The sequence below is a fragment of the Vibrio sp. 10N.286.51.B11 genome, from assembly GCF_041469245.1.
GTDB classification, from domain to species: Bacteria; Pseudomonadota; Gammaproteobacteria; order Enterobacterales; family Vibrionaceae; genus Vibrio; species Vibrio crassostreae_C.
This window is the reverse complement of the sequence record NZ_JBFRKI010000023.1, coordinates 1-46481: the sequence shown is the minus strand read 5'-3', so window position 1 is coordinate 46481 and position 46481 is coordinate 1. Positions and strand designations below refer to the sequence as shown.

Genomic DNA, 46481 nt, shown 5'->3' with positions numbered 1-46481 from the left:
CCTCACTGAGGTGCCCGTTTTGTTTGTTCTGAGAATCTAGAGGATATCTGACAGTTAAAGGGAGCAAACTCGCCTAGTCTTTGCCTTGCAAAATTTCTACCCACGGTAAATCTGCATCACCGAGTACAATGAAGTTCGGGTTTTCTAGCGTTTCTCTTTCATTGTACGAAAGCGGTTCTAGTTGAGTACTTAAGATACGTCCGCCAGCTTCTTCAACAATGCACTGCGTTGCGGCGGTATCCCACTCTCCGGTTGGTCCAAGGCGCAGATAACAATCCACAGCGCCTTCTGCGACTAAACAGGCCTTAAGCGCTGCTGAGCCTAGAGGAACCAAATCATAATTCCATGCTGAGCTCATACGGCTAGTGATGCGATTGATGTCCTGGCGACGGCTGATCGCCATGGCGATTGACTGGTTTGGCAGCTCGTGACGATGCGTTTTGATTTTCACGCTGTCATTAAGGTCTGGGATCTTCCAAGCGCCTTTGCCACTGTAAGCGTAATAGCTCACACCTGAAACGGGTGCGTATACCACGCCCATCACTGGCTTGTTATGCTCGATTAGGGCGATAATTGTCGCGAAATCACCACTTCGTGCGATGAACTCCTGGGTGCCGTCCAGTGGGTCAACTAACCAGTAGCGATCCCATTGAGAGCGTTGCTCTAGGCTGATGTCGGCGTCTTCTTCGGATAATACGGGAATATCAGGCGTCAATTCACTGAGTTTTTTTAATATCAGCTTATGTGCTGCAAGATCGGCACTGGTTACTGGAGTGTCATCACTCTTAATGAACTCTTCGTAATCCTTTTTCTCGTAGATCTCTAAGATGAGTTGACCAGCAGAGCGAGCAATCTCAATGACAGAGGGTAGGAGGTGAGACAAATCTTTTGTTATTGGCATAAATGTTTTCTTACTCTTAGAGCGAGCCTGAATGTTCTAGTTATTGTTTAATACACGAAGGCTTAAAAGCAGGGCTGTAATACTCCGAGCCTCACAGAAATCGAGATGTGTTAACAGTTCTTCGGCTTGAGCAAGTGGCCAGCGCACAATATCGAGAGGCTCTGGCTCATCACCTTCTAGCTTTTCTGGGTAGAGGTCTTCTGCAATAAACAGCGTCATTTTGCTAGAGAAGTAAGAGGGTGCAAGGATCACTTCCTTCAGCGGAGTAAGCTTGTTGGCACCGAAGCCTATCTCTTCTTTGAGTTCGCGAACGGCGGCTTCGTTTGGCTGCTCACCTGGATCAATCAGCCCTTTTGGAAAGCCAAGTTCGTAGCGTTCAGTTCCCGCTGCATATTCACGTACTAATAGAATATCGCCTTGCTCAGTAATAGGAACCATCATCACTGCGTTGCGCCCGCTGGGCTTCATGCGTTCGTAAGTGCGCTCTTCGCCGTTTGAAAAGCGTAAGTCGAGAGACTCGATAGAGAATAGTCTTGATTGAGCGACAGTTTGTTTAGCCAAAATCTCTGGCTTGGTCCTTTTCGTCATTGCGCTCGCTCCTTAGCTCATTGGAATTCTTTCTTATAAAGTCATTCTAATATAGGGGAAATGACCTTGAGTTCCTAGATCCGAGTTTTCATATCCGAAGATTATTGAAGCAGGAATCGATTACGATCACTTGAATACCTTACTCAAGATGGTAACGAGGTGAAAATATGGTTGTATAGCAAAAGAGTATAGAGAGAACGCGATAGTCCTAACTTGCTTATCCACATAACAAAAAAGGTTGATGCTTGCGCATCAACCTTTCAAATAACAACTAACACTAAATCAGTGATTAGTAGTAAGAGTGCTCACCACGATCGTGCTCAGTTGCATCACGAACAGCAGTCAGTTCACCTTCAAACTGTTGAAGAAGTTCTTTCTCGATGCCTTCTTTTAGCGTTACATCAACCATAGAACAACCGTTACAACCACCACCGAATGCTACAATAGCTGCGCCGTCTTCAGTGATTTCTACCAAGCTAACGTGACCGCCGTGACCAGCAAGTTGAGGGTTAACTTGTGTTTGAATTGCGTATTCAACACGTTCTAGAAGTGGTGCATCGTCTGCGACTTTACGCATCTTAGCGTTTGGTGCTTTAAGCGTTAGCTGAGAGCCCATTTTGTCAGTAACGAAGTCAATTTCAGCTTCATCTAGGAACGGTAGGCTTAGCTCATCTACGTATGCAGAGAAAGCTTCGAATTTAAGCTCTGTGTCAGACGCTTCGATAGCATCTGTTGGGCAGTAAGAAACACCACACTCTGCGTTTTGTGTACCCGGGTTTACCACGAACACACGAATGTTTGTACCTTCAGGCTGCTGTGACAGCAGATTGGCAAAATGAGTTTGAGCTGTTTCTGTAATAGTAATATTTGACACGACGAATACCTGAGTAGATTTGTAGGTTATTAGCGCCATTCTACTCCTGTCAGATTTGTAATTCAGCCCTTTTTTGTTGGATTGCTGTACAAGTAGTGATTCACAGCTTTTATCCAGAGGGCTCAGGAGTGCGGCAGATGCAGTAAATATCAATCCTTTTAACGTCCACTTCAAGTAGTAATTGGCATAATTGATACACAGTACTGCCGGTGGTTACAACATCATCAATTATCGCGACGTGAGAGGGGATAGTTCCTTGAACGTCTTGTTTTCGCAGCGCAAAAGCGCTCTTTAGATTGTGTAATCGTGCGGATTTAGTCAGCCCCTGCTGGGAAGCCGTTGAGCGAATTCGACGAAAGAGCACATCACTTTCAACGCCAAGCTCTTGAGCCGTGTAGTCGGCTAGCAGCTTACTTTGATTAAAGCCGCGATGAGTATATCGACGCCAATGCAGCGGCACGCTGGTGATCAGCGGAGCAGGATATTCGATACGTGATGCCAATAGCTTAGATAGATCACGTGCAAACCAAAACTTATCAGCGTACTTCATTTGCTGAATGTAACCTGCTGTAGGGAAGGTGTAATCGCCGACACAGTAGAGGCGATGCCAAGGTGGAGGTTGAGATAAGCACTGTCCGCACTGCTCTACTGTGAGCAGTGTTTTTAAACCACATCGTTGGCAGCGTGGTACTGGCTGAAAGAGTTTGAGACAAGAATTGCACCATCGAGGATGTGTATCACTGGGCAGTTTATCAAGTTTGCACAGGTGGCATTGAGGTGTGACCAGACGTGGTGTGTGTTTTTGTAGCCAATCGGATAACATAGCTCGTGATGCTTTTGGGTTATGGTGTTCCTTTTGCTCACCATACTGAAAAGCGCGGATTATCGCTGATGGAAAAAGTAGGGAATATTGAGAATGAGTGACGCGTTATATTGGCATGTTTCTGGGCAAGGGCCTGATTTAGTTCTGGTTCACGGCTGGGGAATGAACGGTGCGGTATGGCAACAAACCGTTAATGCATTACAAGCTGATTTTCGAGTGCATGTTGTCGATTTACCAGGGTATGGACACAGCGCGCACTGCCACGCTCAAGATCTTGAAGAGATTGCTCAGCAGCTTTTGGCCGAAGCACCAAAGCAAGCGATTTGGGTGGGTTGGTCACTTGGAGGCTTGGTCGCAACGCACATGGCTCTCCATCACTCAGATTACGTGAGCAAGCTGGTGACTGTCGCCAGTTCTCCCAAATTCGCCGCTGCAAAAGAGCCCGTGTTATGGCGAGGCATTCAGCCCAACGTATTAAGCGCATTCACCGAGCAACTGGTTGAAGATTTCCAAACCACCATCGAACGCTTTATGGCATTGCAAGCCATGGGCAGCCCTTCAGCAAGGCAAGATGTAAAACAACTCAAGCAAGCGGTGCTGTCTCGCCCGTTGCCGAACCCTGACTCATTATTGGCAGGATTAAAGATGCTGTCGGATGTCGATCTGCGTGAACAACTGCCTGAGATTTCAGTACCAATGCTACGCTTGTATGGTCGATTAGATGGATTGGTGCCAATCAAGGTTGCGATAGACTTAGGCACAGCCTTGCCTCATACCGAGCAATACATATTTACCCAGTCTTCGCATGCACCGTTTATGACCGAAGCGGATGCCTTTTGCAGTGAGCTTGTCAGCTTCGCACAAAAATAATTGCTAAATATATATCCGGCTTGGTCGATATATAAGCTAATACCAATCACAGTAAGTAAGTGTTCAAAAATAGCGTAGGGAAAAGGCTTGAGAACAAGGCAGCTTTTTTTTGACAAGTAGTTTCGATAAGTAGTTATTCTACAATCAAAAAATTTAACGCCGTTATCGAGTATTTTAACAAGCTAGGATGATCAGTTATTTACTACGATTGGTATAACACCAACGTGTTGCTTGATACTCAGACCTAACTCTCTCCTGAGCTGATTGCGCTAAGTTGGGCTATGCCTGTTGTGCTGACTCACAGTACAACAGCGTTATAGCAAAAACGATGGGCGATTCTTGAGGAGAGTTCGCGATGATTGTGTCACCTGCAACTGCAGTGAGTGTGCCACTAATCGCCCCGTCCGTTAATGTGCAAACAGAGCAAGTTGCGCGTGATAATAGAGTCCGAGAGCCTGTTGCTCCCGCAGTAGCATTGGCGAGAACCAATGCAGAGCGTAAGGTAAAATCAGACGATAAACGAAGGCAGCAGTCGGCTTGGGATCCTTCAGACCATCCAGGTTATGAAATGGAGAACGAGTCAGAGGCCAATTCGGTTAGCCAAGAAGAGCCACAAGACCCTTTTGATCGGCTGTTCAGCTTATTGGCACTGAAAACATACAGTGCTGATCAAGGCAAAGGTTATACCATGCGTTTCCGCCTGCCAAAGCATGTTTTAGATGCGGCGATTCAGGAAGGACAGATGGAGAAACGACGTAAGGTCATAAAGTATCATTATGGTCATGCTGTTGCGCCTCATGCTCCATCAGAGATGTTGGTGGTCTTATAAATCAAAATTTTACGAGTCAACCAAGCTTCGATGTCTTTTTTGAACACATAATAAAAAAACCTGCATACCCTAAGGGATGCAGGTTTTCTGTTTTTAAGCTAATCCGTTTTTTAGGTGAGCTAACGGATTACTTTTTCGCTTTTGCAAAAGCAGCGGCAAATGCACCACCCATCGCGGCATTTTGTTGTGGCTCTTCACGACGGCGTTGGCCACCTTGTGAATTTTGATGCGAGCGGTTTTGTGTGCGAGGTGCACTTGAACGTTGAGCACGGTTGTCTTGTCCCGGCTCGTCCTTCATACGCATGCTTAGTGCAATACGTTTACGCTGAACATCCACTTCCATCACCTTCACTTTCACGATGTCGCCCGCTTTAACCACTTCACGTGGGTCAGAGACAAAGCGATCGGTGAGCGCTGAAATATGCACTAAGCCATCTTGGTGAACACCAATATCAACGAAGGCACCAAAGTTAGCCACGTTCGATACCACACCTTCTAAAATCATGCCCGGTTCTAGATCTGAAACACTGTTTACGCCATCGGCGAAGGTTGCAGTCTTAAATTCAGGGCGAGGGTCACGGCCCGGTTTATCGAGCTCTTTGATGATGTCGCTGACCGTTGGTACACCGAAGTTCTCATTGGTGTAATCGATGGCGTGTAAGCCACGTAAGAAGTCTGTGTTACCCACCAGAGATTTGATGTCTTTGTGGTTTTTCTCGGCAATGGTTTTCACTACTGGGTAAGCTTCTGGGTGAACCGATGATGCATCCAGTGGGTTTTTGCCATCCATAATGCGTAGGAAGCCGGCACACTGTTCAAAGGCTTTTGGACCTAAACGAGCCACTTTCTTCAACGTAGTGCGCGCTTCAAAACGACCATTCTCGTCACGGAAATCCACGATGTTCTGAGCAATGGTGCTAGACAGACCAGCAACACGAGTCAGTAGCGCGGCAGATGCGGTATTCACATCAACACCAACTGCGTTTACACAGTCTTCGACAATCGCATCTAGGCGCTTAGCAAGCATGGTTTGGCTCACATCGTGTTGGTATTGGCCCACACCGATCGATTTAGGGTCAATCTTCACCAGTTCTGCCAGTGGATCTTGCAGACGACGAGCAATAGACACCGCACCACGGATTGATACATCCATGTTCGGGAACTCTTTTGCTGCTAGTTCAGACGCAGAATACACCGATGCGCCTGCTTCGCTAACAATGATCTTTTGCGCTTTTAGGTTGCCGCGTTTAATTACGTCAGCCACAAAGCTGTCGGTTTCGCGTGAAGCCGTACCGTTACCAATCGCAATCAAATCAACATTAAATTGACGAACCATCTGCTCAACCACGTGTGCCGATTTGTCGTATTGCTTTTGAGGTGGGTGAGGGTAAATAGTTTCTGTTGCCAAAACCTTACCGGTTGAATCCACGACAGCGATTTTCGAACCGGTACGTAAACCTGGGTCCAAGCCTAAGGTTGCTCGAGGACCAGCTGGCGCTGCCATGAGTAGGTCTTTTAGGTTGGTTGCGAATACTTCAATCGCTTCGATCTCTGCACGCTCTTTCATTGCGCCCATCAATTCAGTTTCCATGTGCATAGAAACCTTGATGCGCCATGCCCAGCTAATCACTTGCTTACGCCAAGCATCCGCAGGTGCGCTGCTTAGGGTAATGCCGTAGTGATCAGAGATGATGTTTTCGCAGTATGAACCACGTACACCTTCTTCTTGCTCTGGGTCTGCGTTCATTGCCAGTGTTAAGAAGCCTTCATTACGGCCTCGTAGCATTGCAAGAGCACGATGTGACGGTACTTTGCTGAGTGTTTCGTTGTGCTCGAAGTAGTCTTTGAACTTCTCGCCTTCTTGCTCTTTACCTGTCACTACACGAGCGACTAGCTCTGCGTTGCGGTTTAGGTGTTGGCGAATCTTTTCAAGCAAGTTCGCATCTTCCGCAATGCGCTCCATGATGATCGCACGAGCGCCATCGAGTGCAGCTTTGGTATCGGCAATGCCTTTATCGCTGCTGATGAAGTTCGCCGCTTCCGTTTCCGGATCGTGCTGTGGTTCATTCCATAACGTATCGGCAAGTGGCTCTAAGCCCGCTTCAATCGCGATCTGACCTTTGGTACGGCGCTTTGGTTTGTATGGTAGGTATAAATCTTCTAGGCGAGTCTTGCTGTCTGCTTGAGTGATATCACGCTCGAGTTCTGGCGTGAGTTTTCCTTGGTCTTGAATCGACTTAAGAATCGTTTGGCGACGATCGTCTAGCTCACGAAGATAAGAAAGGCGGCTATCAAGGTTACGTAGTTGGGTATCGTCTAAGCCACCCGTAACTTCTTTACGGTAGCGGGCAATAAAGGGAACGGTGTTACCGTCGTCAATTAGGTTTACTGCGGCAGTGACTTGCTCAGAACGGACATTCAGTTCTTCAGCGATCAGTCGACAGATAGCTTGGCTCATCCGATGAATCTCTTATTTAATATCATGACAAATACATGGGGGTGAGCGTACGCTTTTTCTAGCTTTGGCTGTGTAATTATCCTGTCAGAAGTCGAATTTCCGTTTGTGATACCCGCTTTGTGCGAGATCTCTTACAAGTGATGTGAGAGTAAGTCGCTTTAGACCGATGAAATCGTCTTGATGTTACACTAAGTTGCTGATTTTATTTGACTGTGTGTTTGTGGGCGTATTTCTCACCTGAAATGTTTTTTAAGACTATCTAGGAAACACGGCCATTTGCCGTAATATTTAACTTGTCGACAGGGAGTTGGCAGGAACAGGAAAAAGCCTAATGGACTAGGTATCTTCAGGATGAAGATTTGATTACTTAGGATGAGTGGTCAGCAAGGAAGTGATAATCTCTGGATGAGATTCGCCAGTCAGGATGACAGGCTAGAATGGACACCGCTAGGATGGCGATGAACAAAAAGGAAATTGGTTAAAGGATTTAGCCACTATCAAGGAAAGATGCAGGGAGCACCTTATCTCGAAGAGATAAACAGTAGCCGGATTGCTGCGATAGAGACTTAACCCCGCTAGGCGAAAGCCTTGCGGGGTTTTCTTTTATCTGGAGTTTGGGTTTGCTGAACACTCAGTTTATCGCTAAGTGTTTATTAAGTTTGGTTATTCGTTGTCTGCGTAGCGAATCGAGTTAATGAACCACTCTTTGTCGCCTTCCGGTGTTTTTACCGTAAACTCGTCATCTACTTCTTTCTTGAGCAGAGCTCTAGCCATTGGTGAGTCGATAGAGATATAGCCTTTAGCATCGCCGTAGATCTCTTCTGGGCCGACAATTCGAAACTTCTTAATTTCCCCATCATCATTCTCAATTTCGACCCAAGCACCGAAAAATACCTTACCTTCTTGTTGTGGCGAGTAATCAACGATCGTGACATCAGGTAGGAACTTTCTTAAAAAACGCACTCGGCGATCGATCTGACGAAGTAGACGCTTATTGAAGGTGTAATCTGCGTTTTCTGAGCGATCTCCAAGGCTTGCCGCCCAAGTGACTATCTTAGTAATTTCAGGGCGTTTCTCGTGCCATAAGTGGTCATGTTCTGCTTTGAGCTTGTTATAACCTTCTCGAGTAATAAGTTTGGTTTTCATAAATCTGACTTAATGAAATGATGATCTAAGATAGAATATATAGAAAGGCAACATACGTTAACAATTATTTAGGCGACTTTTTCTCCAATAATGTTACATTTTTAATGTCTTATACCAATATACAATTTACCAAGAATGCTTAACCTTAGGTTTAAGCTTTAATAGGTGGAACCATTACATGCAAGAAAACTACAAAATTTTAGTGGTCGATGACGATGCTCGTTTACGTGCACTGTTAGAGCGCTATCTGTCAGAGCAGGGCTTTCAAGTGCGTAGCGTGGCAAACAGTGAGCAGATGGACCGCCTGTTAACCCGTGAAAATTTTCACTTGATGGTATTGGATTTAATGTTGCCGGGCGAAGATGGTCTATCGATCTGTCGTCGTCTACGAAACGCAAACAACTCGCTACCAATCCTGATGCTTACTGCAAAGGGTGATGAAGTGGATCGCATTGTGGGCTTGGAAGTGGGTGCTGATGATTACCTGCCAAAACCATTTAATCCACGTGAACTGCTTGCTCGTATTAAAGCTGTACTGCGTCGCCAAGTCATTGAAGCACCGGGTGCACCAAGCACAGAAGAGTCTGTGGTTGAGTTTGGTGAGTTCCGCTTGAACTTAGGTACTCGCGAAATGTTCCGCGGTGAAGAGCCAATGCCGCTTACTTCGGGTGAATTTGCGGTTCTTAAGTCCTTGGTAACGAATGCTCGTGAGCCAATGTCTCGCGATAAGCTGATGAACATGGCTCGTGGCCGTGAGTATTCAGCAATGGAACGTTCTATCGATGTTCAGATTTCACGTCTGCGTCGTCTAGTTGAAGAAGATCCAAGCAAACCTCGCTACATCCAAACGGTGTGGGGCTTGGGTTATGTATTCGTTCCAGATGGCAAAGCTGTGTAATTCAGCTTAATAAGCTCTACAGTAGCTTTATCGATTCTGTGAATCTTACGGGTCATCTCATTAATATGCGATGGCCCGTTTTCTATTCAGCACAATGGTTTAGAGTTATAGTCATATAACACTTTCTTTATCTTTCTACATCTCGGGTACCCCATGCGTATACGTAGCTCCTTTACTCAGTCGATAGTGCTTTTCTTAACGCTATTGGTCGCTAGCCAAATTTTTTCTTATTACGCGGTGTTTAACTATGCGTTGATGCCAAGTTTGCAGCAGTTTAATAAGATTTTGGCTCACGAGCTAAACCTGGTATTGGACCAAGGCAGTGATATCGAGATCGATGCGCCATTGCGTCAGCGTGTGCTTGAACAGCTCGGGGTAACCGTTCACGCCAAGGGCAGCGAAGCGGCGGGTGAGTATTACCATGCGGTCGCAATCGACCTGATGAGTGAGGAGATGACCAAGGAGCTGGGTTCTGAAACTGAAGTGCGGCTGATCTTGGGTAAAGAGAGCTATGTGCTTTGGATGGACATTGCGCAGTTACCCAACTCTTTAATTCGTATTCCGTTATCAGAGCTGCAAGAAGAGGATTTTGCACCACTGTTTCGTAACAGTCTGATCATGGCGCTGTTGATTGTCGCAGGTGGTTGGCTGTTTATCCGATTGCAAAACCGTCCGTTGATAGCGCTAGAGAAAGCGGCGCAAGGTGTCGGGCGAGGTGATATTCCACCGCCATTGCCAGTTCAAGGTGCACAAGAGATTCGCTCGGTAACTCGAGCCTTTAACCAGATGTCGAAAGGCATCCAAGAGCTAGAAGAAGACCGCGCCTTGTTGATGGCGGGTATCAGCCATGATTTACGTACTCCGTTAACGCGTATTCGCTTAGCGACTGAGATGATGTCACCAGAGGATGCCTACTTAGCTGAGGGGATTATCAGTGATACCGAAGAGTGTAATGAAATCATCAGCCAGTTCATGGATTACCTAAAGCCTGTCGACCGAGATTCATTCCAAGCGGTGTTTGTCGATGATATTGCTCGTGAGGTATCGAGCTCTGAGGGTGGCTACGAGGTTCAGATTGAAACCGATATTCCAGAATCGATGAAGCCAGCGCTAGGTAATCCGATCGCGATGAAGCGTGCTGTGAGCAACTTGGTGGTGAATGCGCTGCGTTACGGTAATGGTTGGGTCAAGGTATCAACTGGTATGACGGCGGATAACAAGCTTGCTTGGGTGACGGTAGAAGATAACGGGCCGGGTATTCCACAAGACCAGATCGGAAAGCTGTTTGAACCTTTCACGCGTGGTGACACGGCTCGTGGTAGCGAAGGAACGGGCTTGGGCTTAGCAATTGTGAAACGTATCGTTAGCCAGCATCAAGGTGCTGTTGTGGTCAATAACCGCAGTGAAGGTGGCTTAAAAGCGCAGATCAGTTTCCCGGTTAAGCCCTAGTTATCATCGGTCCGTTTGATGACGATAAGTTCGGTTCGGGGAACGGTTAAGAGATCCCCGACTCGGTCATTCTTCCCTCTCCGAGGATGACGAATTGCTAACCATGGACTTTGATGATGAAAGTTTACTTTGATCGTCATTCCCTATCGTGAGGAACGAGCGAATAGGGAATCTCGCTCTTGCTTGATGAAAGTAACGCACACTAAAAAGGCTTCCTTGAGGAAGCCTTTTTTACGTTTGAATACGGTCTCAGTGTTAACTATGCCTTAGTGTTAACTACGCCTTAGAGTAAACATCGCGTTCACCCAACCAACGGTTGATGATCGCCTTAGCATTGTCTGGGTAGCTATCGTGAATATGACGCGCAATACGCTGCACTTCAGGTATCAAACGTTGGTCACGAATTAGATCGGCGATCTTGAAATCAGCCAAGCCAGTTTGTTTGGTACCGAGCAATTCACCGGGGCCACGGATTTCTAAGTCGCGCTGTGCAATCACAAAGCCATCGTTACTTTCACGTAGCACACCTAGGCGTTTCTGAGCGGTTTTAGACAGCGGAGAGTGATACAACAATACACAATGACTTGCGACCGAACCTCGGCCGACACGGCCACGCAGTTGGTGCAGTTGCGCTAGGCCAAGACGTTCTGGGTTCTCGATGATCATTAAGCTCGAATTCGGAACATCCACGCCCACTTCAATCACGGTTGTCGCAACCAATAGATGCAGCTTGTTCTCTTTGAACTCTCTCATCACCGCCTGTTTCTCGGCGGGTTTCATTCGGCCGTGCACCAAGCCAATTTTTACATCTGGTAGTTTGCGTTGCAGCTCTTCTGCAGTGTCGGCCGCGGCTTGCGCTTCTAATACTTCGGATTCATCAATTAGCGTACATACCCAGTAGGCTTGTTTGCCTTCATTGAGACACGCATTACGCACCCGTTCGACAATATCATCGCGCTTGGTATCAGGAATTGCCACGGTTTGAATTGGGGTTCGTCCCGGTGGCAGTTCATCAATAATCGAAGTTTCGAGGTCGGCATAGGCCGTCATTGCTAACGTTCGTGGGATTGGGGTAGCGGTCATGACCAACTGATGTGGGTAGTAGCCTTGCTTTGCGCCTTTCTCACGTAGCTCTAATCGCTGGTGGACACCAAATCGGTGTTGCTCATCAATGATCACTAAACCAAGGTTTTTGAACTCGACATGCTCTTGGAACAGGGCATGAGTACCGACCACCATTTGCGCTTCGCCACTGGCAATACGTGTTAGTTCAGTTTCACGAGCTTTGCCTTTGAGCTTACCTGCTAGCCATCCAACTTGAATACCCATTGCCTCAAACCAGTTGGCAAAGTTAATCGCGTGTTGTTCTGCGAGTAGTTCAGTGGGTGCCATAAGTGCTACTTGTTGACCGTGTTCCAATGCGCGAACCGCCGCCAGTGCAGCGACTAAGGTTTTACCAGAGCCCACATCACCTTGCACTAAACGCATCATAGGATGCGGCTTTTCCAAGTCAGCTTCGATCTCTTTGGTCACTCGTGCTTGGGCATTGGTTGGTGAAAACGGCAGCTGAGCCAGTAGCTTATCTTTAAGGGTGTTTACTGGAGGAAAAGGCATTGCCTTGTCTTGCTGCCCTTTGCTACGAACAGACAACATAGACAGGTTTTGAGCCAGTAACTCTTCCATAATTAGGCGCAGTTGCGCAGGGTGCTTGCCTTCATCAAACAGCTCTAGGTCAATGCCCGGGGGCGGCCTGTGAATGGTATGCAGTGCTTGTGCGAGGGTAATTTGGTGGTCGTATAAACCTGATGGGAGAAGCTCGTTAACTGCGGCCTTGTCGATTAGCTCTAAGGCTTGATCGGTAAGATTACGCAGCGTGACTTGTCTTAGCCCTTCGGTGGTTGGGTACACCGGAGTCAGATTGGCTTCAACGTCTGGCTGTTGCCTCGGCGCAAAGAATTTGTAGTCAGGGTGGACGATCTCAAGCCCCATGTTACCGCGCTTGATCTCACCGTAGGCATGCACTTGTTTGCCTTCAGCAAAGTTGTTCTTCATACCTGCGGTGAAGTTGAAAAAGCGTAGGGTAATGGTGCCGTTACCATCGCTGATCTTTACCGCCAACATCTTACGTTTACCGAAAATGGTATCGACATGCATGACCTTGCCTTGCACTGCAGCCCATAAGCCCGCGTGCAGTTTTACGATGGGGTAGATACGTGTTCTATCTTCATAGCGCAAAGGGAGGTGAAAAAGCAGATCTTGTACGTTGTTAAGCCCAACCTTTTCCAGTTTCTCTGCGACTTTAGCGCCGACTCCAGATAAAGAGTTGAGAGGGATAGCAGATAAAAGCTGTGACATAACAAGGCTCATAAACGTAAGAGAGATGATCTATTCAAGCATTTTACTGGATTTTTGTACAGGCAGGAATGGGAGGGAGCGCGGTAAATACTAGGATTACGGTTATAAAAATCCCCTTAAGCGATAAAGCATTAAGGGGATTTAAATTCTTGGCAAAACTATTATCAAGTTTAAACGTTAGTTCTTACGACGTCTTACTTTCAGCGCGTGTGGCATCACACGTAGCTTTTTCATAATACTTGCAAGATGAACACGATCTTTGGTGGTCAGCAAGATAGTCACTGTGTACAGGCGTCCATCACGTTCTTCAGTTGAAATACCGTGAATGTTCGAGCCTGTTTTCGAGATAACGTTAGTTAACTCAGCCAGTGCACCTTGGTGATTCTGCAGATCAACCTGAAGTTCAGCAGTGAACTCTTGGTCGTAATCGTCAGACCATTCAACCGCCATGTATTTGTCTGGTTCTTTCTGGTAACCACGAACGTTTGGACACGTTTCACGGTGAACCACAAGGCCACGACCTGGCGATACATGGGCAATGATGTGATCATCTGGAATTGGGTGACAACAGTTAGCGAACGTCAGTAGTAGACCTTCAGCACCACGGATAGCCAATTTCTTCCTTGGTGTGTCGCTGTTGTTTTCCACTTCAGTCAGTTCGTCAGCATCACCCAGTAGACGACGAGCAATAACGATACTCATCAGCTCACCAAGACCAATCGACGCCAGTAAGTCTTCAACATTGTCTAGGCGAAGATCAGACAATACGTGGTCGATATTCTCTTGGCCGATATCGCCAATAGAGTGTTCGCCAAGTGCATGATTCAGTAGACGACGGCCTAGCGTGATCGACTCTTCACGACGCATCGTTTTCAGAACCTGACGGATCTTAGTACGCGCACGTGATGTCACCACGTAGTTGAGCCATGCTGCATTCGGACGTGCGCCCGGAGCACTGATGATCTCAATAGTTTGACCGTTCTTCAGCGATTTGCTGAGTGGGTAAGGGTTCATGTCTACACGAGCACCTACACACATGTTGCCGACATCGGTATGCACCGCGTAAGCAAAATCGACCGCTGTTGCGCCTGCCGGAAGCTCGACAATGCGACCCTTCGGCGTGAACACGAAGATCTCATCTGGGAACAGATCAGACTTAACGTTTTCAATGAATTCGAATGAGTTACCCGCGCTTTGTTGCAGCTCAAGTAAGCTCTGCATCCAACGTTGTGCTTTAACCTGTGCGGTTGTGCCATTACTGCTGCGTGAGCCGTTGCCTTTGTAAGACCAGTGCGCTGCGACACCTTTGTCTGCCATTTGATCCATATCTTCAGTACGGATCTGAACCTCAACTGGCACCCCGTGAGGGCCGATCATTGACGTGTGCAGAGATTGGTAGCCGTTGGCTTTTGGTACCGCAATGTAATCTTTCATGCGGCCAGGGCGAGGCTTGTACAGGCTGTGAGCCTGACCAAGTACGCGATAACAAGTATCTGGGGTATCAACCACGACGCGGAAAGCGTAGATGTCCATAATGGTGTGGAAGCGCTGCTCTTTAGTTTTCATCTTGTTGTAGATGGAGAACAGGTTTTTTTCACGACCAAGTACGCGAGCAGGCAAACTGACCTCTTCAAGGCGGCCTTCAATTTCGCTATGGATACGTTGGATCATTTCCTTACGGTTACCACGCGCAGCTTTCACTACGTTTTTAAGTACGCGATAACGGTTAGGATAGAGGGCTTCAAAGCCCAGCTCTTCTAGTTCGGTCTTGATGTTATGAATACCAAGACGGTGAGCTAGTGGAGAATAAATCTCTAGGGTTTCACGAGCAATACGACGCTTTTTGTCAGGACGAAGTGCCCCAAGCGTGCGCATGTTGTGAGTACGGTCAGCTAATTTGATCAAGATAACGCGGATGTCTTGCACCATGGCGAGAACCATCTTGCGGAAGTTCTCTGCTTGCGCTTCTTTGCGATCACGAAATTTAAGCTTATCCAGCTTAGATACACCATCAACCAATTCAGCAACGGTATTGCCAAATTTTTCCTCTAGATCTTCTTTAGTGACATCACAGTCTTCGATGACATCATGAAGCAGAGCAGCTTGCAGGGTTTCGATATCCAGACGCATTTCTGCCAGGATTCTTGAAACAGCTACAGGGTGGATAATGTATGGTTCACCGCTTGAGCGGGTTTGCCCTTCATGGGCGTCTCTCGCTACCACATAAGATTGACGCAGAGCCTCAATTTGAGGCTCTGTTAGGTATTCTTGGGCAACGTCTTTGAGGCTATCGAATAGATACAAATTAAAGGCCCGGAAGGTTAATTAGTTCGAATGACGTTCTTAACGAGTGTGAGCGATGCTGCTTACTGCTGCAAGTTCAGCCGCTTCTTGCTCTTGTTGCTCTTGACGTTCACGAGCATCTAGTACGTCTTTAGTGATAAGACCTTCTTCGATTTCGCGAAGAGCGATAACCGTTGGCTTATCGTTTTCTTCAGGCACTAGTGAATCTTTACCGCCAGTTTGCATTTGACGTGCGCGGCGAGCCGCAATAAGAACTAGGTCGAAACGGTTGCCAACTTTTTCAACAGCGTCTTGAACAGTTACGCGTGCCATGAGGACTCCAAATAGTAATTAACTAATAAATTTTTGATGACGAGAAAGTATACAAGTTTAACTAGATACTTTCTAGATCACCGTATACTTATCTCAATAGAAAATCTAGGGGATCTAGATTATTCCGCTAATAAAGCAGTAAGCATGCCGCTGTATTTCGCTGCTTGCTTATCTTCTTTTAAGCGCTCCGCACGAATGATAGCTCTGAAGTCCATTAGGGCTGCATCAAAGTCGTCATTCACGATCACATAATCATATTCTGCATAGTGAGAAATCTCTGATTTTGCTTCGCTCATGCGTTTCGCAATAACTTCGTCGCTGTCTTGACCGCGAACATTCAAACGACGCTCTAGCTCACCATTTGATGGTGGAAGAATGAATACACTCTTCGCTTGAGGCATTTGTTCACGGATCTGACGAGCACCTTGCCAGTCGATATCTAGGAACACATCGATACCGCGGTTTAGGTTTTCTTCAATCCAAACGCGTGAAGTACCGTAGTAGTTGCCGAACACTTCAGCGTACTCTAGGAATTCACCTTTAGTAATAAGGTCTTCAAAATGATGCTTCTCTACGAAGTGGTAGTGAACACCATTTTCTTCACCAGGGCGCATACCGCGAGTGGTGTGTGAAACAGATACCTTCATTGCGTAGGTTGGATTGGTTTCTAGCATTGCTGAGATCAAGCTCGACTTACCTGCGCCACTAGGTGCAGATACGATGTAAAGAGTACCTTTGCCCATCTGTATATTTCCACTGTTGGTTGGATTGAGTGAAGGCAATAAACCTACACTTTAAAAGATAGCACTGACTCTAATTTTTGTTCCGATGGCGCATCTACTAATTGTGCCGTTGGTTACGTCTATAAAGAGATAACGAGTAAAACTAATAGAAGCAACTGGTGAAAATTAGGTCAGAAAAATGGAGGCGAAGAGTAGCATATTTAGATGATTGAGAACAACTGGCTTGATCGTTATTTATTAGCGAATGATCTTCTCAAGGATCTTTGTATAAATGTAATGACTCGTCATCGGTACTTTTTTATGTGATCTGGACAAAATTTGTTGAAGTTTTAATCTCAATCCTTACAATCCGCGCAAACGATTAAATGCTGTATATATCTAGTGATATGGACTAGATGTTTCTACTACCGAGCCTACCTTGGTGACTACAGTTTTTAGTGTAGAGACCTCTCTATTCTCACAGCATTTGAATCACCAAATTCTTAATTTATTGCAAAGGTTTTGTTGTGAGTACCGATTCCACCCTGAAAGCCCAGAACACCTCTGGCTCGCTTGATTCGATGTTTAAAATCACTGAAAGAAAAACCACGATTGGCACTGAGCTGTATGCGGGTTTCATTACTTTCTTGGCGATGAGTTACATTCTGGCGGTTAACCCAGCAATTTTGGGTGATATTCCAGGCATGGACAAAGGTGCCGTGTTTACTGCAACGGCTCTGTCTGCGGCAATCGCAACCCTAATTATGGGCATTTGGGGCAACTACCCTGTAATGCTAGCGCCGGGCATGAGTATGAACGGCTTTTTCAAAGGTCTGCTGTTAAGTGGATCTGTTGCCGTGCTTTGGAATGAAGCGCTGTTCGGTATCTTCCTATCTGGTATTTTGTACCTTGCGTTCTCATTGACCAATATTCGTAAATCGATGATTGAATCGATTCCTGAAGATTTGAAGTTGGCGATTACCGTGTCTCTCGGACTGTTCATTGCTTTCTTAGGTCTTAAGAATGCGGGCATCATCGTTTCTAACCCATTCGTATTGGTAGGCTTAGGCGACATTTCTGATCCACAAGTGATCATCGCTTACGTGAGCATCTTCATCGCACTGGGTTGTATGGTTCGTGACATCAAGCTAGCAACGTTCATCTCATTCGTTTCTGCTATCGTGTTGACGATTCTTGCTGACGTCTTCATGGGCACTTCAAACGCACCAATCCCAGAGCAGTTCATTGCTATGCCACCAAGCATGGCTGGCAGCTTCGGCGCTATCTTCGATTTCTCTGCTTTCACGCCAGAGAAAATGTTCGACCTACTGTTCATCGTACTTATCTTCTTGATTGTCGATTTCTTTGATGGCTTGAGCACCATTGTCGGCGTTGGACGTGATGCGGGCATCATCGATAAAGACGGTAAGGTGCCAAACGCGAAATCGGCTCTAGTAGCAGATGCGGGCGGTACTGTGATTGGCTCTATTCTTGGTACCACATCAATTACCGCATTCTCTGAGTCTGGCATCGCTTCTTCTCAAGGTGCGAAAACGGGCTTGGCAGCAGTCATGGTGGCTGGTCTGTTCCTAATCTCGCTATTCCTATACCCAATCTTCTCTATCTTCTCGGCTGCAATGGTTGCACCGGCGATGGTAGTGGTTGGCATCTATATGGTCGGTCGCCTTGGTCAGATTAATTGGGAAAAGAAAGAGTCACGCATTGCAGCCTTTTTTACCATCATGTTCACAGTGCTAAGCTTCTCTCCTGCGAACGGTATGGCGATGGGCTTCATCAGCTACGCATTCACAATGGTTGTGGCAGGTAAGCGCAAAGAAGTACACCCGCTTATCTACGGACTGTGTGTGGTGTTCTTAACTTACCTGATTCTGCTTTAAGGCTAATTAGTCACTAAGAAGTCGCTAAGTAAAAGACAAACAGATGGCTCTGCAGTGAATGCGGGGCCATTTTTGTATTTGTTGCTTTTTACCGTTGCTTCTTAATGTTGGTTACCGATGAGTTGATGGCGTTAGCCTAAAGTCGGTGCTTTGACAGTACGCGACTTATATTGATGCATGCTATTGTAGAGACTGGATTAATTATTTCTTGAAGAGTGACTATGCCTTCTAACTTACCTAAATCTTTTAGTAAGCCGTTTTTAAAAGTATTCCACATTATGGAAGCGGTATTGCTGGTGGCGATCACGCTCGCGACCTTGTTTGCGATGGTCGAAGAGTTCATGCATGTCTTCGCTGAACGCCGAGTGCAATTGACCGACATTCTGCTGATGTTCATCTATTTAGAAGTGTTGGCGATGGTTCAGCAGTTTGTGATGAACGGTAAGATTCCAGTGCGATACCCGATCTATATCGCGATGATGGCGATTGCTCGTTACATCACTTTGGGCATGAAAGAACTCGATGCGGTATTGATCGTTTGGTTATCTTTAGCGGCATTTATCTTAGCAGCAGCAACTCTGTTGATTCGAGTCGGTCACCATTACTGGCCATATGTCGATCTCAGAACTAAGCAGCCGGACGAGTAAATTTTTTGAGATCAAAGTCTTACAAATCAAGCCCGGCGACCTAGCTGGGCTTGAATTCAAGCCAACCGAACAAAAAAACATCAATTATTTTCAAATAAAGCTTTACAACCCGACCCAGATCACCAAGAATGGCCTCGCTCTGTTTTCAGAGTTATTAAATGAAACATCAGTTGTAAAGTAAAACCCTTAGTATTGCTTCATTGTTATTCTCAGTGTTTCCCTTGGCTTCATAGATACATTAAATAATTCAAGCTTTCAGCGCATCGCACTTTTGGCGATTAATTTTTTATTTTTATATAAGGGACACATCATGTCTAACAAAACAAACGGCGTAGTAAAATGGTTTAACGAAGAGAAAGGTTTCGGTTTCCTAACTCAAGACAACGGCGGCGCTGACGTATTCGTACACTTCCGTGCAATCGCTTCTGAAGGTTTCAAGACTCTTAAAGAAGGCCAACAAGTGTCTTTCGAAGTAGAGCAAGGCCAAAAAGGTCTTCAAGCTGCAAACGTTGTAGCTCTATAAGATTTTAAGTCGGCGCAGGTTGCAACAGCAACTTGCGTCACTTTCCCAGCTTAATCTTCACTTTCTATACCTCTTCTGCTTTAACTTCTTATCTCCTGTTTAGAAATTTTTATTTCCCTCTGAAATACCCTTAATACCTTTTTACTCTCGTTATCCCATTATTTCGTTATACCCACTACTTCGTTACCCCCTTATCGCAATCCACAATCTATACTTCGTTCTAAGTTACTTTTCCGGTTCAACTCTCTGATCTCCGATTTTTGCTCATTTACTTACGGTGATTGGCATTATTGTATCCACAAAAAAAGCCCCTAAAACTAGGAGCTTATCTTGATCTAATCAACACTGTTAGTTAATCAACACTGATTCAGTTAATGGCTATTCAGCGTGTTACTGACAAACTGTTATTCAATATTCTGAATTTGCTCACGCATCTGTTCGATAAGAACCTTAAGCTCTACGCCCGATGCTGTGATGTCTGTGCTGATAGACTTAGACGCTAGCGTGTTTGACTCACGGTTGAACTCTTGCATCATGAAGTCTAGCTTACGGCCACAAGCGCCACCTTTCTTCAGTACTGCATTTGCTTCTTTCACGTGAGAATCTAGACGGTCTAGCTCTTCTGCTACGTCTGACTTCTGCGCAAGTAGGATAAGCTCTTGCTCAACACGAGAACCTTCCAGTTCGATTTTCGCATCTTCAAATTTGGTAAGAAGACGCTCACGTTGCCACTCTAGGATCTCAGGCATGCGTGCACGAACTTTCACTACTTCTTCAGTGATTGCATCTAAGCGCTGTACGATTAGCGCCTTCATGTTCTCACCTTCACGAGCACGAGCATCAATGAACTCTGCGATAGCATCGTTGAATGCTTCAAGTAGGTCTTTGTTGATGGCATCCATGTCTTGCTCTGGCGTTTCCATCACACCAGGCCAGTTCATGACTTGGAATGGGTTCAAACGGCTCTCTTCGCCAGTCATCGTCATTACTTGGTTCGCCGCATTGATTACTTGCTGAGCCAAACCTTCGTTAATGCTTAGTTCGCCCTTTGCAGCAGGGTTTGCTTCAAAGCGTAGGTTACATTCAACCTTACCGCGCGCTAGACGCTTACGGAAACGCTCACGCAAGATTGGCTCTAAACCACGGAACTGTTCAGGCATACGGAAGTAAGTTTCTAGGTAGCGTTGGTTTACACTACGGATTTCCCATACTGCGCTGCCCCAATCGCCTTTTACTTCTTTGCGTGCGTACGCGGTCATACTATAAATCATCGAATTTTCCTGTCTTTTATCATTCTGAAAATAACGCGCACGCATAGTATCACGATATGGTGTGCTCTCGAAGCCTGTCGCTTTTCACTGTAAATAGCCTTTCGTGATAAATAGCTTTGAACGGTAAATAGATTTGCACGATAAACTGCTATATAATCTTGCCCCAATCAAAACTGTCTCACCCCTTTCTTAGGTGATGCACTCTTTCGATAGTAAATCACTTCAGACTGTTAATAAGGTAGATACCAATGCGTCCAAATGACCGCGCTGTAGATCAAATTCGTCCAATTAAAATTACTCGTAACTACACAGCTTATGCTGAAGGTTCTGTATTAGTTGAGTTCGGCAACACTAAAGTTCTATGTAATGCGACGGTAGAAGAAAACGTACCGCGTTGGTTAAAAGGCCAAGGAAAGGGTTGGGTAACGGCTGAATACGGCATGCTGCCACGTGCAACGCACACTCGTAACCGTCGTGAAGCGGCGAGCGGCAAGCAAGGTGGTCGTACGATGGAAATCCAACGTCTGATCGCTCGTAGCCTACGTGCTGTTGTTGACCTGAAAGTAATGGGTGAAATTATGATCACTGTCGATTGTGATGTTATCCAAGCAGACGGCGGTACTCGTACTGCTTCTATCTCAGGTGCAAGCGTTGCAATGGCTGATGCTATCAACAGCCTACTAGCAAGCGGCAAACTGAAAAAGAACCCAATGAAAGGCCACGTAGCGGCAGTTTCAGTGGGCATCGTTGGTGCACAAGCACTGTGTGACCTTGAGTACGTTGAAGACTCAGCAGCCGATACCGACATGAACGTTGTAATGACGGAAGACGGTAAGATGATTGAGATTCAAGGTACCGCAGAAGGCGAACCGTTCAGCCACGAAGAGCTGATGCAGCTTTTAGCCCTGGCTAATAAGGGCATTGCCGATATCGTCGAAGCGCAGAAAGCTGCGTTGGCCGACTAGTCATTTTTAATAGCTCCCAATTTGGGGGCTATTTTTTTGTCTGTAAAACCTGAAAGGGTGGTACAGGGCGTAAGTTAAGTTTTATTGAGTAAACATAGAGGAAAAACATGAAAGCATATCAACGTGAATTTATTGAATTTGCACTAGAGAAAGAAGTACTTAAGTTTGGTGAGTTTACTTTAAAGTCTGGCCGCAAGAGCCCTTACTTCTTCAATGCTGGATTGTTTAATACAGGTCGTGACCTAGCGCGCTTAGGTCGCTTCTACGCAGCAGCATTGGCTGATTCTGGCATTGAGTTTGATGTACTATTTGGTCCTGCATACAAAGGTATCCCAATTGCAACGACGACAGCGGTTGCACTAGCGGATCACCACGATGTAGACACGCCTTACTGCTTCAACCGTAAAGAAGCGAAAAACCACGGTGAAGGTGGCAACCTTGTCGGTAGCGCGCTTGAAGGTCGCATCATGTTAGTGGACGACGTGATCACTGCAGGTACTGCGATTCGTGAGTCGATGGAAATCATCCAAGCAAATGGCGCTGATTTAGCGGGCGTGCTTGTTGCTATCGACCGTCAAGAGAAGGGCAAAGGCGAACTGTCTGCGATTCAAGAAGTTGAGCGTGACTTCGGTTGTGCGATTATCTCAATCGTTAGCCTGACTGACTTGGTGACTTTCCTTGAAGAGAAAGGCACAGACGCAGCACATCTAGAGTCAGTAAAAGCGTACCGCGCTCAATACGGCATCTAATACTACTCGTAATTAGACTATAGAATGCACAAGGGGCTGATGATTCATCAGCCCCTTTTCTTTTGGTTCAGTATTCAGTATTCATTATTTATAACGAATGCCGCGCTCCACTTCTGGGTCTTCCATGGTCTTAAAGCGCTTGTGCAGCCACATCCACTGTTCTGGTGCTCTTAAGATAATCTTCTCAAGGTAGCGGTTCATGTAGGCGGCAGCCGCTTTCTCATCTTTCTGTGGATAGTCATCTTCGATCGATTCATCGGCCATGATCTCATACTTGCCATCGGCATTTCTAAAACCAGAACCCGGAACAAGTGCGCATCGGCTCGTATAAGCCAGAATACTAGTGCCTGTTGTAGTACATGCATCTTCTACAGCGAAGAAAGGCACAAACACAGACTTGTTACGACCGTAATCATGATCCGGTAGGTAGAAAAGGATCTCACCCTGACGCAGGATTCGAATCATACGCTTCACGTCTTTACGGTGAATCAGGCGGTTGCCGTTTTGAGTACGACCACGGTATTGAATGAATTCATAAGCCGGATTGTTGTGCGGGCGATAAACACCTAAACCTGAAATACCGAGAACAGCCATTGCTCGCGCAGTGATCTCTAGGTTTAAGGCATGCACACAGCATAGAAGAACACCTTTACCGTTAGCTTTGTGCGTACGCAGTGTTTGGGTGTCTTTATCTACTAGGATGCGCTTGAAGCGCCACGTAGGCCAAAACCAGGTAATGCCGGTTTCGATGAGTGCCATACCTGTGTTCTTAAAGTTCTCACTGACCATTGCCGCGACTTCATCTGCTGGCTTGTCTGGGAAGGCGAGCTCCAAGTTACGTGTTGCTACCGCGACGCGCTTTTTACCATAGCGAGCACCCAAAGAGCCTAACGATCGGCCTAACAGCAGTAAGAGGCGATAAGGGAGAACGTTAACAATAAGCGCCAATAACCCAAAACCAAACCATACACCCCAATATTTAGGGTGAAGTAGAGCTAGAGTAAAAGGCGGCTTAGTAATCACGTGTTGTGCTGTGCCGTTTGCTGAAGAAGTTTTCGTCGTCATAACCATCACTTAAGATTTGATTGCCACTTAATTTGATTGCTACTTAATCTGAGCGCTTAGCAGTGCCCAATAAGCATCAAAGTTTTCTGTTGGTTGATATTTGAAGTCTGAGCGAACAAATCGATTCAAGCTGCCTTCAACTTGACCGAGCAGTTGAGCGGCTAAGATTTTCTCATCAACCGGGAATGATTTCCCTTCACGAAGCTTTCTTTCACGCAGGATCTGGCGAAGTTGCGTCTCAATGCGTTCGAAAAGTTGGTTGATGCGATCACGCAGGCGTTCATTTTCAAACATTAGAGCATGACCAGATAAAATTCGAGTCAGGCCTGGGTTACGTTCTGAGAAAACTAAGATAAGTTGTAGTACTAGGCGTATGCGCTCTAGCGTGTCTTTCTCTTCATCCAGAATACGGTTGATTCGAGACATCAACGCTTCTTCAATGAACTCGATCAGGCCTTCAAACATGCGGGCTTTGCTTGGGAAGTGGCGGTATAACGCAGCTTCAGAAACACCCACTTGCTTGGCCAACTTTACCGTTGTGATACGAGAAGCACCTTCGGTCGATTCCAACATTTGTGCGAGAGCTTGTAGGATTTCTTCACGACGGTTTGATTTTCGAGTACCAGCCATCTATTTACTTCCTTTCCTAAAGATGAGGATTGAGTGAAGAAGGATTATAAACACCATTCAATTCTGTTTCCTAGTTTTGTAAGCCCTAGGTCAACAGAATCGAGAGGTGTCAGCAGATTGTCAGAGCAAATTTGTGCGTTTATGCATCAATAAGCTGTTGGATCTGTTCGAGGATCTGGAAACCAAGTGTGTCTTTGCTATCCAGTGGCAGAGACTTATCGCCGCCTTTCCAATAAAGATGCAGCTCATTGCTACTGCTATTGAAGCCTTGACCTTCGACTGAAACGTCGTTAGCGCAGATCATGTCGAGGTTCTTTCTTTCTAACTTACCGCGCGCGTATTTTTCAACATCTTGAGTTTCAGCTGCGAAGCCGACAGTAAATGGGCGACCTTCGGTCATTGAAGCGACAGAAGCGACGATGTCTGGGTTCTTAACCATTTGAATGGTCATGTCGTCTTTGCCATCGACCTTCTTAAGCTTTTGGTCAGCAATGGTCTCTGGGCGGTAATCGGCAACCGCGGCGCAGCTGATGAAAATATCGTGTTGAGCTGCATTGGCACTCACGGCATCAAACATCTGCTGAGCGCTGTCGACATCGATGCGATTAACCTTATTTGGTGTCGCGAGTGATACAGGGCCGCTGATTAGAGTTACTGTTGCGCCTTGTTTCGCTGCCGCTTCAGCCAGAGCATAGCCCATCTTGCCCGAGCTGTGGTTGGTAATGTAACGCACAGGGTCAATGGCTTCACGAGTTGGACCCGCCGTGATTAACACAGAGCGACCAGCAAGAGGTTTAGGTTGGAAGAAGTCTTCACAGCGGTGCACGAGCTGCATAGGCTCTAGCATGCGACCCATTCCCACATCACCACACGCTTGTTCGCCAGCCGCCGGTCCCCAAATCTCACAACCACGACGTTTTAGTGTTGCGATGTTCTCTTGAGTGGCAGGGTGGCTGTACATCTGTTGGTTCATTGCCGGAGATACCGCAACTGGCGCATCGGTTGCTAGAACCAAAGTGGTCAGTAGGTCGTTACCCATGCCAGCTGTCATGCGCGCAATCAGATCAGCGGTTGCTGGCGCTAGTAATACCAAGTCAGCCCACTTTGCGAGCTCGATGTGCCCCATGGAAGCCTCAGCAGCAGGATCAAGCAAACTATCAGACACTGGCCTTCCAGAGACGGCTTGCATGGTGAGAGGAGTGATGAACTCCTTGGCTGCATTTGTCATCACGACTTGTACTTGTGCTCCACGCTCAATTAAGCGTCGAGTCAGTTCGGCACATTTATACGCAGCGATACCACCACTAATGCCAAGTAGGATTTTTTTCCCAGCTAGGCCTTGTAGGTCAGCGTTATCCAGTTGATTAACCAATGTTTGCATGATTCTGTTCCTTAATTTCTCTGGGACTTACGATATCAGAACAAAGGATTAGTGCCTAGAAGCAGAATTAGAACAGATTTGACGCTCATCAAGTTGGTGTTATCAAACTTATCAATTACACGGTTTTGCTAGTGACTCGTTTCCTTTTATCTCTATCGAAGGATCTCCGATTACGATCTCATTAAGGTGGTGGGTCGTGTTCATTACTAGTGATTAGCTTTTATATGCCAATAGATAAAATGCCTGCCGAATCGATGCCGAGAGAAAAGTTATTGAGTCGAGGGCCTGATTCTTTGAGTGATGCGGAACTGCTCGCGATATTTCTGCGAACAGGGACACAAGGAATGAACGTGTTGGAACTCGCTGATAAGTTGATCAAAGACTTTGGCTCGCTCCGTCACCTTTTTTCAGCAACGCAGGAAGAGTTTTGTGCGCATAAAGGGATGGGTCAGGCGAAGTATGTTCAATTACAGGCTGTGTTAGAGATGACGCAGCGCTATCTAGCAGAGACGTTATCTCGTGGAGATGCGCTCACGAGCCCTAGCCATACTAAGCTTTATCTTTCGAGCATGTTGCGTGATCGCCAGCGAGAAGCCTTCTATATATTGTTCCTCGATAACCAAAATAGGGTAATAAAGGACGAGGTGATGTTTGAAGGAACCATCGATGCCGCATCGGTTTACCCGCGGGAAGTGGTTAAACGGGCACTTCATCATAATGCGGCGGCATTAATCTTAGCTCATAACCATCCTTCAGGTGTTGCTGAGCCCAGCCAAGCGGATAGGCGGATTACACGCCGATTAACCGACGCATTAGCGCTGGTGGACATCCGAGTTCTCGACCATTTTGTCGTTGGAGATGGTGAAGTTGTCTCTTTTGCAGAGCGTGGATGGATTTGAATCACATTTTAGGTTGTTAGTTGCGTTAAATCTGCTATTATTCCGGCCACATTTTTAGACCTAAAATCAGCTCTGATTACTCAAGCAAGCTGCGCTGCACAAAAAAAGATCACGAAATCCGTAAAAAGGATCTGTTCGGGTCTTGAGCAATGCGTGTCAAGTTAGTATAATGCGCGACCTTTGATAGCCTTGTATGGATTTTCCATAACGGTTTTTACCTTCTATTTTAATTGATAGAGAGGTTCGGCCACCAAGGTTGATATCGAGCTGAAACGATTGGAGAAGACATTCATGTCCCGAGTATGCCAAGTAACTGGTAAGCGTCCAGTAACGGGTAACAACCGTTCACACGCACGCAATGCTACTAAGCGCCGTTTTCTGCCGAACCTACAAACTCATCGTTTCTGGGTAGAGAGCGAAAAACGTTTTGTTAAACTACGTCTAACTGCTAAAGGCATGCGTATCATTGATAAGAAAGGCATCGATGCTGTTCTTGTTGATATCCGTGCACGTGGCGAAAACGTTTAAGAGGAATTAAGCAATGGCTAAAGGCATTCGTGAGAAAATTCGTCTAGTATCTTCTGCAGGTACTGGTCACTTCTACACAACTGATAAGAACAAGCGTAACATGCCAGGCAAATTTGAGATCAAAAAGTTTGATCCAGTAGTTCGCCAACACGTTATGTACAAAGAAGCTAAAATCAAGTAATTGATGCTTTTTTTGCTCTTCTTCAGTAGAAGAAAGAATTGAAAAACCCAGTTTAATCGCTGGGTTTTTTTATATCTACAATTTGAGGAACTCAATTATTCTTGCTTGATATAGCCTCTGATAGATAGAAATCTGTACAACATAGAAAGTATTGCCACTTTCACGATATACTGAATGTTCAATAGGTTAGATGAGCAGAATCAGATGAGATATCGTGGACGCCGGTGGAACAACATACTCATGTTCAGTGTGATCGCTTTTATTGGCGTGTTAAACCTTCCAACATTGATCAAAGCGTACCTTATCGAGCCTGAACCGCAGGTTGATAGCCCTTATCCTTATCTCCTGAACCCAACAGCAAAGCTTCAAGCGTTACACTTTGCTAAGTGGTCTGTCATTCAACAAGATAATCAATGGGTTTACCAGTTCGAAGATACTGACTTTCCTCAAGCCACCAATGCACAAGAGCTGTCACAACGTTGGAAAGAGCTTGTGGGCACGGAAGTCGACTCACAGACCTACACAGACCTTACGCCTCGGTTAAATACACCACACACCATCGAAGTATGGTATCAAGACCAAGAAGAGCCCCAGCGTATTACCTATTATCAATTGCCTGAGTTCTGGTTGTTAAAAAACTGGAATGATCAGTGGTTGGCGGTGTCTATTGAAGAGAGCTACCTGTTTCCAAGCTTTAACGCTAACCACTCCTCTAAATCGGACGACTAACTATGCCTGAATTACCCGAAGTCGAAGTAAGCCGTATGGGGATCTCGCCTCATTTAGTTGGCGAGACCATTAAAACCCTTACTTTTCGCACGCCTAAGCTGCGTTGGGATATCCCACAAGAGTTAAAAGCATTAGAAGGGCAGGTGATTCGCTCTATCTCGCGCCGTGCAAAGTACCTATTGATTGAAACGGATACTGGCACTGCCATTGTTCACCTTGGTATGTCTGGCTCACTACGCGTATTAGATGCTGACTTCCCAGCAGCAAAGCACGATCACGTGGATCTTAAGCTCACTAATGGAAAAGTACTACGCTACAACGATCCACGTCGTTTTGGCGCTTGGCTGTGGTCTGCTCCCGACGAAACACACCCTGTGTTACTCGGTTCTGGCCCTGAACCACTAACCGATGACTTCAACGCTGACTACATTGCTGAGAAAGCAGAAAAGCGTAAAGTGGCCGTCAAGCAGTTCATCATGGACAACAAAGTGGTGGTTGGTGTGGGTAATATCTATGCCAATGAAGCGCTATTTGCTTCACGTATTAGCCCTTTGCGCCCTGCAAGCAAAGTGACAAAACAAGAGTGGGTCTTGTTGACCAAAGAGATCAAACAAGTGCTCGCCACCGCCATTAAACAAGGCGGTACTACGCTAAAAGATTTCGCACAAGCAGATGGCAAACCGGGGTATTTCGCCCAAGAGCTGCAAGTGTATGGGAAAGCGGGTGAAAAGTGCCCAAGCTGTGAAGCTCTGATTCAAGAATTGAAAATAGGGCAAAGAAATACGTTTTTTTGCGAAGAGTGCCAAGTATAAAAAAACTGAACGCGCGTTCACTTTTTACTGCTAGTAGATATAAGTGCTAGTCGCTACAATTACATTAATGATATGAATTGAGAATAGTAGAATGAAATATTTAGTAACTGGCGTTGCCGGTTTTATCGGATCTGCAGTGTCAGAGCGACTATGCGCAGCAGGCCATGAGGTTGTCGGTATTGATAACTTGAATGACTACTACGAAGTCTCTTTAAAGCATGACCGCCTTAAACGTATCGAACATGAAAACCTGACCTTTATCGAGCTGGATCTCGCTGATAGAGAAGGTATCGCTGAGCTTTTCGCACAGCAAAAGTTTGACCGCGTGATTCACTTAGCGGCGCAAGCTGGCGTTCGTTACTCAATTGATAACCCAATGGCGTATGCCGATAGCAACCTTGTCGGTCACTTAGCTATTCTTGAAGGTTGTCGCCATAATAAGGTTGAACACCTCGTTTATGCTTCATCGAGTTCCGTTTATGGCTTGAATCAAAAAATGCCATTCCATACAGCAGACAGTGTTGATCACCCGATTTCACTGTACGCCGCGACTAAGAAGTCGAATGAGTTGATGGCGCATACCTATTCTCATTTATACGACGTACCAACGACAGGTCTTCGCTTCTTTACGGTTTACGGCCCTTGGAGTCGCCCTGATATGGCGATGTTCAAGTTTGCGAATCTAATCGTAGCGGGCAAAGAAATCGACATTTATAACAACGGCGACATGATGCGTGACTTCACTTATATCGATGATATCGTTGAAGGTATTATTCGTGTTCAAGATCGTATACCAGCCAAGCAACCAGATTGGACCGTTGAGCAAGGGTCACCAGCAACCAGTTCTGCTCCGTATCGCGTGTTTAACATCGGTCATGGCAGCCCGGTTAAATTAATGGACTACATCGAAGCATTAGAAGGTGCTCTAGGTGTTGAAGCGAAAAAGAACTTCATGCCAATGCAGCCTGGTGATGTGTACGCGACTTACGCTGATACGGAAGATTTGTTTGAAGCGGTTGGCTATAAACCTCAAGTGAAGATCCAAGAAGGCGCGAAAGCTTTTGCGGATTGGTATAAAGCTTACTACTCACTATAAGAGTTAGTTTCTCTTATAAAAATAGCGCTCAATGAGCGCTATTTTTTTCGGTGTAGGTAAAGAGAATTACTTGGTAGTCTTCAGCTTTATCTCGGCTGCCACCTTTTGTGGCACAAACTGGCTAATGTCCCCACCATGAATGGCCACCTCTCGAACTATTGTCGAAGAGAGGAATGCATACTCCTCTGAAGGTGTTAAAAATACACTTTCAAGGCCTGGAAGTAGCTTTCTGTACATGCTGGTGAGTCCAAACTCGTACTCAAAGTCCATGGTTGTTCTTAGCCCACGTACTAATACGTTTGCTTGCTGCTGTTTAGCAAAGTCGACTAGTAACCCTGAGAATCCCTCTACAGATACGTTAGGTAAGTGAGACACCGCATCACGTAACAACTCTACACGTTCATCTAACTCAAACATGGTTTTTTTACTTGGGCTCGCTGCTACTCCAACAGTGATATGGTCAAACATGCTAGCGGCACGAACAATGATATCAAGGTGGCCATTGGTCACCGGATCAAAAGTTCCTGGATAAATAACGTGTGTGCTCATTTTAGCTGTCCTTGCTTAATGTAGTGTTCGAATTCGGTGCTTTACTAGAGTTTAAGGCCTTATCGAGTTGCTGCTTTACCATATCGAGTGTGATGTCTTTCATCAGGTCATCGCCTTTAGCACGGGTTCCCCATGGAAGGTCTGCGACTGGTTTACCTTGTTGTGCTTCTACGTGCTGTTGATAAACACTCACTACGATATCGAGATCGTTGTAAGGTCCTGTTCTACGAGGGTCGCTGTGTGCGTACAAGCCGATTACAGGCGTTGACTGCGTAGTTGCCAAGTGGGCTGGGCCAGTATCAGGTGCCAATACCACCGTTGCATGTTTCAGTACGGCAGTCAGTTGCTTCAAGTTCGTTTTGCCAATCAAGTTGGTTACTGGCGACTGGCATAATTTTTCGATGTCGCTACCAAGGTTAACTTCTCTTGGTGCCGGAGAACCACATAACACCACTTGCATGCCTTGTTCGACAGCATAATCAGCAATAGCTGCATATCGCTCAGTTAACCAATTGCGTGAATCTTTGCTTGCAGCTGGGGAGATAACCAAGGTCGGCTTGTCTGCCATGGTGCTAATTGCGAGTTGTTCATCTTCAGGTGTTAAAGGGATATCCCATTGAGGCTTATCGAAGGGGGCACCAATGTAGCGAGCAAATTCGGCAAAGTTATCCAACACATGAAACTTATCTGAAATAGGTAGATGGTGGTTGGTAAAGAGTGACTGCATTTCACGAGTACGGTTTTTGCCAAATCCCACTTTGCACTTCGCCTTTATCCCCCAAGATAGCACGCTGGCTCTGAGTGCGGCTTGCATATGCAGAAGTGCATCAAATTTACGATCAGATAGCTGACGCCATAATTCACGCATTCCTTTGAAGCCTTGTTTCTTATCGAAAACAATCACCTCAATACCGGGTAGATCGCCGATCAGCATGGCTTCTATTTTGCCCGTTATCCAAGTGATTTTCGTTTCAGGCCACTGCTTCTGGATGGCTTGAACCACAGAAATAGCATGACAAACATCGCCAATCGCGGAGAGGCGAAGTATGCAAAGAGATTGAGGTGCAGTTGAGAACAGTGACATAAAGTGCCCGAAAAAAGTGAATAACATCAGAATTATGCAGATACTCGCATTAGTTGTAAAATAGCAATGACGAAAAGCGACCCAAAGGCCTCATAGATGGAAACGATTAGCACCAAGAACCAAACAATTTGGTACGACCCTGAACTTTTGGCTCAGGTACCAGAGGGCGATATCGCTCAGATTTTTGAGGCTGAATATTGGCAGCAACAAGACGCCATTTCAGGCAGTGCTCAAGGACGCGGTACCACATGGTTCATTCAGCTTGATGGAATACAGGCCGCATTGCGCCATTATCGCCGTGGCGGATTGTTTGGGAAGCTAGTCGAAGACCAATATCGTTTCTCTGATTGGGAGAGTACTCGCTGCGCTATGGAGCTTAATGTCCTAAAGATATTGGCAAACGCAGGTGTGAATGTACCGAAGCCTATTGCTGCTAGAGCCATTAAAAGCGGACTATTTTATCGTGCTGATCTGATGTCGGAACGGATTCCCAATGCGAAAGATCTGGTTGATGTCTTGGTTTCTGATCCAATAGATGCGGATGTTTATCGTCGAATTGGCCAAGAGGTACGCAAGATGCATGATGCTGGGGTTAATCATACCGATCTCAACATTCATAATATCTTACTTGATGACTCGCAAAACGTGTGGATTATTGACTTTGATAAGTGTGGTCATCAAGCGGGTGATGACTGGAAAGAAGGCAACTTGAGTCGCTTAAAGCGCTCGTTCTTAAAAGAAGTGAACAAGCGCCAGATTCAATGGCAAGAGTCGGATTGGGAGCCGATATTAAAGGGTTATCAAGGTTAGATGTTAAAAGGCTACCAAGGCTAATTAAATCAAATAGTTGTTAGCTAAGAATGTATTCCAAGGTTTTATCCAACGCCCCTCGGTTCTGCTCAACTACTTGATAAGCCGCTAAGCCTTTAGTTTTGCGCAGCTCTGATTGTTTGAACAGTCGTTGGAGTTGGCCTGCGATATCTTGGCTATCTTGACAAATAACCACGGCATTGGCTTCCAGTAGCTTGTCGGTGATCTCGCTAAAATTAAAGTAGCTAGGGCCATTCAGTAAGGGTAGCTGTAGAGCTGCTGGTTCTAGAAGATTGTGGCCACCTACCTTATCGCCTACAAGGCTTCCTCCCATAAAACACACATCAGCACCACCGAGTAAGGTCAACATTTCTCCCATCGTATCAGCAATATACACTTCAACATCAGAGGCGATAGGTTGTTGACTTGTTCGAGTGATGGTGTTGAATTCTTGCTGTTTAGCCAGTTCCGTCACTTGGCTGAATCGTTCAGGGTGACGAGGTACAATCATCAATAACGCTCTTGGGTTGTCTTTTAGAAGTTGCTTATGAGCATCTAAAACAATTTCATCTTCACCTTGGTGGGTACTCGCAGCAATCCAGACATCACGATTAAAGCCGACTTGATCCCTCAAAGCTTTACCTTTTTCTACTTGTTCAGAAGAGACTTCAATATCAAACTTGATTGAGCCTGTCACATGCACCGATGCTTTATCTAACCCTAATCGTATAAAACGCTCAGCATCACTTGGGTATTGGCAGAGTACTTGAGAAAGGTTTTTCGCTAGAAGGTTAAAGACGGATTGGAATTTAGCATAGCGCTGGCACGAGCGCTCAGATAGGCGAGCGTTGAGTACTGAAATAGGAATCCCAGCTTTCGCGACGTAATGTAACGTGTTTGGCCAAAGCTCTGTTTCCATAATCAACATTTGCTTTGGTTTTACTGATTTAAGGAAGCCTCGTACACACCAAGAAAAATCAATCGGCATGTAGCGATGTTCGACCAAATCACCCAGCTTGTCTATTTGCTCAGCACCTGTGCTGGTTGTCGTGGTAACAATGATGGCTTGATTTGGTTCTCTCTGCTTCAATTGCTTGATAATAGGTATCGCAGCAATAGATTCACCCACCGACACCGCATGAATCCAGATAGGGCTTTTACTTTGAACTTGCGGTGTGATACCGAAATGCTCTTTCCAGCGCTTGCCGAAACTTGGTTTGCCGGGTTTGCTCTTATAAAGCCCATAGAGGAGTAGTGGAGAGGCCAATGACAATATAAGAGTGTATATAAGTCGTATAAGCATAAGAACAGTGACACCAGAGGGTAAAATCAGTAATCAGAAGAGTATTTTCTTCAATCTCGAAAGTAAAGAGCGTTATAATTAAATGCTTAGTTGCGCTTTCAAACGGACATGGTGAATTTTATCTCATCGCTTATGCAAACCGATCAAACCTATCGTTTCTTGCTCTACGTCGAGCAAAATTATTCATTTGCTATTCTTCGCCCATTCTATGATTACGCGAAGCAACTCGGCCATGAGGTTAAGTGGTTGCTTGTTGGTGAAGACGCTTCTGAACATCTTTTACTGGATCAAGAGCAGAGCGTCTCTTTGACAGAAGCTATTGCCTTTAGTCCTTCTGCCGTTCTAGTGCCCGGTGATCGTGTTCCAGCGTTTATTCCAGGGTTGAAGGTACAAGTATTTCATGGTTTGAACGAGAGCAAACGTGGGAACTTATACCCTGAACGTGGTCTATTTGATTTGTATTGCACCGAAGGCCATGAAAGAACAAGCTCGCTTGAGCCGCTAGCTAAGCAGCGCGGCTATTTTCAAGTAAAAGAGACCGGGTGGCTGAAGCTCGATAGCTTGTTTAATTACCAAGCCAGTGACAAGCATTTTGAAAGACCGCAAATTCTATTTGCTTCCACTTTTTCGCCAAGCTTATCCTGTGCCGAATTGGTTTATGAAGAGCTTAAGCGCTTAAGCAAACTGAGCCAGTGGCAATGGTTAGTCACACTGCACCCTAAAATGAAGCTAGAGACACGAGAGAAATACCAAGCGTTGGAAGGTGACAACCTTCTGTTCTTCGACAATGATCGAGTGATTGAGATGCAGCATCGTGCTGATGTGATGGTATGTGACAACTCATCGATTTTTCAGGAGTTTTTGTTGCTCAATAAGCCTGTTGTTACGGTCAATAATCGAGACCCTCAAACGAGCTTCATTAATATAACCCAAGCGGAACAGTTAGAATCAGCAATTCAACAAGCGATGCTGCCTGATGAAGCAAGAGATAAAGCCATTGCTAATTATGGTCCGTCGATAACGCCATATTTGGATGGACAATCTTCAGCTAGAGTTCTGGATGCTATTACCGAAGTGTTAGAAAGCGGTTGGCAAGATAACAAGCCAAAAAATTGGATTCGTAACTTTAAGATCCGTAAATCATTAAACTATTGGAAATTCTAGGGCTGAATAATGAGAAAACATACCCTGTCTGTCATTGTTATTACCAAGAATGAAGAAGACCGCATTGAAACTTGCCTTAAATCTGTCGTTGATATTGCCGATGAGCTGATCGTTTTAGACAGTGGTTCAACAGACGCAACTGTTGAGATATGCCAAAAATACACAGACAACGTGACGATTACAGACTGGCCGGGCTTTGGTAAACAAAAGCAACGAGCGTTAGATAAAGCGACATGTGATTGGGTGTTATCAATCGATGCTGATGAAGCGTTAGATGAAGAGATGGGTAATGCTCTAGTTGAACTATTAAAACAAGATCAAATCAAACACACTGCGTATAAACTTCCTTGGGGAGTAACTTTGTATGGCACGACTCTAAAACATGGCCGCAGTGCTCGTGCAGTGTTAAGACTGTTTAAGAGAGAAGGTTCTCGATATACGTTGGATGAGGTTCACGAGACTGTCGTTCCGGAGCAAGGCTCTACAGGAATATTGAAGGGGTTTCTTCTTCATTACACCCATCGCGATTATGGTCATGGCCTAGATAAAGCATCGCAGTATGCTTGGCTTGGTTCCCAAAAATACTACCGTAAAGGCAAGAAATCACACGGGCTATTCCTAGCTCTACTAAGGGCGATATGGACGTTCTTCCTTGTGTATATTATCCGTCGTGGTTTTATGGATGGTAGTGTCGGTTTCATTATGGCGATGACCTACGCCCAAGTGAATTTCAATAAATATGTCGGTTTGTGGATTCTTGAAAATCGCTCAGAAGACCGTTCAACAGACCAAGCTAAATAGGGACCGATAGATGAAGATTTTAGTTTGTGCATCTTACTTACATGCATGGAATAGTTTGCGTCCAGAAGCTGCGATTTTTATCGAACTAGCTCGTCAAGGGCATCAAGTGACGATAATGACTCAGGGAGAATCTGAGCACGTATCGAAGCTAGAAGAGCATGGTATCCGAGTAGTAGATGGCTATCCGAAACGTAAAATTTGTTTTGACACCATTAAAAAGATTCGCCACGAGCTGAAAACTCATGATTACGACATCTGCTATGCTTTTAACTCAAAGACGATACCTAATGCGGCGTTTGCGTGTATTGGCTTCAACGTTAAATTAGTCGTTTATCGAGGTACTACTGGCGGACTTTATCGACATGACCCTAGTGCTTATTTAACGCAACTTCACCCTCGTGTAGATGGCATAGTTTGTGTTTCAGAAGCGGTTCGACAAGATGTGGTGAAGCGCGTTTGGAAGAACAAAGATAACGTTGTTACCATATACAAAGGGCATGAATTGGATTGGTATAAAGTACCACCAACTGAGCGCTCTGAGTTTGGATTGAATGAAGATGATGTAGTCGCGATTACTGCAGCGCATGTAAGGCCAAGTAAGGGTATTTCTGTTTTACTTGAGGCGACCAAATACATTACAGCACCGAACTTCCACTTAATCTTAGCGGGTAGTGGCTATGAGCCTCACTTTGATGAGATGAAAGCGAGCCCTATGAGTGAGCGAATTCACTACATCGGCCATCGTACTGACATCCCTTCAATTATGTGTATGGCAGATTTTCAAGTTCAGCCATCGATCAGCGGAGAAGGGCTACCGCGTACCATTGTTGAAGCAATGGCAAATGGCACAACTTCTGTTGTTACTACCACAGGTGGAGCTCCTGAACTCGTTGTAGATGGCGAGACGGGTTATATTGTCCCAACTGGTGACGCTAAAGCGTTGGGCGATGCTATGGACAAGCTCGCGCGCGATAAAGATAAGTGCACAGCTATGAGTGAAGCAGCCAAAGAGCGCTTAGATGAAAGCTTTAGTTCACGAGTAACAGTGAAGAAGCATTTGGAATTTTTTGATAGATTGTTGAGTAAATAATGATGAACCTGTATTTGTGTTCTACATTACGACACTTTCTATTTGCTTTATTGAAATCATTAAATGAGATAGAGCAGAAAAGTAGAATCATAGTTGTTACGGATCAACAGGGACTTGATCCTGAAAGCTTCGATTTGTCTATCTTACCCAGTACCATTACCGTGAAGTTTATTGAGAGAAAAAAACTTCTTGAAGAAATATATAGTGGTGGTATGGGAATTATTCATAAATGCTTTGCTGTTGCTAATTATCAAAATGATTTTTTCAAAAAGAGAACCGATAATAAGCTATATGAAAGTGAAATATTAAGTGAGCCATTCACAACCGAAAATACTCGTTTGTTTTTATTTAATGATCGTAACCGCCTTTCAAGACTAATACGTTTAGCTTTCCCCTTTTATGAAGTTATAGAAGACGGGTTGTCGAATTATACAGGCACTGAGCTAAGTTTCACTGACCGTTTTTTTTGTAATAAAAAAGGTCGACGTTATATTGGAGATGATAGACGCTGTAAATTTATCCATTTACTAACCCCTGAATTGGCTCCTAGTAAAATTGCAAGCAAAGTACAACGTATAGACTTCATCGTTCCTAATAACGTCAACACATTCTTGTATTCAATTTTTAAGTTGGATAATTCAAACGTAGTGATCCCTGATGTAATCATTGCAACTCAACCTATTTCTATCTCTGGCATGAACGAGTCAGGAAAGGATATAGACATTTATCGTAAGATGGCGGAGTACCTTGAAGATCAAAACTGTACATATGCTTTTAAAGTACACCCTAGAGAAAATGAAGATAAGTATAAAAGTGCGTTTCCAGATTCAAAGTTTATAAAAAGCAAAGTCCCATTGGAGTTGTTGGTGTTTGGTTCTACAAGCTCACCAGTAGTCCTATCGGTGTACTCTAGTGCTGGCATGGGATTTGAAGGTTTTTGCCGTAGAATGACTTTGATAGCGGATGATGAAGCTGAGATTCAGGCTGAGATTTATAATAAATGGAAAGAAAGTCTTTTAGACTTAAATAAACGCTTAGAGGCAATGTTTTGATGAAAAAAATGGTTTTTGTGATATCAGCTTTGCGGGGAGGTGGAGCAGAGAAGTTTGTTCTTAACCTTTATAAGGCGATGGAAAAATATCAAGACTATGAGTGTCATATTGTCTCTATAGAAAAAGCTGTTGAACACGATATTGCAGGGTATAGAGTACACTTCGTTAGTGATTTTTGTAACGTATCTAAAAAGGGTTTAAGACGTCTTTCATATAAGAAAAATGTGGCAAAATCCATAGATGCATATGTCACTAAGAAAATCTCAAAAGATGCATTGGTACTGAGTAACATGTTACTTGCTGACAAAATAATGTCTGAAAGTACTTTAAAAACTCATCATGTGATACATAGCTCATATTCTTCTGCGTTTTTAAGAGGCAAGAGTTGGATTAAAAAGAAACAAATACAAAGAAAAATCAATACTACGTATAAAAATCATCCGTTGATCTTTGTTTCCGAAGCTTCAAAATGTGAGTATGAATCATCATTTGAGTCTAAATTTTCAAATACTGTTATTTATAACCCAACAGAGTTAGCAGAACTTAAAGATTTAGCTGATGAACCTGTTGATGTGGATAGTTTAGGTGACTATCTTGTTCACATTGGACGATTCAATCGAGCTAAGCGACATGACCGTTTAATTGATGCATTCTCAAAAATGACTAACACATCAGTCAAGCTTGTCTTACTTGGAAATGGTGGCCTGTTAGAGAAAGCTCAGCAACAAGTTAAAGCCCTAGGTCTTGAAGAACGTGTTATTTTTAAAGGTTTTTTAGCGAACCCATACCCTTATTTAAAGCATTCTAAAGGCTTAGTGCTGACCTCTGATTTCGAGGGTTTGCCTACGGTATTAATAGAGGCAATAGCCCTTGAAAAGCCGTTACTTACTACAAATTGTTCGGGTGGTATCTATGAAATAGTTGGTGATAATCAATCCGTAATTTCGGCAGAAAGTGACTTACCCATGCATATGGAAAAAATTCTAGCTGACAAGCAATGTTATACCGTTCCATTTGATAATAAATTTTCGGCTATGTGTATAGCTAACGCTTATCACCAGCTAAACGTATCCTAGAATCGATGACTTGCAAGTTGTATTGCTTTCTTGGGGGAAGGGGCTTAATACCTCTTTCACTTATCTAAACTTGTTTTTAAGTTTGAATAGGTATTTTTGGTGAGTATAGAGCTTTCCCCAGAAGTTTTTATGCTTGGATTTTAGAAATACTATACCTTTATTACTTTTCCAAGAATGTTGATACCAGTGAGTCATGTAGCGAGGTGTATGACTATTTATATCTAATAGTTTCTTTCCATCATATGCATAAAAATAAGCTTGTTCATACAATCGACATGGTTCCAATTCTTGGAAACCATCGTGAGTTAACTTGTAGGATAAAACCTTAGGTCCCATATATAGTGAAGATGACATTATTTCGTTTTCATAGAAATGAACAAGTTTCGCCAATATTTTTGAGTTTTTATTGGCGTAAATTATTGCATTTCCAAGAAATTTATCACTTTCCCACCCAGCGGAAAAAGACAAATCATCAAATAGTGGGAAGGGATCTTTGGTAATTGTTACGTCTGTATCTAAATAGAGACCACCTTCCAAAGACAATATTTTTAGGCGTAAGTAATCGGTGACGAAAGCATAGAGTTTTCTCTTATAGCATTCTCGAGCAAAATCACAGCCATCTATCAAGTCGATTATTACAGGGTTATCATCTAACCAAAGTTTATAAGTAAATCCCTGTTTTTCCCAATCATCGATACATGCATTAGAGAAACTATTTGGAGTTCCTCCCAACCAGATCGCGTGAATTGTTCTATTTTGCTTCATTTTCAACCTCACCTTTGAATTTGTAACTATATAATATCCCGAGAGTTAGTGTATGAATTAAAACTCCACTTTTTACAAAAATATATGACTCAAAAATGTTTATAACACCCAACAATGAGTATAGGCATACAGCAAGAATTAGTACTTCCTTCCCGCCATTATTTTTCACAACACTGAAAACATAAAAATATAAATAGCCTATCAATAATATACCAAGTAAACCATAGGACGCTACAATCTCCATGTAGCTATTATGAAGATGTCTAAATTTTTTCTTTTTATATATTTTCTTGTGATCAGAATGTTCTAATATGTATTTATTTGCATTATTTCCTAGACCAAAAATCGGGTTGTATAGGGATTGTTTAACAGTATCTATCCAGAAATGAAAGCGGAAGCCTACAGGTGTGTAAGGTATATTCTCAGAGAGATGATCTAATTTTTTAACCATGTTTTCTCTTAAACTTAAACGCTCGAGTAGTTCTTGCTCTTGGTTCAAGTCTTCTACTTTCTTCGTTAAAGGTAACTTAGGTTTAGCTGTTATAGGGCGTGACTTTTCATTATTAACTTCAACATTATGTTCATATTTTTTTTGAAAGACTTCAGCTTCGGATTTTACTCGGGGCATGGAAGAGTAAATAAAGCTACCAATTGTTAACACAGTAATTGAAACAGTAAAAGCTAAGTTCTTTTTACTATTTTTACCGCCGTAATAGATTAAAATTGAAAATGGTATTACTAATGCGACATAAGCTGAACGAGACTGAGTTCCCATCAATAGAAAAATGACTATTGCTGAAAGTATTAGTAATAATGTCATATATTTTATGTTGGACGCTAACTTTGAAGTCATATACGTAATTATGGCTAAAGACGTAGCAAGAAGAGCTGCTGAATGGTTTGCATTCATGAAATGGTAATCAGTTCTTAAACCACTAATGACCTTTATGAAATCGGCATGAATGTTCTTTGAGTGCAGTAAACACGTAAGTATAGTACCGATAACAAAAGCAAGCATCGTGGCATTTATTTTCTTTTGATTGCCTTTGAGCCATAGTGCAACTGTAAAGAATATAAATAGGTAACCCAACCAAGTAAGTGATAACTCATTGGGATAAGTAGGGTCTAAGAGGTGTAAGTTATACCAACTGATCGTTTGTAAGAGAATTGATAACAAGAAAAGCTGTACTACACGGCACTTTAAAATATTGACCTTATGTAGGTATAAAGCACCTAAAGTTCCTAGATATAGTAGAGCTTGAAAGACATCACCAAGATAACGATAAGATGTTTTAAACATGAAGTACCCCAAAATACTTATAAGCATAATTAGGCTAAACAAGTTGTTGTTTTTTTGTGACAAATTCAAGGTGATAATTACTTATAAGGGTTGGTATGGGTTTCAGGGCGAGTCTTAAGCAGTCTTAAGATCCACATATATTGCTCTGGGTTTTTGCTCACGTAATTTTCAATACATTGGTTCATCATACGTGCGTCCTCTTCTTCGCTTCCTGTTGGGAAGGGTAGAGCAGGGTAGAAGTCCAAGGCGTATTGGCCTGTACTGCTATCGTATTGAGCAAACAAGGGCACAATTTTAGCTTTACTTAGTTTTGATAGGCGACCAAGGCCTGAGATAGTTGCTTTTTGAGTCGCGAAAAAGTCAACGAAGACACTGTGCTCACGGCCAAGATCTTCATCAGGGAGGTAGTAACCCAGGTACCCATCACGTACCGACTTGATGAAAGGTTTGATACCACCGCTGCGATCATAAACACGACCGCCGTATTGCACGCGTTGTCGGTGCATTAGCCAGTCACTGAGTTTGTTTTTTTGTGCTTTCGCCATCGCAGATACAGGTAAATTGCGTGAAGCTAATAATACCGCTGGGATATCGATAGCCCATGTGTGTGGCACCAGCAAGATCACATTCTCGCCACTGTCTGTAATATCGGTTAGATTGCTCAGGCCGTTTATCGAAGTATTATTCTCTAGCCAAGTTTTACTCTTGAGTGTCAGTGAAGCAAATCCCATCAAAAATGAGATGGAAGTAACGTATGACTGATAGAGAGTTTCTTCGCGCTCTTCGATAGATTGCTCAGGGAAACACATCTCAAGATTCACTCGAGCCCGGCGGTTAGCCTTATTCTTAATTTTTACAGCTTGCTTAGCCATAAACTTAGCTAATGCTAAACGAATGCTATTAGGTAAGAAGCAGACTAAAGACGATAACAAAACAGCAATCCAAGTTCCCCAGTATTTAGGTGCTAGAAAACCCCATTCAAACTCAGGATTGTAAGCTTTTGGATCAAAATCATTGCGTTGTGTGGTCATTCATTCACTACATTATTTAAATCAGAGAGTTAACTTAATATCGGTCACTCTGGGAATGATTATATTCGTTAGACATTCCCAATAATACACGCTAAAAGTAGGGTGTATTATTGGTCCTAATCTGAAATATACCGTTAAGCGTTTACGATCTTCATGTACTCAGCAACGCCATCGGCTACTGCTTTAAACTCGATATCGCAACCTGTACCGCGAAGCTTCGTTAGGTCTGCTTGAGTGAATTCTTGGTAAGCACCTTTTAAATGCTCAGGGAAAGGAATCGTTTCGATTTCGCCTTTACCATGGTGCTTGATAACTGCCTTGGCGACTTCTTCAAACGACTCAGCATTGCCAGTACCTAGATTAAAGAGGCCAGATACCCCATTTTCTAAGAACCACAAGTTTACAGCCGCAACATCACCTACATACACAAAATCACGCTTAAAGGTTTCGCTACCTGCGAACAATTTCGGGTTTTCACCGGAATTCATTTGGTTGTTTAGGTGGAAAGCGACAGAGGCCATGCTGCCTTTGTGTTGCTCGCGTGGACCATAAACATTGAAGTAACGAAACCCTACGATTTGCGAAAGCGTTTCGTTGTGTGCTGCTGCATCCGCGGTTAAGCGGCGAACGTAGTTATCAAATTGTTGTTTTGAATAGCCGTAGACATTCAATGCACCTTCGTACTCTCGTTCTTCAATGAAAGTGTCGGTTTCACCATAAGTTGCAGCTGAAGAGGCATACAAGAAAGGAATTTCACGTTCAACACAGTAATGAAGTAGCTCTTTTGAGTATTCATAGTTGTTGAGCATCATGTATTTGCCATCCCACTCAGTGGTAGCAGAGCATGCTCCTTCATGGAAAACAGCTTCAATATGACCAAAATCATCACCGGCCATGACTTGAGTTAGGAAGTCATCACGATCCATGTAATCCGTGATGTCTAGGTCTACAAGGTTCTTAAATTTCTTACCATCTTTTAAGTTGTCGACGACTAGAATATCGTTGTGGCCCGCTTCATTAAGCGCCTTAACAATATTGCTGCCAATCATGCCAGCACCACCAGTTACGATAATCATAATTTCTAACTCTTTTGAATACAAAACTGTCACGAGTATAGCAAGGAATGGATAAAGCGGGCTAGTGGAATAATTCCCCAACCAGAGTATGATACGGCAAGCTAAGTTATAAATTATGTTGAGTTAATTACTCAAAACTATAGGTATTATCATGAAGATTGCAGTAGCCGGTACTGGGTATGTGGGTCTATCAAACGCAATGCTGTTAGCACAACATCATGAAGTAGTCGCGGTAGATATCATCGATGAAAAAGTGACAATGCTGAATAATAAGCAGTCACCGATTGTAGATAATGAGATTGAGCACTTTCTATCAAATAAGGCGCTGAATTTCAGGGCGACAACAGATAAAGCGGCTTACAAAGATGCTGAGTTTGTCATCATTGCTACACCAACCGATTATGATCCAAAAAATAATTACTTTGATACCAGCTCTGTAGAATCGGTCATTAAAGACGTCATGGATATCAATCCAAATGCTGTCATGGTTATCAAATCAACGGTCCCTGTTGGTTATACTGAGCGTGTTAAGCAAGAACTGAACTGTGAAAACGTTATGTTCTCACCTGAGTTTTTACGAGAAGGCAAAGCCCTGTACGATAACCTACACCCATCACGTATTATCGTTGGTGAGTGCTCTGAACGCGCTAAAGTGTTTGCGAATCTGCTGGTTGAAGGCGCAGAAAAAGAGAGTATCGATGTTTTGTTTACTAACTCAACGGAAGCCGAAGCAGTAAAACTGTTCTCAAATACCTACTTAGCGATGCGTGTTTCTTATTTCAATGAGCTCGATTCTTACGCGGAAGCGCATGGCTTGGATTCTCGTCAGATCATAGAAGGTGTTGGCTTAGACCCTCGTATCGGCAATCATTACAACAACCCTTCATTTGGTTACGGTGGTTACTGCTTACCAAAAGACACCAAGCAACTATTAGCAAACTATCAAGATGTACCAAACAACATTGTGGGTGCGATTGTTGATGCAAACCGTACCCGAAAAGACTTCATTGCGGATTCAATTATTAAGCGCTCGCCTAAAATTGTCGGTATTTATCGTTTGATCATGAAGGCGGGCTCTGACAATTTCCGTGCTTCTTCCATCCAAGGGATCATGAAGCGTTTAAAAGCCAAAGGCATCGAAGTCGTCGTGTATGAACCGGTATTGGAAGAAGAGCATTTCTTTAACTCGAAGGTTTATTCTGACCTAGAAGAGTTCAAAGCTGTATCGGATGTGATTGTATCTAACAGAATGGTAGAAGAAATCGCAGACGTTGCAGATAAGGTGTACACACGAGATCTGTTTGGCAGTGATTGATTCGGCTCTATTTTAGCTAATGCTAATTAGACCAGATGTTAACAGCTCGATCTATCCGTTTAGTGGCGATATACTGAACCCCTAAACGGATAGGGATACTAATAACTAATGAAAACACGTGACAAGATTGTTTACGCTGCTCTAGAGCTTTTTAATGAGCACGGTGAGCGTAGTATTACGACCAATCATATTGCTGAGCATATCGAGATTAGCCCTGGTAACCTCTACTACCATTTCCGCAACAAGCAAGAAATTGTCCGTGACATCTTTACTCTCTATTCGACAGAGTTACTTGAAAGGTTCACACCGATTCAAGGCCAACAAGAAAGCCTGACGTTACTAAAGACTTACTTAGATTCTATCTTCACGTTGATGTGGAAGTACCGATTCTTCTATGCGAACTTACCTGAAATATTGTCACGTGATGAAAAACTCCACCTTGATTACATGGCCGTACAAGAAAAGCTGCAAACGAATCTTGTCGATATCATGCGAGCCTTCGTTGAGTTGAACCTGCTCAAAGCAACGGATACGGAAATGAAATCGATGGTCACTTCTCTTCACTTGATCGCATCGGGTTGGTTGGCGTATCAGTCTGCGATGTCTCCAAAAGCCCAAATTACCGAGCAAGTCGTTCATCAAGGAATGCTGCAGATGATAGCGACCGTTAAACCAATTGCGACCGCGCAAGGTTTTGAACAGCTGACATTATTAGAAGATGGTGTAAGGGCGTTGAACTCAAATTAGAAAGATACGAGTAATGAAGATCGGGAAAGAGCAGATTCGAGTAGCGAGATACGAGTAAACGAAAAACAGGGTAGAGCGACGACGAGGCTAGCGTTTTTCATGTCACGTTTTACTCTAACCTTGTATCGGCTTTTAAGCTCTTCGCATCTCGGTTGTTTGAATCCCGCATCTGCTCTTACCTAACCAACCAACTCTTTGGATTCTGAGCTTGGCTGTTTCTGCGGATTTCAAAGTACAGTGATGGGCGGGTTTGACCACCGGTGTCACCTGCAAGCGCGATGGCTTCGCCTGCTTTTACTTTGTCACCTTCCTTCTTCAGTAGTGCTTGATTAAAGCCATAAAGCGTCATATCGCCTTTACCATGATCGAGAAGAACCACTAAACCATAACCTCGCAGATACTCTGCAAATACCACCGTGCCAGAGTAAACCGATTTTACCTGCTGACCGTACTTGGCGTTGATAACCATGCCTTTCCAGTTAATTTGACCCGTTTGGCGTGAGCCGTAGTTATGCAGAACTTTGTCTTTGATTGGCCAAGGCAGTTTACCTTTGCGTTTGGCTAACCCATCCATAGGCACTGCGTTGCGTCTTTCTCTAGCAGCTTTCTCTGCTTTGGCAATTTCTGCCTTGAGGCGAGTCTCATTGCGCTGAAGTTCTGTTAAGTAATTTTTGTCGCCAGAAATACTCTTCTTAATACTACCGACGGTTTTCTTACGTTGTGTTTGAGTCTGAGACAACTTGTCACGCTTGGTGGTTTGCTGTTTTAGCAGTATTGCTATCTGTTCTTGCTCGAGTTGACGCTGTTTATGGCTCTCTTCTAGTTCAAGTTGCGTCTGTTCAATCGTGTTGATTGTTGCGGAGCGAGCTTTGGCAAGGTGTTGGTAGTAATGACTGATGCGATCTTCTTCCACACCTGTGTTGAGGATGTGAGAAGAAGCTTTAGCTCGACTTGTCATGTAGTAGGTCTGAATCAGTTGCTCTAACTTATCGGTATGGACTTTTTTCTGAGCCGTAAGCGCTTTAATCTTGGTGTCTAAGTTAGCAATATTTGCATTAGCCGTATTGAGCTGCTTTTTACTGTCTAGAATCGCTTTTTCAAGCGAAGCGATGGATAGCTCTTGTTTCTTGAGGCTTGCTTGCAAGCTGTCGAGTTTTTTCTGCTGTGAGGAAAGATTTTTTTGTTGGCGAGATATTTCGCTCGATACGCCTTTCAGTTCCCCCTGAGAGGCGGCAAATGACGATGTAGCTAGAAAAGCAGCGCAAAGGCTGGCAGATATCAAAAGAGTCCGGCTAATGGCTCGAATTTGTTTCATCATTATCGTCATTTAGTTGTATTCATCTGCTCTTAATTTTTCGAATTCCGCTGAATCGAATCCATACCTGCTTTTAAGCTTTTCGTATCTCGGTTACTCG

The 46481-nt window shown here is 44.3% G+C and carries 45 protein-coding genes and 1 riboswitch; of the genes, 23 read left to right on the top strand and 22 right to left on the bottom strand.

Features of this window, described 5'->3' with window-relative positions; translation table 11 throughout:
* Positions 1-73: 73 nt before the first annotated feature.
* The 4 genes from cysQ to AB4154_RS12390 form a co-directional block, all read right to left on the bottom strand.
* The gene (cysQ, locus tag AB4154_RS12405; protein WP_017062477.1) at positions 74-901 is read right to left on the bottom strand and encodes a 3'(2'),5'-bisphosphate nucleotidase CysQ; all 828 of its coding nucleotides are present in this window, start codon (positions 899-901) and stop codon (positions 74-76) included.
* 36 nt (positions 902-937) lie between these two features.
* On the bottom strand, positions 938-1489 hold the full coding sequence (nudE, locus tag AB4154_RS12400; protein WP_017062476.1) for an ADP compounds hydrolase NudE: 552 nt from the start codon (positions 1487-1489) through the stop codon (positions 938-940).
* A gap of 289 nt (positions 1490-1778) precedes the next feature.
* Complete coding sequence (gene nfuA / locus AB4154_RS12395) at positions 1779-2363, bottom strand: Fe-S biogenesis protein NfuA (protein ID WP_004741449.1); 585 nt, start codon at positions 2361-2363, stop codon at positions 1779-1781.
* A gap of 109 nt (positions 2364-2472) precedes the next feature.
* Positions 2473-3186 (bottom strand): ComF family protein, encoded by a 714-nt coding sequence (locus AB4154_RS12390; protein WP_170962812.1) that lies wholly within the window; start codon positions 3184-3186, stop codon positions 2473-2475.
* A gap of 93 nt (positions 3187-3279) precedes the next feature.
* Here AB4154_RS12390 and bioH point away from each other — a divergent pair, with 93 nt between their 5' ends.
* Positions 3280-4056: a pimeloyl-ACP methyl ester esterase BioH gene (gene bioH, locus AB4154_RS12385; RefSeq protein WP_372123178.1), complete on the top strand. Its 777-nt coding sequence runs from the start codon at positions 3280-3282 to the stop codon at positions 4054-4056.
* Positions 4057-4411: 355 nt separating this feature from the next.
* A complete protein-coding gene (locus AB4154_RS12380; RefSeq protein WP_017063078.1) occupies positions 4412-4885 on the top strand; it encodes a hypothetical protein in 474 nt (157 codons plus the stop codon).
* A gap of 127 nt (positions 4886-5012) precedes the next feature.
* Here the strand turns inward: AB4154_RS12380 and AB4154_RS12375 are convergent, their stop codons facing one another.
* Together AB4154_RS12375 and greB are read right to left on the bottom strand one after the other, a co-directional pair.
* Positions 5013-7343, bottom strand: coding sequence for a Tex family protein (locus AB4154_RS12375; protein WP_372123176.1), 2331 nt, complete (start codon positions 7341-7343; stop codon positions 5013-5015).
* A gap of 663 nt (positions 7344-8006) precedes the next feature.
* Positions 8007-8489, bottom strand: coding sequence for a transcription elongation factor GreB (gene greB, locus AB4154_RS12370; protein ID WP_017062470.1), 483 nt, complete (start codon positions 8487-8489; stop codon positions 8007-8009).
* Positions 8490-8667: 178 nt separating this feature from the next.
* Here greB and ompR point away from each other — a divergent pair, with 178 nt between their 5' ends.
* Together ompR and envZ are read left to right on the top strand one after the other, a co-directional pair.
* A complete protein-coding gene (gene ompR / locus AB4154_RS12365) occupies positions 8668-9387 on the top strand; it encodes a two-component system response regulator OmpR (RefSeq protein ID WP_008218409.1) in 720 nt (239 codons plus the stop codon).
* 153 nt (positions 9388-9540) lie between these two features.
* Positions 9541-10836, top strand: a complete 1296-nt coding sequence (gene envZ / locus AB4154_RS12360) for a two-component system sensor histidine kinase EnvZ (protein ID WP_102398527.1) — start codon at positions 9541-9543, stop codon at positions 10834-10836.
* A 276-nt stretch (positions 10837-11112) separates the two neighbouring features.
* On the opposite strand, the gene recG is transcribed toward envZ, so the two are convergent.
* The 4 genes from recG to gmk all read right to left on the bottom strand — a co-directional run bounded on the left by recG (position 11113) and on the right by gmk (position 16550).
* Positions 11113-13191, bottom strand: coding sequence for an ATP-dependent DNA helicase RecG (recG, locus tag AB4154_RS12355; RefSeq protein WP_017062468.1), 2079 nt, complete (start codon positions 13189-13191; stop codon positions 11113-11115).
* 177 nt (positions 13192-13368) lie between these two features.
* On the bottom strand, positions 13369-15495 hold the full coding sequence (spoT, locus tag AB4154_RS12350; protein ID WP_372123174.1) for a bifunctional GTP diphosphokinase/guanosine-3',5'-bis pyrophosphate 3'-pyrophosphohydrolase: 2127 nt from the start codon (positions 15493-15495) through the stop codon (positions 13369-13371).
* A 39-nt stretch (positions 15496-15534) separates the two neighbouring features.
* Entirely contained in the window at positions 15535-15807 is a 273-nt protein-coding gene (gene rpoZ, locus AB4154_RS12345) for a DNA-directed RNA polymerase subunit omega (protein WP_009848003.1), read from the bottom strand.
* Between the two features lie 119 nt (positions 15808-15926).
* Positions 15927-16550: a guanylate kinase gene (gmk, locus tag AB4154_RS12340; RefSeq protein ID WP_017062466.1), complete on the bottom strand. Its 624-nt coding sequence runs from the start codon at positions 16548-16550 to the stop codon at positions 15927-15929.
* A 348-nt stretch (positions 16551-16898) separates the two neighbouring features.
* Positions 16899-16998, top strand: a riboswitch (purine riboswitch).
* 58 nt (positions 16999-17056) lie between these two features.
* On the opposite strand from gmk, the gene AB4154_RS12335 reads away from it, so the two are divergent.
* From AB4154_RS12335 to AB4154_RS12325, 3 genes are all read left to right on the top strand, one after another.
* On the top strand, positions 17057-18427 hold the full coding sequence (locus AB4154_RS12335) for an NCS2 family permease (protein ID WP_102332606.1): 1371 nt from the start codon (positions 17057-17059) through the stop codon (positions 18425-18427).
* A 221-nt stretch (positions 18428-18648) separates the two neighbouring features.
* Entirely contained in the window at positions 18649-19074 is a 426-nt protein-coding gene (locus AB4154_RS12330; RefSeq protein ID WP_017079068.1) for a phosphate-starvation-inducible protein PsiE, read from the top strand.
* A 310-nt stretch (positions 19075-19384) separates the two neighbouring features.
* Positions 19385-19597: a cold-shock protein gene (locus tag AB4154_RS12325; RefSeq protein ID WP_004735656.1), complete on the top strand. Its 213-nt coding sequence runs from the start codon at positions 19385-19387 to the stop codon at positions 19595-19597.
* Positions 19598-20001: 404 nt separating this feature from the next.
* Here the strand turns inward: AB4154_RS12325 and AB4154_RS12320 are convergent, their stop codons facing one another.
* Positions 20002-20868 carry a YicC/YloC family endoribonuclease gene (locus AB4154_RS12320; RefSeq protein ID WP_017063084.1) on the bottom strand — a complete coding sequence of 289 codons (867 nt, stop codon included), beginning with the start codon at positions 20866-20868 and terminating at the stop codon, positions 20002-20004.
* Between the two features lie 248 nt (positions 20869-21116).
* Between AB4154_RS12320 and rph the strand changes: the two genes are divergently transcribed.
* On the top strand, positions 21117-21833 hold the full coding sequence (gene rph, locus AB4154_RS12315; protein WP_009847983.1) for a ribonuclease PH: 717 nt from the start codon (positions 21117-21119) through the stop codon (positions 21831-21833).
* 107 nt (positions 21834-21940) lie between these two features.
* Positions 21941-22582, top strand: coding sequence for an orotate phosphoribosyltransferase (pyrE, locus tag AB4154_RS12310; RefSeq protein ID WP_017059267.1), 642 nt, complete (start codon positions 21941-21943; stop codon positions 22580-22582).
* A gap of 84 nt (positions 22583-22666) precedes the next feature.
* Here pyrE and lpxL read toward each other — a convergent pair whose 3' ends face one another.
* The 3 genes from lpxL to coaBC form a co-directional block, all read right to left on the bottom strand.
* Positions 22667-23647: an LpxL/LpxP family Kdo(2)-lipid IV(A) lauroyl/palmitoleoyl acyltransferase gene (gene lpxL, locus AB4154_RS12305; RefSeq protein WP_017063085.1), complete on the bottom strand. Its 981-nt coding sequence runs from the start codon at positions 23645-23647 to the stop codon at positions 22667-22669.
* Between the two features lie 39 nt (positions 23648-23686).
* On the bottom strand, positions 23687-24277 hold the full coding sequence (gene slmA, locus AB4154_RS12300; RefSeq protein ID WP_004741428.1) for a nucleoid occlusion factor SlmA: 591 nt from the start codon (positions 24275-24277) through the stop codon (positions 23687-23689).
* A 139-nt stretch (positions 24278-24416) separates the two neighbouring features.
* A complete protein-coding gene (coaBC, locus tag AB4154_RS12295; RefSeq protein ID WP_372123172.1) occupies positions 24417-25658 on the bottom strand; it encodes a bifunctional phosphopantothenoylcysteine decarboxylase/phosphopantothenate--cysteine ligase CoaBC in 1242 nt (413 codons plus the stop codon).
* A 224-nt stretch (positions 25659-25882) separates the two neighbouring features.
* Here coaBC and radC point away from each other — a divergent pair, with 224 nt between their 5' ends.
* The 6 genes from radC to AB4154_RS12265 all read left to right on the top strand — a co-directional run bounded on the left by radC (position 25883) and on the right by AB4154_RS12265 (position 29903).
* On the top strand, positions 25883-26557 hold the full coding sequence (gene radC, locus AB4154_RS12290) for a DNA repair protein RadC (RefSeq protein ID WP_048607667.1): 675 nt from the start codon (positions 25883-25885) through the stop codon (positions 26555-26557).
* Between the two features lie 291 nt (positions 26558-26848).
* A complete protein-coding gene (gene rpmB / locus AB4154_RS12285; protein ID WP_004728407.1) occupies positions 26849-27085 on the top strand; it encodes a 50S ribosomal protein L28 in 237 nt (78 codons plus the stop codon).
* A gap of 13 nt (positions 27086-27098) precedes the next feature.
* Positions 27099-27266, top strand: coding sequence for a 50S ribosomal protein L33 (gene rpmG, locus AB4154_RS12280; RefSeq protein ID WP_002535344.1), 168 nt, complete (start codon positions 27099-27101; stop codon positions 27264-27266).
* Between the two features lie 204 nt (positions 27267-27470).
* The gene (locus AB4154_RS12275) at positions 27471-27995 is read left to right on the top strand and encodes a hypothetical protein (protein ID WP_032546317.1); all 525 of its coding nucleotides are present in this window, start codon (positions 27471-27473) and stop codon (positions 27993-27995) included.
* A 2-nt stretch (positions 27996-27997) separates the two neighbouring features.
* A complete protein-coding gene (mutM, locus tag AB4154_RS12270) occupies positions 27998-28807 on the top strand; it encodes a bifunctional DNA-formamidopyrimidine glycosylase/DNA-(apurinic or apyrimidinic site) lyase (protein ID WP_229648012.1) in 810 nt (269 codons plus the stop codon).
* Between the two features lie 91 nt (positions 28808-28898).
* Positions 28899-29903: an NAD-dependent epimerase gene (locus tag AB4154_RS12265; protein WP_372123170.1), complete on the top strand. Its 1005-nt coding sequence runs from the start codon at positions 28899-28901 to the stop codon at positions 29901-29903.
* A gap of 66 nt (positions 29904-29969) precedes the next feature.
* Here the strand turns inward: AB4154_RS12265 and coaD are convergent, their stop codons facing one another.
* Together coaD and AB4154_RS12255 are read right to left on the bottom strand one after the other, a co-directional pair.
* Positions 29970-30452: a pantetheine-phosphate adenylyltransferase gene (gene coaD / locus AB4154_RS12260; protein ID WP_136974381.1), complete on the bottom strand. Its 483-nt coding sequence runs from the start codon at positions 30450-30452 to the stop codon at positions 29970-29972.
* Position 30453: 1 nt separating this feature from the next.
* Positions 30454-31536: a glycosyltransferase family 9 protein gene (locus AB4154_RS12255; protein WP_017063093.1), complete on the bottom strand. Its 1083-nt coding sequence runs from the start codon at positions 31534-31536 to the stop codon at positions 30454-30456.
* Between the two features lie 96 nt (positions 31537-31632).
* Here AB4154_RS12255 and AB4154_RS12250 point away from each other — a divergent pair, with 96 nt between their 5' ends.
* A complete protein-coding gene (locus AB4154_RS12250) occupies positions 31633-32346 on the top strand; it encodes a 3-deoxy-D-manno-octulosonic acid kinase (protein ID WP_372123168.1) in 714 nt (237 codons plus the stop codon).
* A gap of 40 nt (positions 32347-32386) precedes the next feature.
* Here the strand turns inward: AB4154_RS12250 and waaA are convergent, their stop codons facing one another.
* Positions 32387-33649 carry a lipid IV(A) 3-deoxy-D-manno-octulosonic acid transferase gene (gene waaA, locus AB4154_RS12245; RefSeq protein WP_372123166.1) on the bottom strand — a complete coding sequence of 421 codons (1263 nt, stop codon included), beginning with the start codon at positions 33647-33649 and terminating at the stop codon, positions 32387-32389.
* Between the two features lie 132 nt (positions 33650-33781).
* Here waaA and AB4154_RS12240 point away from each other — a divergent pair, with 132 nt between their 5' ends.
* From AB4154_RS12240 to AB4154_RS12220, 5 genes are read left to right on the top strand one after another with little or no spacing between them, the layout of a single operon-like run.
* A complete protein-coding gene (locus AB4154_RS12240) occupies positions 33782-34813 on the top strand; it encodes a UDP-N-acetylglucosamine 2-epimerase (protein ID WP_372123164.1) in 1032 nt (343 codons plus the stop codon).
* A gap of 9 nt (positions 34814-34822) precedes the next feature.
* A complete protein-coding gene (locus AB4154_RS12235; RefSeq protein ID WP_136974377.1) occupies positions 34823-35614 on the top strand; it encodes a glycosyltransferase family 2 protein in 792 nt (263 codons plus the stop codon).
* Between the two features lie 10 nt (positions 35615-35624).
* Positions 35625-36704, top strand: a complete 1080-nt coding sequence (locus AB4154_RS12230; RefSeq protein WP_136974376.1) for a glycosyltransferase family 4 protein — start codon at positions 35625-35627, stop codon at positions 36702-36704.
* Entirely contained in the window at positions 36704-37756 is a 1053-nt protein-coding gene (locus AB4154_RS12225; RefSeq protein WP_240698154.1) for a glycosyltransferase family 52, read from the top strand. Before AB4154_RS12230 ends, AB4154_RS12225 begins: the two co-directional genes overlap by 1 nt.
* Positions 37756-38832: a glycosyltransferase gene (locus tag AB4154_RS12220; RefSeq protein ID WP_240798931.1), complete on the top strand. Its 1077-nt coding sequence runs from the start codon at positions 37756-37758 to the stop codon at positions 38830-38832. Before AB4154_RS12225 ends, AB4154_RS12220 begins: the two co-directional genes overlap by 1 nt.
* Before the next feature lie 60 nt (positions 38833-38892).
* Here AB4154_RS12220 and AB4154_RS12215 read toward each other — a convergent pair whose 3' ends face one another.
* The 4 genes from AB4154_RS12215 to rfaD form a co-directional block, all read right to left on the bottom strand.
* Positions 38893-39597, bottom strand: coding sequence for a glycosyltransferase family 32 protein (locus AB4154_RS12215; protein ID WP_136974374.1), 705 nt, complete (start codon positions 39595-39597; stop codon positions 38893-38895).
* Positions 39584-40897: an O-antigen ligase gene (locus tag AB4154_RS12210; protein ID WP_240798930.1), complete on the bottom strand. Its 1314-nt coding sequence runs from the start codon at positions 40895-40897 to the stop codon at positions 39584-39586. Before AB4154_RS12210 ends, AB4154_RS12215 begins: the two co-directional genes overlap by 14 nt.
* A gap of 77 nt (positions 40898-40974) precedes the next feature.
* Complete coding sequence (lpxM, locus tag AB4154_RS12205) at positions 40975-41928, bottom strand: lauroyl-Kdo(2)-lipid IV(A) myristoyltransferase (protein WP_136974372.1); 954 nt, start codon at positions 41926-41928, stop codon at positions 40975-40977.
* Positions 41929-42062: 134 nt separating this feature from the next.
* The gene (rfaD, locus tag AB4154_RS12200) at positions 42063-43004 is read right to left on the bottom strand and encodes an ADP-glyceromanno-heptose 6-epimerase (RefSeq protein ID WP_371725388.1); all 942 of its coding nucleotides are present in this window, start codon (positions 43002-43004) and stop codon (positions 42063-42065) included.
* Positions 43005-43155: 151 nt separating this feature from the next.
* On the opposite strand from rfaD, the gene AB4154_RS12195 reads away from it, so the two are divergent.
* Positions 43156-44319 carry a nucleotide sugar dehydrogenase gene (locus AB4154_RS12195; protein ID WP_136974371.1) on the top strand — a complete coding sequence of 388 codons (1164 nt, stop codon included), beginning with the start codon at positions 43156-43158 and terminating at the stop codon, positions 44317-44319.
* A gap of 108 nt (positions 44320-44427) precedes the next feature.
* Positions 44428-45066, top strand: a complete 639-nt coding sequence (locus AB4154_RS12190) for a TetR/AcrR family transcriptional regulator (protein WP_136974370.1) — start codon at positions 44428-44430, stop codon at positions 45064-45066.
* A 175-nt stretch (positions 45067-45241) separates the two neighbouring features.
* On the opposite strand, the gene AB4154_RS12185 is transcribed toward AB4154_RS12190, so the two are convergent.
* Positions 45242-46393 carry a murein hydrolase activator EnvC gene (locus tag AB4154_RS12185; protein ID WP_372123159.1) on the bottom strand — a complete coding sequence of 384 codons (1152 nt, stop codon included), beginning with the start codon at positions 46391-46393 and terminating at the stop codon, positions 45242-45244.
* Positions 46394-46481 lie beyond the last annotated feature (88 nt).

Bases quoted from the DNA above. Each gene is read 5' to 3' on its own strand.
- AB4154_RS12230 (WP_136974376.1), top strand. From the start codon at position 35,625: ATGAAGATTTTAGTTTGTGCATCTTACTTACATGCATGGAATAGTTTG.
- AB4154_RS12220 (WP_240798931.1), top strand. From the start codon at position 37,756: ATGAAAAAAATGGTTTTTGTGATATCAGCTTTGCGGGGAGGTGGAGCA.
- rpmB (WP_004728407.1), top strand. From the start codon at position 26,849: ATGTCCCGAGTATGCCAAGTAACTGGTAAGCGTCCAGTAACGGGTAAC.
- AB4154_RS12190 (WP_136974370.1), top strand. From the start codon at position 44,428: ATGAAAACACGTGACAAGATTGTTTACGCTGCTCTAGAGCTTTTTAAT.
- AB4154_RS12225 (WP_240698154.1), top strand. From the start codon at position 36,704: ATGATGAACCTGTATTTGTGTTCTACATTACGACACTTTCTATTTGCT.
- bioH (WP_372123178.1), top strand. From the start codon at position 3,280: ATGAGTGACGCGTTATATTGGCATGTTTCTGGGCAAGGGCCTGATTTA.
- pyrE (WP_017059267.1), top strand. From the start codon at position 21,941: ATGAAAGCATATCAACGTGAATTTATTGAATTTGCACTAGAGAAAGAA.
- mutM (WP_229648012.1), top strand. From the start codon at position 27,998: ATGCCTGAATTACCCGAAGTCGAAGTAAGCCGTATGGGGATCTCGCCT.
- AB4154_RS12210 (WP_240798930.1), bottom strand. From the start codon at position 40,897: ATGTTTAAAACATCTTATCGTTATCTTGGTGATGTCTTTCAAGCTCTA.
- rpmG (WP_002535344.1), top strand. From the start codon at position 27,099: ATGGCTAAAGGCATTCGTGAGAAAATTCGTCTAGTATCTTCTGCAGGT.
- rpoZ (WP_009848003.1), bottom strand. From the start codon at position 15,807: ATGGCACGCGTAACTGTTCAAGACGCTGTTGAAAAAGTTGGCAACCGT.
- rfaD (WP_371725388.1), bottom strand. From the start codon at position 43,004: ATGATTATCGTAACTGGTGGTGCTGGCATGATTGGCAGCAATATTGTT.
- AB4154_RS12235 (WP_136974377.1), top strand. From the start codon at position 34,823: ATGAGAAAACATACCCTGTCTGTCATTGTTATTACCAAGAATGAAGAA.
- AB4154_RS12255 (WP_017063093.1), bottom strand. From the start codon at position 31,536: ATGTCACTGTTCTCAACTGCACCTCAATCTCTTTGCATACTTCGCCTC.
- AB4154_RS12320 (WP_017063084.1), bottom strand. From the start codon at position 20,868: ATGATTTATAGTATGACCGCGTACGCACGCAAAGAAGTAAAAGGCGAT.
- AB4154_RS12275 (WP_032546317.1), top strand. From the start codon at position 27,471: ATGAGATATCGTGGACGCCGGTGGAACAACATACTCATGTTCAGTGTG.
- AB4154_RS12185 (WP_372123159.1), bottom strand. From the start codon at position 46,393: ATGACGATAATGATGAAACAAATTCGAGCCATTAGCCGGACTCTTTTG.
- AB4154_RS12330 (WP_017079068.1), top strand. From the start codon at position 18,649: ATGCCTTCTAACTTACCTAAATCTTTTAGTAAGCCGTTTTTAAAAGTA.
- AB4154_RS12265 (WP_372123170.1), top strand. From the start codon at position 28,899: ATGAAATATTTAGTAACTGGCGTTGCCGGTTTTATCGGATCTGCAGTG.
- AB4154_RS12240 (WP_372123164.1), top strand. From the start codon at position 33,782: ATGCAAACCGATCAAACCTATCGTTTCTTGCTCTACGTCGAGCAAAAT.
- AB4154_RS12390 (WP_170962812.1), bottom strand. From the start codon at position 3,186: ATGTTATCCGATTGGCTACAAAAACACACACCACGTCTGGTCACACCT.
- recG (WP_017062468.1), bottom strand. From the start codon at position 13,191: ATGTCACAGCTTTTATCTGCTATCCCTCTCAACTCTTTATCTGGAGTC.
- slmA (WP_004741428.1), bottom strand. From the start codon at position 24,277: ATGGCTGGTACTCGAAAATCAAACCGTCGTGAAGAAATCCTACAAGCT.
- AB4154_RS12195 (WP_136974371.1), top strand. From the start codon at position 43,156: ATGAAGATTGCAGTAGCCGGTACTGGGTATGTGGGTCTATCAAACGCA.
- AB4154_RS12380 (WP_017063078.1), top strand. From the start codon at position 4,412: ATGATTGTGTCACCTGCAACTGCAGTGAGTGTGCCACTAATCGCCCCG.
- greB (WP_017062470.1), bottom strand. From the start codon at position 8,489: ATGAAAACCAAACTTATTACTCGAGAAGGTTATAACAAGCTCAAAGCA.
- AB4154_RS12250 (WP_372123168.1), top strand. From the start codon at position 31,633: ATGGAAACGATTAGCACCAAGAACCAAACAATTTGGTACGACCCTGAA.
- AB4154_RS12215 (WP_136974374.1), bottom strand. From the start codon at position 39,597: ATGAAGCAAAATAGAACAATTCACGCGATCTGGTTGGGAGGAACTCCA.
- lpxL (WP_017063085.1), bottom strand. From the start codon at position 23,647: ATGACGACGAAAACTTCTTCAGCAAACGGCACAGCACAACACGTGATT.
- AB4154_RS12375 (WP_372123176.1), bottom strand. From the start codon at position 7,343: ATGAGCCAAGCTATCTGTCGACTGATCGCTGAAGAACTGAATGTCCGT.
- radC (WP_048607667.1), top strand. From the start codon at position 25,883: ATGCCAATAGATAAAATGCCTGCCGAATCGATGCCGAGAGAAAAGTTA.
- nudE (WP_017062476.1), bottom strand. From the start codon at position 1,489: ATGACGAAAAGGACCAAGCCAGAGATTTTGGCTAAACAAACTGTCGCT.
- AB4154_RS12325 (WP_004735656.1), top strand. From the start codon at position 19,385: ATGTCTAACAAAACAAACGGCGTAGTAAAATGGTTTAACGAAGAGAAA.
- cysQ (WP_017062477.1), bottom strand. From the start codon at position 901: ATGCCAATAACAAAAGATTTGTCTCACCTCCTACCCTCTGTCATTGAG.
- ompR (WP_008218409.1), top strand. From the start codon at position 8,668: ATGCAAGAAAACTACAAAATTTTAGTGGTCGATGACGATGCTCGTTTA.
- envZ (WP_102398527.1), top strand. From the start codon at position 9,541: ATGCGTATACGTAGCTCCTTTACTCAGTCGATAGTGCTTTTCTTAACG.
- lpxM (WP_136974372.1), bottom strand. From the start codon at position 41,928: ATGACCACACAACGCAATGATTTTGATCCAAAAGCTTACAATCCTGAG.
- coaD (WP_136974381.1), bottom strand. From the start codon at position 30,452: ATGAGCACACACGTTATTTATCCAGGAACTTTTGATCCGGTGACCAAT.
- gmk (WP_017062466.1), bottom strand. From the start codon at position 16,550: ATGGGCAAAGGTACTCTTTACATCGTATCTGCACCTAGTGGCGCAGGT.
- coaBC (WP_372123172.1), bottom strand. From the start codon at position 25,658: ATGCAAACATTGGTTAATCAACTGGATAACGCTGACCTACAAGGCCTA.
- waaA (WP_372123166.1), bottom strand. From the start codon at position 33,649: ATGCTTATACGACTTATATACACTCTTATATTGTCATTGGCCTCTCCA.
- rph (WP_009847983.1), top strand. From the start codon at position 21,117: ATGCGTCCAAATGACCGCGCTGTAGATCAAATTCGTCCAATTAAAATT.